A 57,671-nucleotide genomic window follows, 5' to 3' on the forward strand; every position below is an offset into this window, starting at 1 on the left:
AATTTAGACAAGGCGATCGCGGCTTACCACATTGCCCTGAAGTTCTACACACCCGACGAATTTCCTCAATACTACGCAGGAACGCAAAATAATCTGGGGACTGCCTACTCTGACCTTGCCTCAATTCGGGAGAAGGGGGAGAATTTAGAGAGGGCGATCGCCGCTTTCAACAACGCCCTGAAATTCCGCACACCGGACAAATTTCCCCAACAGTACGCCACCACGCAAAATAATCTGGGGACTGCCTACCAAGAGCTTGCCTCAATTCGGGAGAAGGGGGAGAATTTAGAGAGAGCGATCGCAGCTTACGACAACGCCCTCAAGTTCCGCACACCCGACGAATTTCCTCAATACTACGCAGGAACGCAAAATAATCTGGGGGCTGCCTACTGGGAGCTTGCCTCAATTCGGGAGAAGGGGGAGAATTTAGACAAGGCGATCGCAGCTTACGACAACGCCCTCAAGTTCCGCACACCCGACAAATATCCCCAACAGTACGCCACCACGCAAAATAATCTGGGGGCTGCCTACGGAGAGCTTGCCTCAATTCGGGAGAAGGGGGAGAATTTAGGGAAGGCGATCGCCGCTTACGACAATGCCCTGAAGTTCTACACACCGGACAAATTTCCCCAAGATTACGCCATGACGCAAAATAATCTGGGGAATGCCTACTGGGAACTTGCCTCAATTCGGGAGAAGGGGGAGAATTTAGAGAGGGCGATCCGAGTGTATCGTCAGGCGTTAATGATTCGCCGCCCTCAAAGTTTACCGTTAGATTGTCTCAACACTGCGAGAATTTTAGGCGACCTTGGCTTCAAAGAAGGCAACTGGAACCTTGCTATTGAAGCCTATGCTACCGCTATCGAAGCCGTGGAACAAAGTCGCGCTTGGATAACCACAGACGATCGCCGCCAAGAAATCATGGCAAACTCTAGGGGAGTCTACGCCAATATTATCCAAGCCCATGTCAACCTGGAGCAATACGACAAAGCCTTGGAATATGCCGATCGCAGCCGCTCCAAACATCTGGTAGACTTAATGCACAGTAACGACCTCTATCAAGGGGGCGAGATTCCCGAAGCCGTGCAAGCCTTACTCCAGCGCTACGAAGCCTTGCAAACCGCAATCAACCAAAAACGCCAACCTCCCCAAAACTCCAGCGACAACAAAACCGTTGCCACCACTCGCCAAACCTTCGAGACATTTGTCCAGGATATCGAAGCCTTAGAAGCGGAAAAACAACAGGTTTGGCAAGCACTGCGCCGTCAAGATCCCGTTTTAGCCGGTTCTAAGGAAGTCGCTCCCCTGAGCTTCACCGAGATGCAGAAGCTGCTCCCGGATGCTACCACCGCTCTGCTCAGTTTCTACACGAATGATGAGGAGACATTGATCTTTATCCTCTACAAGGATAAACCCACCCAATGCCACCGTTGCCCAGAACAAGGAATTCAGAACTTGCAAGTTTGGTTAGGCGAAAACTGGACAATTCCTTACGCCAACTATATATATAAGGACAACTCCCAATGGCGCGATAACATGGTTGAACTCCTCCATCAACTTACCAAGCGCCTCAACCTGAATCACTTAATCCAAACCCATCTCCAAGGTATCGAAGAACTGATTATCGTTCCGCACCTGGTGCTGCATCAAATTCCCTTCGCCGCGCTTCCCCTGTCTGCACCGACTCCCCACCCGCACCCGCAGGCACTCCCAGAGGAGAGCAGAAAACCGGGAGGAACGCCCAAAACCCCCAAACGCAAACAAACCGCGACACGCTACCTGGGCGATGAATTCCGCATTCGCCTGATTCCCTCTTGCCGCATTTTACAGTATTGCCAAGAGCGCCCACCCCTGAAAGAGCCAGCCCTGGGCATTGTCGCCGATGCCACCGAGGATTTACCCTTTACCCCCTTCGAGTGCCAAACCATCGCCCAAGCCCACAAAGTACCCGCCTCTCGCTACCTGCGGGGCAAACAAGCCACGGTTGACCAGTATAAAACCTTGCTGCAAACCGTGGGTCGCCTGCACAGCAGCCACCACGCCGCCTACGACTGGCAAAACCCCCTCAACTCCAAGCTCCTCCTAGCCGACGGCGATCTCACCCTGGGCTTGCTCCTGACTCCCGGCTGGCGGATGCCCGATGTAGAAGAGATTTTCACGTCCTGCTGTGAAGTTAATTTTACCGCAGCCAACCCCTCCGATGACCCCCTGACCCTAGCGGCGGGTTTCCTCTGTGCTGGAGCCAGGGCAGTCATCACGACTCAGTGGGCAGTAGCTGACCTAGGAAGCGCCCTGTTAGCGATTTTATACGACCAAAAGCGAAATTCTGGTGTAAGCCGCTCTGCTGCCCTCCAGCAAGCGCAACAGGAGTTACGCAGTTTGACGGGTCAGGCGTTGGAGGCGCGGTACAAAACACAACTATCAGACTATCTGCAAAAGCGCTACGGACAGGATCGGGAGCGGTTGGGTAAGCTCACCTATGGTTTATCCCGGTTGTATTCCTCGGATACGGATACTCCGTTTGCCGATCCCTATTATTGGGCGGGGTTTGTGGTACAGGGGATGAATTAATAATTAATATCAAATCCTTAAATGGTTGCTACTTTCTGTGTACTGTAGAGACATGGTGGGTTCGTGCGGGTTTCCGCAAGCGGACATGAATACAAAAATAGTTGTCAGTCTACAAGATTTGGGTATAACCCGCCCCTACAGAGATCTGTAGCGCAAATAAATAGATTTGATATAACTATAACTGTTACAGCAGTTTTCGCTGTTATGGTGTACAGTCTTAAAGGCTCAAAGCCATGTACCACAACCCTATTCCCTATTCCCTATTCCCTAGCGCGTTCATGTCCGCGAAGCGGAAAGCGCTATAACGCCGCTTCATATCCAATCCGGTTAATGGGAAAAGACAAGCGGGCAAGATGCCCGCACTCCTTGAATTCTTTGATAGGACTGGAGTGGGAGCATCTTGCTCCCTGAATTTTTAAGATTGTTCTACTCCTACCTGCTCCGGCAGGTCTGTCGGATTTTTTTGTGCCAATTTTTGGAGAGGGGATACAGCGCTTCGCGGACATGAAACGTAAGAATTTCCCAGAATAGCAGAAGAGGGGAAACTATAACATCCACAGGGCATAATGATCGATGATGGTTACTTGAAAGCCTAATGAGGAGAGAATGGCGTTAATTTCCGGTTCCCAGGGATTCGTAAGCGGAACAATTACGGCTTTGATGGAGAATTGCAGAATGGAATGTTGTAAAACTTGGGGAGCGTTGGGGGGACGATTTACGCCACTAATGTATTGGGAAAGAATACGGCGCTGATTGGCTTCTGCTTCGGGGAAGAAATTGGTGATTTGTAGATAGCTTTCGGTGACGACAATGGGATATAAGGGAGTTCGAGGCACGATCATCCATCGAGCTAATTCGTCTCCGGCAACTTCTTCGCCGACGGGGGAAGCGGGGGCTAAGATATAGCTTCCGGGGGGAACTTTAGCCTGGATGCGGTTAATGAGATCGAGTTTTTGTTGGGGGAGTTTGGGTTGGGGAGGAAAGCGATATTGAATGCGGTTAAAGTCGATTTGGGGAGAGTAGGGGTTGGGGGAAAGGGCGGTGGAGAGGACAATTAAGGCGGTGGCAGCGAAGGCGTAAAAGGTGAGTTTTATGGTTTTTTGATGTTTAGAAAAGGGATAGGAAAGCAGGGGGAAACTGAGTAAGATGCCGAGGAGAAGATGGCGGGGAATCACCCACCAGAGGCGGCGAAAGGTGGGGACTCCGGTGAGGTTGACTGCCCAAAATTCTTGCAGGAAGGGATTCATGAAGATGAGCATAAAGACGAGAATTATGCCGAGGAGAAATCGGCGCATATTGAGATCTCTTAAAACTGCCCAAGTTGCTAGAGTGGCAACCCAAAAGATGTATCCTCCCATGCCATGATTGAGCTGTAGCACGAAGTCGTTATTAATGATGCTTTCAAAGTTGGGATCGCTCATGTTGGGGGAGGAGGCTTTGACTTGGGTGATGAAGAGGAGGGCGATCGCCAAGGGATAAGCCGTAGTAGTCAAAACCGATACAGATTTCCAGGTGGTTTTTGCCGTGGGAGTCCAGTATCCGCAAGTCGTGAGCAATACCGTCAGAGGCGCGGCATAGAGAGCGGTGGAGCTACAGCCAACGGCGGCAATATTGGCAAAGGTGAGAATAATCCATTTCCAACCACTGGGTGCAGTTAGATACCGCAAGGTATAGACGATAATCAGGGGAACAAGGATGGCTACAAACAGGGGTTTTCCCTGTTGCAGACGAGCGAGGGAGAAGTTTCCTAACCCGGCAGCCGTGGTTAAAATTACGAGTAAGAGGGTGGTAACGGTGGTGATGCTTAACCAGTGACGGGGGGTAATTACGCGGAAGAAGAGAGCAGAGGCAAAAATGACCAAGGGAGCGATCGCCAAAGGTTGCCAGAAATTCCGCACCCAAAGATGCGAAATGCCGGTAATGTGGCTGATGACTGCCGCGAAAAGTTCCACTGAATGCACCCGATAAACGGGTAAAAGGAGGGGCACATTGGGCACACCATGCATCGTATCTTGCACCATCAGGGGGCGATCGGGATGGTCTAAAGCGGCGACCATCAGGTTGAGATAAAAGGCATCATCTCCATGGGTGCGGTGAATTATGGCAGTAGCAATAATAGCCAGAGCAACCAAGCCGATCAGCCATTCCCAAGATACAATCTTAGGTAATTTTAAGACGAACTTGTGAGCAGGTTTGCGGATGAGTTGCCAGTAGGAAACGCCTAATCCTAACGTGGCTAAACTCCAAAAGAGGACAAAATTATCCGTTATGCCATAAATGATCACTAAGATGACCGCAATACCCAAAGGAAGAGCCAAATCTTTGCCGAGCTGTGGTTTGGGGGGTTCTGAACTGTCTTTCTCTAAGGGAAAAGAGTCAGGAAGAACGGCTTGAAAACTGAGGAAAAAACCGGCAATGGCGAAAATGAGGGCGATCGCCGAAAAATGCAGTAAAGTCTCAAATGTCGCTTGACGCAACACCATCGCATTACACAACAGCGTCCACACTCCAATCAGCCAAACCCAAGATAAACAGGACACTTCAACGATTAATCCTGCCCATCCTTGGCGCTCCTTCATCCGGGTAAAAACGGTCTTCATAACTATCCTGCAACGGCCGATCTGGGCAAACTGGATGGATTATACCGCGATCGCCCGCCCCATTAACCTGAGATATGATAATCCTTAAACAGTCAGACCATACAAAACCGTTGCACATGAAAAAAAACAATCGAGCTTTTCCTTTCTTGTCTTCCATGGTGCTTGTTCCCCTCACTGCCTTGATCTTGAATGGGACAGCCACCCATTCTAGAGCGCAAACCGGGGAAACCGGGTTAATCTTTGAAGGACAATCCACCCCCAATCAAGTCCCCGTTACAGTGACTGAATATACAGGAGAATGTCCCGGAACAGAAGAGGCTGGTGATATCAAAGCCTGGTTTGTCTCCACTTTCATTTCCCCTCAACCTCGGCAACGGGTTCGCATTACGAATGTCACCACCGGTATGAATCCCAACCGTCTTCCCTATACCGATCGCGCCTATGATAAAGGAAACTCCTCAGAACCCATTCTGATGCAATTTGGCACGGAGCATGGGGATAGTCGGTTTCGGGTACAACGGGGTCTCAATGAATTCGAGTATCAGATTCGCCAAGGTCGGGAGACCGTAGAAGAAGGCCGATTTACAGCACTGTTCGATGTGCAAACGCGATCGCAAGTTCGCAACAGTCAATTAGTGACCCAAGAAGTCTGTGCCAATACTAATATTACTCTGAATCGATGTGGCGATCGGCGTACTCAAAATCAATGGAAATGTCCCGATGGCAAAGTGATTCGCCAAGAAACTTTTCCCCAGGGGCCGGTTAAAACCATGATTCGCAATGAAACCTCAGAAATGGTCAACTTTGAGATCCGAGGTCGGCAATATTCCCTCTGGCCAGGTCAGTCCATCGAACTCACTGACAGCAATCCGGGTTTTGTCCGATATTCCAATCGCAGCACCTCCTTACAACCTGGCGTTCTTTACCGCTTTCAAATATTCGGCAATACTCTCAACCTCGTCGATCGCTAATTCTTATAGCGCTTTGCGCGGTAATGGGTAATAGGTAATGGGTAATAGGAAAACCATTTTTCACGCTATAATACCCATTTTCCAGGCTTTTTATAGCAATTCTCTCTTCTATCGAGTACATCTTGAAGACCTAGACCCTAAGCAATACAAGCTATTGCCTATTGCCTATTGCCTATTGCCTAGCATGTAATACAAACCCTGAGATTAAATCCCCCTACTCATGCTCTCCCTAGACTATATCTTTATCGCTGCTGGTCTTCTCCTCCTCGCCAGCGTTATGTCCAGCAAACTCTCTCGAAAATTCGGGATTCCGGGACTGCTCATCTTCCTATTGATTGGCATGTTAGCCGGATCGGAAGGCATCGGTGGCATTGCATTTGAAAATTATGAACTCGCCAAAACCATCGGTGATATTGCCTTAATCTTTATCCTATTTTCAGGAGGATTAGACACTCAATGGAGTCATATTCGCCCGGTTCTGGGACAAGGATTAATTCTCTCGACGGTTGGGGTCGGCATAACGGTATTGAGTCTAGGAACCTTTGCCTGGTTAGTCTTGGGGTCTTTTTCTTCCTTCTCCCTCGGATTTGATGGCATTACTTGGCTAGAGGGATTATTATTGGGGGCGATTATTTCCTCAACCGATGCGGCGGCCGTTTTTTCGATTCTGAAAGCCAGCAAATTAGATCTCAAGGGAAATTTACAACCTTTATTAGAATTAGAATCGGGGAGCAACGATCCCATGGCTGTCTTACTCACCACGACTTTAGTGGGAATGCTAACTGCACAAGAGGGGTCTTTAGGAAGCTTAACTCTAGCTTTAATCACCCAGCTTTGTGTGGGGACATTAGTGGGGTATGGATCAGGACTTTTGATGAGTTGGATGACCAATCGTTTGCATTTAGACACTAAAGCGTTGTATCCAGTCGGCAGTATTGCGCGAGTTTTGCTCACTTATGGGGTGGCGACGTTATTACAAGGGAATGGTTTTCTGGCGGTTTATATCGCAGGAGTGGTTTTAGGAAATCGCGAGTTTCCCTACAAAGAAACCATTATCGATTTTCATGATGGGATTTCTTGGTTGATGCAAATTACCATGTTTTTGTTGTTGGGATTATTGGTGTTTCCCTCTCAGCTTCCGGCGATCGCCCCCATAGCCATTATCATTGCCTTATTCCTGATGTTCGTCGCTCGTCCCCTCAGTGTATTTATGGGTCTGTGTTGGACAAAGTATAACGTCCGGCAAAAGCTGTATATTTCCTGGGTTGGCTTGAGAGGATCAGTGCCGATTATTTTAGCCATTGTGCCGATTACCATGAATGTAGAAGATGCGAACACCATTTTTAATGTCGTCTTTTTTATTGTCCTGATTTCCGTCTCCATTCAGGGCTTTACCTTGGTTCCAGCCGCACGATGGCTGAAGTTATAGAGCAATGAGTAATTGAGTAATGATTAATTGTAAGGGCGAACGGCCGTTCGCCCTTACAAGGGGGTTTTCCATGGTCGATAAGGGCTGAAACTGAGTTAACCAGAGGTTGATGACCTCTAATTACCCATTACCCTTGCCCTGAGCGGAGTCGAAGGGCATTACCAGCGCACAGTGTTACAGAACCTGTTCAACTTCAGCAATTTCCGGAATAAATTCGCGCAAACGGCGCTCAATTCCCATTTTCAGGGTCATGGCAGAACTCGGACAAGAGCCACAAGCCCCTTGTAAACGCAGTTTCACAATGGGGCCATCAATTTCTTCGAGTGCCACATTGCCACCATCAGCCATCAGGTAAGGACGGAGGTCATCTAAAACGGCTTCCACATTGTCGGGGGTTAGTTCCAGGGGAGGGGTTAACGTGCTAGACATAGGCTTAATTCACCAGAATGGACTTCAAATTGCTTCAATTATCCTAACGCGATCGCTCCAATTCGGCGATCGCCCTAAACCAAACTCGGCTCTAACAGCTTAATGTTGGAGTAAGTAAACTGGGTGGTCACCTTTTCTTCTGGGCGTTCCGTATTTAGGGTTTGATGGGTGAGCATAAAATAATCCCCAATTGACTGATAGCGGTCTTCAAACTGCACATGCTGCATGACTTCACCGCTCTCTGTATTGCGGAACACGGCTTCATAGCGAGTGGGGAGATAGCCTTCTCCCGTATCCAAGGTTTCATGGGTATCGATATAAAACGTCATTTGACCAACTACCCGTTGCACAAAACAAATCACGCGATCGCGTACTTTATACTCTGAACCCATGGCTGCACCGGAAACCTTAATTTCTACAGCTCCGGTATCATCGGTTTCTCCTAAAGTAAAGCTATTTTTCCCATGGGTTTCCTCAAAGGTTCTCCGTTTACGGTGCGTCACCACATCCTTGAGTTGAGTTTCCACAGATTTTTTCACCGCCTCATTCTCAATCCCCGAAATTTCCACGGTTAGATCGCAGTTAATCTGAATGGAGCCACTGTAGATTTCATTGCCTTGTTCAATATCAATCTCAGCACTGATGCCGGGAAACTGGTCATCCCAGGTATAACGATTTTCGTAAGCGCTTTGGAAAAGGTCACGCGCGTTGGTGGTTTGAGTCATTTTCGGTAGGATGGAGTCACTATATATCAGTTTTGCACATATCCCGATCTTAATCGCTAATGGGTCAGATTCCGGTCAGGCGAATCATTGATCTTCTGAATCCATACCGTACCTTGGAGCGAAAGAAAAGAATTATACTTTTCGCTGTTGGTCAATGACGTGCCAAGCGCGTAGGGTTTCGGACACACTCCACGCTTGGGCAATGCAGCCTCTGGGGGTAAAGGGAGGATCGCCATCAAAGATTTCGCTAATACTTCCGATGCCGTGAGTCTGTAAATGGTGAGCCATGGGGGTGAGGAAGCTTAAGGCTCGATCGGGTTGGTTGTAGACTTTCAGATGAGCGATCGCAAACGGCCCCAACAGCCATCCCCATACTGTACCTTGATGATAGGCTCCGTCTCGATGGGCTAGGTTGCCTCCATAGTGGCCGATATATTGGGGATCGTCGGCACTGAGCGATCGCAACCCATAGGAAGTCAGGAGCGATCGCCCACAGGTATCAACCACCTTCTGTTGCTGTTCTGGAGTCAGGGGACTGTGGGGTAAGGAGACGGCAAAAATCTGATTGGGTCGCAGGCTCGGATCGTTTCCTTTTGGAGTATCAATTACATCATAACAGTATCCGATTTCACAATTCCAAAAGCGCTTAAATCCTTCTTTTGCCTGTTCTGCAAGCTGTTCATACTCCCGATCTTCTGTGCCTAATTTACGAGCAAACCCTATCATACTATGCAGCGCATTGTACCACAGAGCATTCACTTCCACGGGTTTCCCTTGCCGGGGAGTGACCACCCAATCCCCATATTTAGCATCCATCCAGGTCAGTTGGGTTAGGGCTTCTCCAGCATACAAGAGGCCATCTTCCGGGTCTCGGTGGATTTTATACCGAGTTCCCCGACAATGCCAGTCGATGATGTCGGCTAAAATGGGGAACAGTTCGGCTAAAAAGCGGCGATCGCGGGTTGCCTGATAATACTGGCGAATGGCTTCAAAATACCATAATGTAGCATCCACCGTATTATAAGCGGGGTCTTCTCCCCCATCGGGGAAGACATTGGGCAACATGCCCCGATCCACATATTGGGCAAAGGTGGCGAGTAACCGCTTCGCTACTTCCGTGCGTCCCGTGGAGAGGGTTAAACCGGGTAGGCTAATCATGGTATCCCGTCCCCAGTCGGTAAACCAGGGATATCCCGCAATCACGGTTTGTCCTTGGGGGTTATGGGAGAGGGGGCGACTCACTATAAACTGATCGGCAGCCAGGATTAACTGTCGAATCCAATCGGGAGCTTTTTCAGTGTGCAAATAGGGGGTGGCTTGCCAACGGTGGAGTAACTGTTTTTCGTACTGTTTTTGTTGCTGTAGGGCTTCTTTCCCGTCCAGATTCACCTGACTCTGGGTACTGGCAACTACAGTTAGGGAGTCTCCAAGATTCAGAGTTATGTTGAGGGTGCAGGCGTGAAAATGATTGTCGCGATCGCCGTCTCCCCGGTAGCGTTCTAGGGGCAGATCGTAGCCTTTTATCCAGGTCTCCTCTAAGGTGAATTCGCCCCCAGAGCTGAAAATATACCAGGGGATGGACGATCCTGGCGTTTCCAATTTTACGCCACAATCAATCCGTTGACAGTTGATGGTGAACTCTGGATCTTCTTGCAGCAAATTGTAGGGGCGGTAATTCGCGATCGCCTTAATCGCTAGATTCACCGCATTACTACTGCGTACCAGAGTGTAGCGAATGTAGGTGGTGTTTTGCCCTTGCTGCATCCAGATCCGTTTTTCTAGCAGGGCATCCCCGCAGGCAAATGTCCAGACCGGGGTTGTGCCCTCTAAACGGAAACTCTCGATTTGGCGATCGCCTTCTGGGTCGATTTTCCCCCCTACCCATCGATTGGTAAACAGGGGATAGGAGGTTTTGCCATAGGTAACGGTTTCATCCAGTTGGGCTAACAGCAGGGTACGCTGTACCGGAGGGTTGAGAGCGGCGACTAATAACCCATGATAGCGGCGACTGAGGCCAGAGGCGATCGTCCCCGATGCATAGCCCCCGATACCATTGGTGACTAACCATTCGCGGGATTGTGCTGTTGCTCGGTTTCCACAGATTTCCCGTCCTACCTCAATCACCATAAGCGCTGTTTTCTCCGCGATCGCTCTTTCCAGAAATCTAGATTACACTATTTTTCTAGCCCTCGCACTTTAGATTCTAGGGAAGTTTCTAGAGAGTGGGAGGGTCTCGCTCCCTAGAAGCCAAAAGCCCCTTCGATCCTCCCACTCCTTCCTTTGCGCTATTTTTATCTCATCCCGGCCCTAGGCATGGATTTTCCCATCCGGCATCATCGCTCCTTCTAAATTCGCCCCTTGCAAATCACATCCAACCAAAGCCGCATCCCGCAGACTTGCACCGCGCAGATCAGCCCCTCGCAAACACGCACCATCCAAATTTGCCCCCCACAGATACGATCCCCGCAAATCGGCTTCCGTCAGATCCGCTCCGCGCAGATCGGCTAAATTCAGATTCGCTTCTGTTAAATCGGCTTTACGCATATCCGCTTCACACAAATTTGTTTTCATCAAATTCGCTTGAATAAACTTACCCCCTTTGAGGATCGTCTCATGCATATCTGCTTGTTTCAAATTCGCTTGATCGAACTGGGTAAAACGCATCTGAGCTTGACTGAGATCGGCTCCGACTAAATTAGAGCCTGCCATTTTTGCCCCATTTAATTTCACCGCATCCAATTCCAATCCACTGAAATTCACACCAGGCAGTTTCAAACCATTCAGGAACGCACCGCTCAGTTTCACTCCATTTAAACCTGCTCCTTGCAGATTTGCTCCGCTTAACCGCGCTCCCGATAAATTCGTCCAATTCAGATTTGCCCCCTCCAAATTTGCTCTTCGCAAATTAATCCCATTCAGGTTTGAACCACACAGATTCACCTGTGGCATTTTCGCCCGAAACAGATTCACCCAGGTCAAAACAGCGCCACTCAATTTGGCTCCGGTTAAATCCACTTTCCCCAAATGAGCGCCCCGCAAATCTGCCTTTGTCAAGTCTGCTTCGATCAACACTGACCCTTGCAATTTCACATAGCTCAAATTTGTCCCATACAAAAATGCCCCATTCAGGTTGGCTTCTTGGAGAAAACACCGCTCTAAATAGGCTCTTGCCAGAGATGCTTCTTTTAAGTTTGCTCCTGAGAAGTTAGATTTGGCTAACTCCACACCAATCAAGTTGGCATAGGTTAAATCCGATCCACGAAAATCCCGTTCTCCATGGATATATCTTTGTAAAAGTTCATTAGCATCCATAACATTGCTCTCCTACTCGTTTACACTTTTGTCATTCAACTTATTTTTTTGATACATTCTATTCGCAAAAGGGCGATTTCTTCCCCTCCATGAAGAGATTAAAATGGTATCGAGTAAAGCCCATAGCTACTCAGGCTTACCTTTTTTGGAGTTCAGAAAGGATTAAGTCTAGGAATACAGTCGCGTTTTGACGTTTACCTTATGTTGAGGATTGGTCTATTGGCGCTCTGACCATTAGCTTTACTTTATACTTTCTTTAGTATTGCACAAATGTTCCCCTATCCAAACAACTGTAACAAACCTTTAGAAAGATCAAGAAATAGTTACAGCAATGCTGCGATCGGGGACACGCCCCCTTTGACTCCGTTCAGTTTACCCCTTCCTGATTCAGTTTACAGCTTAAGACTCCCGACCCGATGCCCAACGATCGCGCCATTTCACGGTTCCTTCACTAGCCACAACCCAACGCCGGGCAACAATATTTTCTCTTAAGGGAGATTGACCTTCACGCCACAGAGCATATTTATAGTTAATCAATTTTCCGACACTTTCATTGAAAGGGATTTCACCAAACCAAGTATTAGAATTAATGTACTCTAAGGGATAGGCTTGGGCAATATCCCAATTGCCCAATTCAGGACAATCTCCAGTGACCACAATCCGCTCACCTGGTTGAGTATCTACCCCATTCAGTTGGGCCCGAATAATGGTTTGTCCCGTTACTCTTTCGGACACATGACTGAGGACAATAACTTGATTGGTGTCCAGGGTTAAATCGGATAATGTACTCGATTCAACTGTATATTTTTCCAAGGACATAATATCTGTATGCTCGCCATCGGGTAATTCTGTATCGATGGATTCTAAGGTTACTTTCTCGCCTCGATTCATGGCCACAAACAAAATCGAATCTCGATAGCGTCGTACATAGCAATAGACATCGGGAGTAATATATTTTTCCCATTGTCCTCCCATGGAAACGGCTGGATTTAAGCGACGCACACCAGAGAGTAACCGAATTGTCCAATAGAGTTTCGTCTGGGTATCCCAGCGCGTCATCAGGGGACGGTTATAGGGGTCATTATTGCCAAAGGCATTATCGGGATCGACGTTGGTCTTATTGTAAAGATATTGTTCCGTGCCGTAATAAATACAAGGAATGCCACGGGTGGTCATGATCAGGGCGATCGCCAAATGCAAGACTTCCGGATCGTCATTCAAACTTTGGAAGCGATACATATCATGGTTATCAATAAATGTGATTAACTCTGTTGCTCCAGAATAGCGATAGTCTTGATCTAAAACATCTTTGATCCGGTAAAACCCCCCCTCTAGACCTAATGCTAAGGCTTCCCGAATTGCCATGCAAAGACCGAAGTCTAACATGGTCATACCGGAATTATTGGCAAATTCTACGGAACGGTCATCGAGGGGATGGGAATAAATCCATTCGCCAAAGACAAAAATATCGGGTTTATGGGTTTGAATTTCAGCGTTAAATTCTTGCCAAAACCAAATGGGCATATGCTTGACGGTATCGACGCGCAGGGCATCAATCCCGCGATCGATCCATTGTTTGATGGCTGATTTAATATAACTGCGGTAGGCGGTATTATTTTCGTTAAATGTGGCTAATCCGGATAACTCACAATTCTGGATTTGCCATTCATCTTCCCAATCCTGAACTTCACCATAGTGGTGATACCAATGCTCTTTATCATTGTTAAAGTCAGCAATTTTTACCCCGTCATCATAAAGAATGCCCTTCTGTCCGCTAATATCGGGATTGCTGTGGTTGCAGACAATATCTAAGATCAATTTCATGTTGCGCTTGTGTAGCTCTTCAATTAATTGATCGAAGAGGGTATTTTTCTCTTCTTGGGTTTCGTTCAAAGAGGGATTGTCTTCGGGGCGAATAAAGCGAGGATTGATGCGTTTAAAGTCTTGAATCCAATAGCCATGAATGGCGGCACTTTCAATAAAGAGTTCTTCAATTTGTTCAAACAGGGGAGTGAGCCAAATGGCGGTTACCCCTAGGTTTTTCAAATAGTCGAGTTTGTTGATTACCCCTTGTAAATCGCCCCCCCAATATTTGCCCCAATCTTCATGGGTGGGATCGTAGAGTTCGGGGTTTGGCCCTTCATTATTGCGGGGATCGCCATCACAGAAGCGATCGACGACGATAAAATAAATGGTTTCTTGGCGAAATTCAATATCGCGAGTATACAAAAATTCCAGGTCTAAATCTTCCTCAGACTCAGGAGGCTCTACAGATGGGTTTAAGGGAGTTTCTGACTGACGGGCTGAGGGGGTATACTGGCTATGGGGAAACTCGGATAAGTGGGGATCGGTCATCAGAGTAGCGGTTCCTAAGTCAACACTGGGCTACTCTAGAATAGCAGAAGGGTTGCAGGGAAGCTGAGAAGAGAGGCGATCGCTTACCTCCAGTTTAAGAAACTTAATGTCAACGTTAATCAAATCGTTCTAAGGTAGCATTATAGAGGGTAAGTTATTAAACTCTACCCCTTTGCCAACCCTTTGTGGAGACTTAACCCAAAGGATTTTTTTTAAGACCGTCTTTCATTTTCAAAATCGGGAACTGTTTAGGATGAGTACCAATTTAGCGACTAAGCTCCGCGAGGGCACGAAAAAAGCCCACACCATGGCTGAAAACATGGGTTTCATTAAGTGTTTCTTAAAAGGAACTGTTGAAAAAGGCTCTTACCGCCAATTGGCTGGTAATCTTTACTTCGTCTATTCTGCCATGGAAGAAGAGATGGAGCGTCACCAGAATCATCCCGTTTTGGGGCCTCTCTATTTTCCGGAACTAAACCGCAAACAGTCCATCGAACAGGATTTAGCGTTCTATTATGGCAGTAACTGGCGCGAGGAAGTGACCCTATCTCCAGTGGGACAAGAGTATGTTAACCGGATTAGGGAAATTTCAAATGAAGAGCCGGAATTACTGATTTCCCATCTCTACACCCGGTATATGGGAGATTTATCCGGTGGGCAAATTCTGAAGAAAATTGCCCAAACAGCGATGAATTTACCTGAAGGACAGGGAACTCAATTCTATGAGTTTGCTGATATTTCTGATGAGAAGGCCTTCAAGGCTAACTATCGGGAAACTATGGATAACTTACCCATTGATGAGGCAACAGCCGATCGCATTGTAGAAGAGGCGAATGCGGCTTTTGGCATGAACATGAAAATGTTTAATGAACTCGAAGGTAGCTTAATTAAGGCGATCGGGCAACTGTTGTTTAATACCCTCACCAGACGGCGCACCCAAGGCAGTACCGAACTGGCTACTGCTGCCGACAGCTAAACAACTCTACCCTTATGGGGGTGATAATTGCTGTCACTCCGTTACTGTTATCAGACTCTCTAGAGCGGGTTTGAACGGTAACGGGTTGGCAGCATTGTTATTGTTCTTCCCTGTCCACTTGTTTTTCCAGTGTTCCACCCCATAACCGATGAGTTTTACGTCCCTTCTGTATGGTGTCTTTTTATTCAGTGTTTGTATCCTCTATTGGTCAAGCCGATCGCGGCAAACGCGGTTTCTGTTGCTGGCGATCGCCTCATTGCTCTTTTACGCCTCTTGGCAACCCCAATATATCCCCCTGCTCCTAGCCATGACTTGGGTGAACTACAGTTTAGGTAATGTCCTAGTTCCCGACACTGTACAAGGTTCCCACGCCCAAGACTGGCAGCTCTCGAACCAAGAATGGCAGTTTGCCCAAACGGGTTGGAATCAACGGCGCTTTTTCATTTTAGTGGCTGGAATCATCTTAAACGTCTTCCTGTTATTCGGGTTTAAGTATATTCCCTTTGTCCTCAGTTCCGTCGGCCAGATCTGGCAACTCCCCACAGCGACTGCTTCTGCGGACTGGGTGAGCAATAATGTGATCGCCCCCTTGGGCCTGAGTTTCTTCTGTTTTGAGGCGATCGCTTATTTAGTCGATGTCTACCGAGGCGCACCCGCAGCCAAAAGTTTTACCAAATTTGCCGCCTATAAACTCTTTTTCCCCAAACTCATTTCCGGCCCGATCACCCTTTACCACCAACTCACCACCCAACTGAGAAACCCCCAATTTCCCACCATCGAAATGTTCACCGAAGGCTTATGGCTGATTGCATTAGGAGCCACCAAAAAAGCCCTAATTGCTGACCGGTTGGGTATGATTGTAGACCTCAGTTTCACTCATTTAGTCCGCGCCGGAAGTTGGGATTTATGGTTAGCCACCCTCGCCTATGGACTGCAACTCTATTTAGACTTTAGTGGTTATGTCGATATTGTGCGCGGCAGTGCCATTTTACTTGGCCTAAATCTACCCGAAAACTTTGAAGACCCCTACTTCACCACCAGCATTGCTGACTTCTGGCGACGCTGGCACATGACCCTGGGAAATTGGCTAAGAAATTATCTCTATTTTCCCTTGGGAGGCTCCCGTTTAGGACTCTTCAGAACCTGTTTCAATTTGCTCATGGTGATGTTCATCGCCGGAATTTGGCATGGTGCAGCTTGGGGCTTTATCGTCTGGGGGGTTTACCATGGATTAGCCTTGGTTGTCCATCGTTTGATAGATGGTTGGTCAAAACACAGTTCTGTCTTAACCGCCTTTTGGCAGAGTTTACCCGGTACGCTCTTGGGTTGGGGAACGACGCAAATGATGGTATTCACTGCCTGGATTTTTTTCCGTCTGCCCAACTTAAAAGACTCCTGGTTTACCATCTCCAACTTATTCGGTAAAGAGGCTGACCCCCAATTTACCCAGAAAATTTATCTGGATACTTTGGGCATCGATCGCCTACAGTTTACCTGGGTGTTATGTGCCCTTGTGGGTGTGATGACCCTCCTGTTTTTATTGCAGCGACGCTTAAAACTACAGCTCAATTGGCCGATTAAATTAGTGTTGATTCCCGTCAGTTTATATTTGGTTTGGTTACTCGCTCCTCAAGGGGCATTGCCCTATATTTACTTTGATTTTTAGGATAGATAGGGTCACCCGATTATCCTTCTGCCGTGCGAAGCGCTATTAGAAGCGCTATTAAGGGCGATCGCCTACAGCAGTCACTTCCTGCGCTCCAAAAATTGCCTCTGGGTGGCAATAATGCTTGAATTCTAGGTAATTCTCAAAGGGATCGGCTAAGAAAAAGGTAAAATGTTCGGTTAATTGGCCTGGAAACCGTTGTTTAGGCTGTTGAAAGAAGCGCAAACTCCGATCTTGCGATCGCTGCAACAGCTCATCCCAATCCGACTTTTGGGGAAACACCAAGCCAAAATGACGGGGATAAATCCCAGTTTGTGGGGTTAAGGGTTCATCCGTGACATGGGCCACCAACTGATGGCCATACAAGCTTAAAATAAGAGCATGGCGCGATTCTCGACCCATTTGGCAGCCCAAACCCTCCACATAAAAGGCTTTGGTCTCTTCCAGATTTTGCACCGGGAACGCCAGATGAAATAACACGCTGTCCATAATCTAAGCCTTATCCTCAATGACTGATTTAACCATCTTCACCAATCCCTGGATGATTGCCGTAATTCTGAATACGGTCTTATTAACCATTGTGGCATTAGCGCCGAAAAAATTGTTAACCCTGGCAGGAGTGATTCATGCTTGGATTTTGGGGGTACTCGTCTGGGGAACCCTGGGATGGCCCGGTTATGCGGTGGTCGGGTTTTATTTCTTGGTCGGTTCAGGAGTTACTCGCATCGGGTTAGCCGAAAAAGAAGCTGAAGGAATTGCCGAAAAACGCTCAGGTGCAAGGGGGCCGGAAAATGTTTGGGGGTCTGCTCTAGTGGGTGCAGTTTGTGCTGTGGGAGTATTGTTGATTCAGGTTCAAGGGGGCCCGGATGAACTCATTCCCTGGTTAGGTTTAGCCTATGTAGCCAGTTTTAGCACCAAATTGTCCGATACTTGCGCTTCCGAGGTCGGTAAAGCCTACGGAAAACGCACCTTTCTGATTACCACCTTGCAACCGGTAGCGCGGGGAACCGAGGGAGCGGTGAGCTTAGAGGGAACTTTAGCCGGGATGGTGGGGGCGATCGCCCTTGCCCTAGTCGGTTGGTTTGTGGGTCTGATCAGCCCCCTAGGTGTCCTTTACTGCCTAGTAGCGGCATTTTTAGCCACAAACATCGAAAGCCTGATTGGAGCCACCCTACAGAGCGAAATGAGTTGGCTAACCAACGAACGGGTGAACATCATCAACACCGCATTGGGGGCGATGTTTGCCGTTTTGTTCGCCTACGCCATTATCCTGTAGGGGCGGGTTATACTCAAATCTAGGATACCCACAAATCAATAACGTAAACCCGCCCCACCCCACCAATAACCCACCGGAAATCATGGTATCGACATCCGGTTGGACGGGTTTACGAAGGTTACCTCCCTCTTCTGTCACTTTCCGAGTTCAATGAATAGCAAATCTGCCAATTATCCGGAAGGATAAAAGGATTCAAATTGATTAACACCGTTAATCAATTTATTAAATCCTCGTAATAAATAAGAACTCGGAACCACATCTAACCACGGAACAATTGACCAGAACAGAAGGGTCGGCTGAATCAGTAAACGAAAATTATTCAAGATACTATTCAAACCAACCTAAATGCAAGTATTTAAAATATTCATAACTTCTCACATCACCAAACATCTCTTGATAAGAGTCACAATATTGATCGACAACCGAAACTGTAGTTTCTGGAGATCTGGGCAAATGTTTTAAGATCTGTAACTCTACATCCATTGCTCTATCTCGCTTTTAGCTATTGATACTCTATTTTATTCTATCTTCATTCTCGGAGAGTGACAGAAAAGGTGGAATTCAGAAATTCGACCATCTGTAAACTGACGAGTGACTCCTCCGGCTCGCTGACCAACACTTCCGACACCTGGCCAACCGGAGACAAAAACTTCTTGACCTTCTGAGGTTTCGGCTGTGCCCAGTTTGGCAACTTGATAGTCATGGATAAAGTGGGTGCAGATATTACTCCCGGTTCGCGGGAAGTTCTAGACCGGGAAACGGGAGAATTAGTCCCTTGTGATAAAGTGACTTGTCCCTATGCAATTAATGGCATTAACCATGCTCCCTATGCTGCCTTTGGCGGATGGTCAGGAGCCGTCAATGCTGCCAGTGATGAGCGCCATAAAGAAGCAGCCTATGGTTTCTTATCCTATATGAGTCAACCGGCACAAGCGAATGTGGATGTCACTATTGGGGGAACTGGATTTAATCCCTATCGCTTGTCCCAATACTCCCAGAAAGAGCTGTGGCTAGAAGCGGGAATGAGTGAAGAAACGGCTCAGAAATATTTAGGTGCTATTGGATTAAGCTTGAGTAGTGGCAATGTGGTTTTAGATTTGCGGGTTCCTTACAATAACCGCTATCAACAGGAGGTTTTAGATCGGGTGTTGGCGGCTTATCTCAGGGAGGAAATCACTACAGAACAAGCCATAGAAGAAATTGAACAAGGCTGGGAAAGGATTACTGATGAAGTGGGTAGAGATGCACAAAGGCAAGCTTATCAAGCCACGATTGGGGTTAAATAGCTGTTGGGGGGTTCCACAGAGGAGGGCAAATTGTGTCAGTTTCTATCAGTCGATGGTCTAAGGTGATTCAAAATTGGAGTTTAAGCGCCAAGTTGACAGCAGCCTATTCTCTGCTGATTACTTTAGTCGCCGGTTCGCTGACGTTCAGTTTGTATCTCCAATTTCAAAGGGCCCAACGACAAGGGATTAAGGAGCGTTTGCGGGATATTATTGCTCTCTCGGTTCCCCAGATTGATAGTGATTTTCATGCTCTGATTGTTACTCCTAGCGATCGCGTCAGCTCCTATTACCAAATTACCCAAGAGCGACTCCAGGATATTCAAGCGATGAGCGACTCCATCAAGCGGATCTATACGCTTCGGGAAACCCAGGAAGGGGAAATCACCGTGATCATGGATTACGCGCCCCCTCCCGCGTCTATCCGCACCGTAGGTACAACCCTAACCCCCATCACTCCCCTCTTAGCAAACGGGCTAGAAAATATTCAAGACCCCACAGTAGAAAGCCAGTTTTCGATCAATGCTCAAGGAGAATTGGTGGTTTATGGCTACGCCCCCATTATCAACTCTATTGGTCGCCCTGACGGGATCTTAGCCATTGAACTCGATGCCACACCGGTTAGAGAGAGCGAATATCGAGCGCGGGCGATCGCCTCCATCACCTTTTTAATCACCCTCCCCCTCGCGCTGCTGCTCGGATGGATCTTAGCTCGCCATCTTACCGCCCCCATTGCTGAATTAGTAGAAGCAGTCGAGCGCATTGCCCAAGGCGATCGGGACACCCTGGTTGAAGTCCATAGTCAAGATGAAGTCGGCATCTTAGCCCAAACCTTCAACCGTATGAGCCGCCAACTCAAAGCCTCCTTTGAAACCCTCGAAGCCAAAGTTGAGCAACGCACCGTCCAACTCGCCCAAGCCAATCAAGCCATTACCGCCCTCAATCAGCGCCTACAAGAAGAAAATTTACGGATGGGAGCCGAATTAGAAGTCACTCGCAAACTTCAACAAATGATTTTGCCTAAACCCGAAGAACTCAGTAAAGTTCTCGGTTTAGAAATTGCCGGATATATGGAACCTGCCGCCGAAGTCGGTGGCGATTATTACGATGTTCTCGAACAGGATGGACGCATCAAAATTGGGATTGGTGATGTGACGGGTCATGGTTTAGAAAGCGGCGTAGTCATGATTATGGTACAAGCCGCCGTCCGCGCCCTACTTGCAAACAACGAAACCGATCCCGTTAAATTTCTAGATGCCCTCAATCGCACCATTTATAATAATGTTGAGCGCATGAAAACAGATAAAAACTTAACGTTTATGATCCTGGATTATCATGAAGGAATCTTAAAGCTCAGTGGTCAACATGAAGAGCTGATTCTTGTGCGTGCAGGAGGCATCATTGAACGCATCGATACGATAGATCTAGGGTTCCCCATTGGTTTGGATTCTGATATTTCCTCCTTTATCTCCGAGGAAAAAATCCACCTCAATCCCGGAGATATAGTCGTTCTTTATACGGATGGCGTAACGGAAGCGGAGAATGCAGATGGAGTACACTATGGAGTACATCGTCTGTGCGAAGTTCTCAGTCAAAATTGGCAAAAGTCCGCCGAAGCCATTCGACAAGATATCATCAACGACATCTTGCGTCATATTGACCAGCAGAAAATCTATGACGATATCACCTTATTGGTGTTAAAACAACGATAACCTTCATACTGATACAATAGAGTCTATGAGTCTTGAATCCAGAAGTGTTGAATCTGCTCTGTCCTATTCTAGAACGTTTACGGCTATGGATGTTTCTTCTCAATCTCTCAGTCAATATCAACAAGAGATTGAACAGTTGCGTCAAGAAATTGCCCTTCTTAAACAAGAAAAATATGATTTAGAAATTATTCTAGAAAATACCATCGATCATTCGGATACAGTAGAAGCTTTTCTCCATGAAACGAATCGGCAACTGCGAGCAGAAATTTTAGAGCGCAAGCAAATAGAAAAAGAACTCGAACGCTCAAAAATCGAACTTCAGCGTCTTTTGGAAATGGTTTCTAGAGATAAAGAAGATTTAGAAATTATTTTAGAGACCATTACCGAACATGGAGATTTTATTGAAGAACAAAGCCATAAGGAAAGCATTCATGATAGCTTAACTCAATTATATAATCGTCACTACCTCGAAGAAGTCCTAGAACGAGAACTCGATCATGCTCGCCGGAATCACTCCTGCTTAGGGCTAGTGATGATTGACATTGACTATTTTAAGGTGTTTAATGATACTTTTGGCCATGACGCAGGGGATACCGTGCTACAAGCAGTGAGTGAATGCTTACAGGAGCAAGTGAAACAGATCGGTATTGCCTTTCGTTATGGTGGAGAAGAATTAACCCTGATCCTACCTCATCGCCATCTAGAGGAAACCGCCCAATTGGCCGAACAAGTGCGTCAAGGGGTTAAAGCTCTGGAACTTCACCATCAAGGACAACTGTTAGCTCCTGTGACTATCTCCCTAGGGGTTGCGTCCTATCCTCTTCATGGTTCAACCCCTTCAAAATTGATGAAAGCGGCTGATATGGCCTTGTACCAAGCCAAAAACCAAGGACGCGATCGCGTTATCCTCGCCCCTTAAATTACCCGATCTCAACCGAAATATCCATAGTACAATGAACAAGTGCTATCTCACATATCCTAGAGTTGAGGAAAAAAAGTTACGATCTATACATTGATATTAACCCAGTAGAGTGATAAAAATGGTCAAAGGTGAACTCCAACATGGCAGAAATTTTTGGTGACTACATCGATAACTTACCGGAAAGTCCAGAATACTTAATTATTGGATTTTCACCCAGCTCTGTTCCCTTAAAACAGCGTTGGCGCAACAATGGCTTATCAGCCGACTTTCTAGCTGACTACCTGACCACCTTTTTCCCCGCTAAAGATGATATTACAGAACAACAACAAGCGGAAGTCAAAAGTGCTGTCAGCTACATTGCCAACGAGTTACTAGAAAACGCCATGAAATTTAATGATGAAACTTCAGAATTTCCCATCAGCATTCGCCTTCAAGTCCGATCCGATGAAATCCTATTCATCACCTCCAATAGTATTCCCCCTAGCCGTGTCGATCAATTTAAAAAATTCTTGCGTAAAATAGAACAAGTTGATCCCGATACTCTGTACGTTGAACAACTGGAAAACAGTGTTAAAGAAGAGGGGAATACCAATTCAGGGTTAGGACTGTTGACCATGCTCAACGACTATTTAGCTAAACTCGGATGGAAATTTGAAACCGTTCCAGAGTATCCAGGAGTAATTAAAGTAACAACTATGGTACAACTGCCCATTTAAACAGTTTTATCATCGATCATTTTTAGTCCTGTTGAAGACCATACAGCAGCCATCATATATCGAAACATCAAGGAGAATAAATGAATGACTACTGAACCCATTGAAAGCATTAAAACGGAAGAATATACAGTAGACTATGATGAAGACACGACAACCATTAGTTTTCAAGGATCTCTGCGTTTGAGTGGTATGGAGGAATATGCCCCGATTGTTAATATATTAGAAACGATTGCGAACCAAGAACCTCCCGTGATCACGTTAAATCTCCTTGAATTGGAATTTCTGAATAGTTCAGGGATCAGTATGCTCTCTAAGTTTGTCATTAAAATACGTCAGAAAAAAGAGATCAACATGGTGGTCAAAGGATCAAAAAGTATTCCTTGGCAAGGAAAATCTCTAAAAAACTTACAACGGTTAATGCCTTCGTTAACCTTAGAAATCGAATAAAAAAATTGGACTTGAGTTATGCTGCCTCAATCTCATCGTGAATTTGTTGGGTATGGCCAAAATCCTCCCGATCCTCGATGGCCAAACCAAGCACAAATTGCAATTCAATTTGTGATTAATTACGAAGAAGGTGGAGAAAACTGTATTCTTCATGGCGATTCCCATTCTGAATCGTTTCTCTCAGAAACCATTGGAGCGACTCCACTCTACGGAGTTCGCGATATGAATATGGAATCAATTTATGAATATGGCAGCAGAGCAGGATTTTGGCGGCTCTATCGCCTGTTTACCCAACGAGGAATCCCCGTTACCGTCTATGGGGTGGCGATGGCCTTAGAGCGCAATCGGGAAGCTGTGGCTGCCATGAAACAAGCAGACTGGGAGATCGCATCCCATGGTTATCGATGGATTGACTATCAACATATCAGTGAGGAAATCGAGCGAGAACATATCCAGAAAGCCATAGATATTCATACACAAGTTACCGGATCTCGTCCCTTGGGATGGTATACGGGTCGAGTGAGTCCCCAGACTCGTAAATTGGTGGTAGAAGCGGGGGGTTTTTTGTATGATGCTGATAGTTATGCCGATGATTTACCCTACTGGATTATGGAGTATGGCGCACCCCATTTAGTGATTCCTTATACTCTAGATACCAATGATATGCGGTTTGCTACTTACCAAGGGTTTAATAGTGGGGATCAATTTTTTACTTATCTACGAGATGCCTTCGATCTGTTGTACGCAGAAGGCGAAGACAGTCCGAAAATGCTCAGTATTGGTCTCCATTGTCGATTAGCTGGAAGACCGGGACGAGCGGCGGCTTTAGGGCGTTTTTTAGATTATGTGCAACAACGAGAGCGGGTTTGGATTTGTCGTCGGGTTGATATTGCCCGTCATTGGCATAAATATCATTATCCCGAAGATCACGATCCCGATTATTAGAGCGATGAATGATGTTTCTAAGTATCAGGACTGCGCTGTTCATAGAATCTACAGCTAGAACAGGGGCCTTGTGGATAGACGGCACAACGAATTAATTCAGATAAGGCATTAAAGCGACAACGACTATCGCCAATAATCCACCGCCCATTGACTAAACTTTGTTCGCTGGGAGGGGATGAGGGTTGAACATAGAGGGCAATTTTATGTAAGCGATATTTGCCCGATTTGAGGGTATAGCGATGACGACGTTCTAGAACGGTATAGGTTTTGCCTTCAAGATGAAGATAGTTTCCCGGTTGTGGAGTCCAGTCGAGTTGAATTTTGCCCAGGGGCTGACGGGAATGGGTGAGGATGATCTCTGTGGGCAATGAATCAGGTTCCATTGATAATCATGTAATCTGCGTACAACAATCCTTTACGGTATCGCATTGAATGGGTTATGGCAGTCTAGATTTTAGATTTTTTCTCAAATCTAGACTAACTTAAGCCATAATCTGGGATATCCGGATGATGGCAACAGCCATGAGAAGGGTCTAAACATAGATTTTTAAGTCCATTATCAATAGCGATCGCAGAGGGGAATTATGGTAGCACATAAACTGGGATTAGGGTTCTGGAAAGCCGTGTTAGGCTTAGGTTTGACTTTGGGGTTGAGTGCAACGGGGTTGCCGACTCAAGGTATGGAGATCGAGCGAGGGCAGGTGATGCAATCTGTGCCTATGGCGACCATGAGCGGTTGGGATAGTGCCTGGTTTCCGGTGGAGAATTTTGTTAAGTATACGTCCCGGTTTGGCCCCCGTTCTGGAGGATATCACTATGGTTTAGATTTGGCGGCTCCCTATGGCAGTTATATTCGCAGTTGGTGGACAGGGCGAGTGGTGGAAGTGTGGGAGGATAATCGCTGTGGTACGGGTATTGTGATTGAGTCGGGATATTGGGAGCATATTTATTGCCATGTGAAGGGACGGGTGGGAACCCATCAAGGCCGTCCCTATTTAATCGATCAGGGGAGTGGTATTGTTCTTTGGGAAGGTCAGATGGTGAGTGCGGGCGATCGCATTGGTAGAGTGGGGATGACGGGACGCACGAGTGGCCCCCATTTGCATTGGGGCTTGAAATATGCTGGTCAATGGGTCGATCCCGGTATTATTTTATTGGCCATGTCTCAATCGCGAATTGCTGGACGTTAATTTTTCTATTTCCCCTAAAAAAAAGCCCCAAGGATCTTGACCCCCAGGACTCTCAAACCTTTATTCTGGGATCGATTATAACATCAAATGGTTAATCATGACTGGAGGGCGATCGCCAGTAATCCAAAACTTCAGTGGCGTTAAACCCGCGATATTGCAGATAACGATACACCTTAGCTTGGGTTTGGCGATCGAGGTCAGTCCAATCAGTGATTTTATACTTGCGTTCCACTTTGGCTTGTAAGGCTTGAGTTTCGGCTAAATTGTCTGGAGGTTCGGGTTGCTGATGCCAAACTTGTTCAAAGGTCTCCGGGGAAATCCCTTTGTTTAAACATTTACGACGAATGCCGGCTTTTCCGTATTTGCCTTTGCCGCCTTCAATCAAGTTGCTGGCTAATCGTCGATCTGATTGATAGCCTAAATCCTGTAAGTGGGCGATCGCCTCCGTAATTTCCTCAAGAGAAAAGCCCTTATCTTGGGCCTTCTTTTCCAGCTCTTTAACGCTATAGTCCCGGCGGGAGAGAAGAAGATTTAAGTAAGTCTGACAAGTCATAGTGGCACGAAAAGAGAGAAAAAAATCGGCAAAAATAGGGGGCAAATTTTTCTAGACTGTATTTTAAGCCTGCGTTCTTGACGAATCCAACCGATTATTGCTCTAATAACAAATACGACCTTCGGTAAAAGCTTATGACTTCTTTACCTTATACGCCACCTCCTCGGAAGCAGGCAACGCCTTCTGAACCGACGAAGAGCCAAACAGCAAATGAAACGGCCACTCCCTCTCAGAAGTATTCGCCTTCTGTACCGATTTCAGTGTATCGGGATTTAGCCAGTGAGGTGAAAGAAAAGCAAGTCATGCTGGAGAGTCTACGACAGCAGAATCAGCAACTGGTTCAGCAAAATCAACAGTTGCGGGGGGAAATTGAGCAGTTGGTGCGCTCAGTGGTACGCCTACAACAGATTGCCCATGCCTATGAACCCAGTATAGCGGTTGCGCCGCCTTCCCCGCCTCGCCAAGCTGGGCCAGAACCGTTAACTTCAGAACCAACGTTTACGCCAGAATCGAGGGTGGAGAACCCCCCGGCTGCTGCCCCCGAATCGGACGATAGCGATCCGCCGGTCGATTTACCCCCTTCTCCAGAGGATTTACCGTTATTTAGCGAAGAGCAACAACGCCCCTATCCCCATCCTAGCGCCCCAGAACGTTCCTCTGACCTCAATGGTATTGGTTTGGCGATCGCCATCTTTGTCATTGCGGCTATGGCAGGAACAGCCAGCTTTCTTATTGTGCGCCCCTTGATTGGAGAAGGCAATCCAAAGTAAATTTCGTAAAGCATGTAACAAAATTCTATTGCCAACGGGTGATAGTAAAATGCAGTCCTAGTCGAGTCTATTTGATTAACGAACCCTTAAGGAGTTAAAACCTTGAAGAAAATTGAAGCAATTATCCGTCCGTTCAAACTGGATGAAGTGAAGATTGCCTTAGTCAATGCCGGTATTGTGGGGATGACGGTTTCTGAAGTCCGAGGTTTCGGACGGCAGAAGGGTCAAACGGAACGATATCGGGGTTCTGAATACACGGTTGAGTTTTTGCAAAAACTCTTGCTGAAAGTAGTGGTGGATGATAATCAAGTCGATCTAGTTGTCGAGAAAATTATCGGTGCTGCTCGTACAGGCGAAATTGGAGATGGGAAAATCTTTATTTCTCCTGTGGAAAGGGTGGTTCGCATTAGAACCGGAGAGTCTGACTACGAGGCAATCTAAGAGGGTGATTGCAGTGGGTTGATGACAGCAGTGGACAGTTATCACTGATGCTGACTCTGTGAAGGCTCTTATGGGTAGCTCCCAGCCTGAGTTTCTCCTCAGCCAGATGTTCGCCGCTCGATGACTCGCAATTGCCAGCTATGGCGCTCAGGGAAATGACTCTGAGCGCTTGAGTGTTGTTTAGCTAGACGACGGGAAGCCCCGCGCTCTACCGAAGGTGAGCGTCGGGAGTTGTCACTGCCATAGCTGTTGAAATTGGGGTAAAAAGACCTTAAAGGCTTCTCCCCGATGGGAAAGATGATGTTTCATCTCTGGGGTAAATTCGGCGAAGGTACGTTGATGTTGGGGAAGATAGAAGATCGGATCATAGCCAAATCCAGCATTCCCCCTAGGAGCATGGAGAATTTCACCGGGACAAATACCTTCGCTACTGAGGGCGATGTTGCCAGAGGGATCGGCAAGGGCGATCGCACAAACGAAGTGAGCGCGGCGGTTCTCTTCATCCGCTAATTCCTTGAGAACTCGCTCAATTCGTTCGGTATCGGTATTGCCATAACGAGCGGAATAAATGCCTGGAGCGCCGTTAAGTGCATCAATGGCGAGTCCAGAGTCATCGGCGATCGCCCATTCTCCCGTGGCTTGAGCCACTTCTGAGGCTTTTAAGCCAGCATTTTCTACAAAGGTATCCCCCGTTTCTTCAACCTCTAATTCTGGGGGTTTGGGCAGAAAGTGGATATCGAACCCCACAAAATAGGCTTTGATTTCTTCTAATTTACCGGGGTTGCCCGTAGCGACGACCAGAGATTTCATGGAACAAGTTACAGATAAGGAACTAGAAACACTCACAAGTGTCGCACCTGCAAGCGTTTTTACTACATTATTTTAATTGATCTGGATTTGAGTCAGTTTCACCTGATGTTCTCTCCTTCCCCCTAGCCCACAAGCCCGATGGGACTCGGTTTTTTTTGAAAATGTCATATTAAAGTTCAATCTCAACCAAAACCTGCAAGTTACTCAAACCGGCGGCTAACTCACTTGAAGCTGAATCTAAAGCAATTTCCACTTCAACAACTCTGGCATCGACATTTTGAGTCGGGTTGATTTCTAGGGCGCTTTGTTGTTTCACTTTTAAGCCGATTTTTTCAACCCTTCCTTGTAGGGTTTCGGGCAATGCGTCGCTGGTGACGTTAACGGTTTGTCCTGGGCGAATTTTGACGACATCGCTATCATAAACTTCGGCAATTACTCTCATTTGTTGGGTTTGTCCGAGTTCGATGATGCCTTGGGGGTTAATCATTTCGCCGGGATGGGTGTGAATTTCAATCACTCGCCCTGCTTGGGGCGCTTTCACATAGGCGAGTTCTAAGTCGGCTTGGGCTTGGCGAACGGCGGCTTGGGCGCTGCTGAGTTCGGCTTGGGCGAGTTGGATGTCTACGGGACGGACTTCGGAGATGGCTTGGAGACTGGCTTGGGATTCTTCGATTTGTCGTTCGACGGTGTTGATGGTGCGGTTGAGGTTGGCTTGCGCTTCGTTGATTTGTTCGGTGCGACTGGTGACGATGCGGTTGAGGTTGGCTGTCGCTTCTTGAAGCCGTTGTTGGGTGGTGTCGGCTTGGAGACAGATACGATCGCGATCTTGGGCGGATACGGCTCCATCAGCGTGTAGGCTTTGGTAGCGCTGGCAGTTGGTTTCAGCGTCTTTGAGTTCGGCGCTGATGCGGTTAAGGGTGGCTTGTTGGGCTTGTTTTTCGCCTTGGAGTTGGGCTTCTAAGGTGGCGATCGCCGCCCGTTGGGTACTGACTTGTCCTTCAAGCTCCGCTTGAGTACGGCTAAACCGGGCGGAAGCAGCGCTAATATCGCCGGTTTTGGCTCCCGCTTGGACTTGCGCGAGTCCCGCTTCGGCGACTTGGACTTGGGCTTCAGCTCTCTCTAGGGCGGCTTGCAGGCGATCGCGGCTATCTAAAATGGCGATCGCATCCCCAAGATTTACCCAGTCTCCTTCTTCTACCAGCAGTTCGGCAACCCGGCTGCTTTGGGCGGCTTCGGATGCTGAAAGTTGGATCACTTCGCCCTTGGGTTCGAGCCAACCCACGGCGGTTACGGTTTGCAGTTCTGGAGTAGCGGCGATCGGGGTGGCAACCGGTTCAGGTTGGGATATAAACGATTTTTGCGAGACTAAGGCATACCCAGCGACGCTCCCAACGGCGAGAAGGGTAGTCGTCAAGAGAGCGAATTTCCGAGATTTTGTCCATTCTGTACCCATTTCTGCTCGTACCATGATCCGAACTCCTAGATTAAACGGTTTAGTTTAGCCTGAATTTAGTATAGACTAAACGGAGTAGTATAATCAAGTCCTAGATCCCCAATTTGGAGGAAATTCCCATCATGTCCACCGACTCCACCCCGGCCAAACCCTTATCCGACAAAGCCGAGCAGATTCTCAACGGAGCCATGCAAGAATTTTTAGTCAATGGCTATGCGGGCACGAGCATGGATCGGGTAGCAGCAACGGCAGGAGTCTCGAAAGCCACAGTATACAGTCATTTTGGCGATAAACAGGGATTATTTTCGGCCCTCGTGCAACGGTTAGCGCAACAGAAATTTGCTCGTTTATTCATCTCTCCTGAGCAGCTCCCCAGCCATAACTTACGGGAAGTGTTAGAACATATGGCCCATACGATGCTCGACAATCTAATCCACGACAGCGACTATCAAGCCTTTATCCGCCTCATGATTGCCGAATCTGGGCGCTTTCCGGAGTTAGCCCAAACCTTCGCCCTACACTTAGCCAAACCGGGAATTGAAACCCTAACGCGCCAATTATCGAGTTTTAAGGAGCTTGATTTACCCGATCCAGAAGCCACCGCCCGCATTTGGATCGGGGCATTAGTACACTATATGATTGTGCAGGAGATGCTCCAGGGTAAAGAAATTATGCCCATGGAGCGCGATCGCCTGGTGGATGCCATGTTACACCTGTTATCCATTAAAAATTAAACATTAAAAAGTAGGTAATGGCTCTACCTCATCATGCAAAGCCGCCCTTAAGCCTCTTTCAGGAAGTTTACCAACTCCTGCAATTTATCCCACGCTGCACCACTCTTGAGAATTTCCAAGGCTTTGTCAACCAATTCAGGACCACTTTCACTAGGAGATACTTCACCGACTTGCAGGGCAAAGGAGGCATTGAGGGCAACTACGTCTCGCTGTGCAGTTGTTCCCTTTCCTTGGAGAACGTTACGCAAGATTGTTGTATTTTCTTCGATGTCACCGCCTCGTAGTTCGGAGATAGGGGCAGTAGAGAGTCCTAGCTTCTGGGGTGAAGTTGTCATGTAATTGCGAAAACAACCTATGTCGTATCTGTCCCGATCAGAACTATAAACTCTACCCTCATTGACTGTCGAGAAAATTGTTTCATCTCCTAACCCCGCTTCATCCAATCCTTCCTTTCCATGTAAAACAACTGCTTGCTGCACACCTCCCAGTTGTTGAATAGCTTGGGCAACAATAGGAACTAAATTAGGATTGTAAACCCCTATCACTTGCCCGGTGGGTTTAAGCGGATTCACCAACGGCCCTAATAAATTAAACACCGTCCGGATTTTCAAGGTTTTGCGAATCGGCACAACCGCCTTCATTGCCGGATGCCAACCCGGAGCAAACAAGAATGTAATCCCCACCTCACCCAAGGCGGCAGAAATGGCATCGGGGGACGCTTTCAGGTTCACGCCCAACGCCTCCAAAACATCCGCAGAACCCACTTTACTCGACGCTGACCGATTTCCGTGTTTTGCCACTTTTACCCCGGCTGCTGCGGCAACAAACGCCACTGCCGTGGAGATATTAAAGGTGGATGCACCATCGCCCCCCGTGCCACAGGTATCAATTACCGGTTCCGTGTGTAGGAGGGCTTCCGAGGGACTTGCAGCTTGAGCTTGCAGCACTTGCGCCATCCCTGCTAATTCGGTGGGGGCGACTCCCTTAGCTTGAATGGCAGTTAAAATGGCTCCAGACAGAACAGGGGGAATCTCTTCATTGAGCCATCCCTGCATCAATTTCATCGCTTGAAAGCGAGAGAGGGACTGTCTATCCATCAGTTGTTGCAGTAAATCGGGCCAACTGAGAGAATCGGATGGGGTTGTTTGGGCAGAATCTACCATGAATCCAGGATTGTCAGGAAATAGAGGACATTCAATTATTGTGGAGTTTTAGGGGTGGGTTTACCTTGATTTTGGGACAAAATCATCAATGGAATCAACCCGCCATTTATCTGTTGTCATTTTATCACTAGAGGGAAACTTGGAATGACTATGCGCCGGTCTTTACGTCCTTTACGGCTTTGGTATGAACGAGCGATCGCCCTCATTATTTTACTCAATGTGGGCTTAATTGTGTTTGATGCCACCTATGTGCGATCGCGAAATCAGCATTTATGGATTAATTGGAAGGTTTTTCAGTGGCGAGATATACCCCAAGAAGAGTATGTTGCCTTAGTCGAGCGGTTAAATGAGGCCATTCGTAGTCAGGGTTTGGAGTCTTCAGGGGTGCAGTCCTTACTCTCCCAGGTACAAGCCCAAAGTCTAGAAATTTTAGTCGAAAATCCGCCATTTCGGTTATTGGGCAAATATAGTCATTTACATCAGATTCAACAAAGGATCGGCGAGAGTACGGGGTTAAGGGATTTAAATGCGGCGATCGCCCAATATTGGAGTCGGGATTTTATTGCCCAAAGGGGTTGGGACAGCCATTGGACAGAGTTTAATATCGAGATTCGACCCTTACTACTTCTTTATGAACCCGTTCTCGATTATGACATTATTAAAGGGATTGAACCCGATCGAGGTGGTCAAGAGTATGTACGAGAAGTTGCCAGATTAAAAAGTATTTTAGAATTTGAAGGCCCCGATTCAGCCTTAGTGGAGCCACAGTTAGAGGTCTTAAGAGATCTAACGGATCGGATGATTGATGAACAATATGCGATTAATTCGATTAACAAATCGGGAAAAGTTAATCAAATTAAATCCGTCATGAAAAATCACATCTACAGCGAAGAAACTCAAGGCAACCGTGAAACCATTCAATCTCGGCTCAATTGGTTTCGCGATCCTAGGGTTGTCCAGTTTATTGCCCCAGAGTTACTGTGGGCTGATTTATCGTCTAAGGAAGCCTTCGATCAATTTTGGTCGCTGGAGAATTTCCAGGAAGAGACTTGGCGTGAGTCCTTTGAGTTTATGAATAATCAACTGTTTTTTACAGTTGAGTCTATGTACTATCGTCACTTAGATGGAACGGGAGCCTTTGCCAATCGGTTTATTTTGCTTGATTTTCCTTTTTTATTAATTTACTGGATTGATTTTATCGTTAAAGTCTTGTGCAGATTTTATCGCGAGAAAGATATTAGTTTGGGTATAGCGATCGGCTCTCGTTCCTATGATTTACTTTTGCTGCAACCCTGGGTTCCTGGCTTGCGCGTGATTCCTTTAGTCATTCGCTTCAATGAATCTGATTTAATTGACTTGGAGCCGGTACAAAAATATTTAGGATTAAATTTTATTGCCAGCTTTGGTCAAGAATTAGCTCAGGTGGTAGTCAACCGAGGAATTGGACAACTGCAAGGTAAAATTAGTGATGGCTTAATTCAGAAAGCATTTATTAAAACTCCTCGTGATGCGAGTGTTGATGGCAATAGCGAGGATGAAGTTACCGTCGATAATGGCGCACAAAAACAGCGCAGTTTTGGCAGTATTACTGGGCGAGTTTGGGAAGTCACGGCTTGTAATGTGCTGCCGGAAGTTTCCCCAGATTTAGAAGCATTCTTACGCTATGAAGTGGATAAAACTCTGCAAAAATCAGGGTTATATAAGCGAGTTCAAAAAATTCCGGGTGTCCGCCGATTTCCCGATCAAATTGCGGAAAAATTAGTACAACAAATCATTCAGGCATTAACCCTTAATCCCCGAAAATCTTATCTGAAGGGACAAACTCAAGCACCCGATATGCTCGAACAGCAATTAAAAGAGCGTTTGGGAGAAAATTTCCGCCTGAAGTTACAAGCAGAACTCCAGAAAAACTATACATTTGAAGAAATGGATTTATTGCTGATTGAACTCTTGGAAGGAGCAAAAATTGGGGATAAGAAAAGTTCTTCTCAACCCCAGTTAAATCCTGCTGATGGTAATGGGTAATAGGAAATAGCAAATTTTTGAATGCCAAATCAGCCATGGCACGACGATCAAAATTTGATATCAAGTCCGGTTAAACACTTGTCATTGCGACCGCAGGGAAGCATTCGCGCTTCGCGTTTCGCGTTTCACGCAAGCTTCGCTTTTCATGTCCGCGAAGCCCAAACGCCAAAACTACCGAGATGGTTGAGATTGCTTCACTCCACTGCGTTCCGTTTTCTGATAATTTAATGTATTTCTTTCCCAAAAAAAACCATCTGTGTATCCTTGAATCGATGAGTCATTTTCGGCTAATTGAAGTCGCTTGAGTGCCCAACAACAATAGTTTTGATTTAATTCAATACCCGCAAAGTTGCGTTTGAGCTTTTTGGCTACAACGGCTGAAGTGCCACTGCCTAGAAAGGGATCAAACACCATATCATGGGGATGGGAACTGGCCAGAATGAGTTTAGCAATTAGTTTTTCTGGTTTCTGGGTGGGATGATCGGTATTTTCAGGCATTGACCAAAAAGGAATGCTAATATCTGTCCATAGGTTAGAAGGATGAGTTAATCTGAAGTTACCATCCTCTTCTTCACTCCAATCTTTGGGTTGACCATTTTTAGTTCTATAGGGAGCAATGACTCGTCGTTTTTGCTTCACTGAATCCAGATTAAATGTATATTCATCGCTCACGGTGCAAAACCAAATATCTTCAGTGTTGTTTTTCCAATTAGTTTTTGATCCGCGCCCTTTTTCTCGCTCCCAGGTAATACGATTGCGAAGATAAAACTCTTGCTCCAGGATGGGGGCAATTAAGATAGAAGTTTTCCAGTCAGAGCAGACATAGAGAGTTGCCGCAGGCTTAAGGAGGGGTTTGAGGATATTTAGGACAGAAGAGAACCAGTCTTGATAGTCTCCTTGTTTTTTCTCCTTAAATGAATGACCATGATAGTTTTTGGAAAGATTGTAAGGGGGGTCTAGAATTAAAAGATCGACAGAGTTTTTTGGGAGATATTCGACAGCGCTAAAGAGATCTTGATTGATGATTTTGCCTTGTATCTGATCCAGGGTGGTCTGACGATCGAGACAGAGTAAAGACTGACTGAGTAGGGATACTTCTTTCTCTGAGCAGGTTAGGGTTCGGTTGCGGGGGGCGCGTTTTTTCATGCTCAAAGTCCTAAAAACGAGTACAGGCAATAGTCTATTATATCTAGAGGTCATCAGAAACCGGGTTTTTTCCCACAGATGCCACCTGCAATGGAGAGGCAGCCAAAACCCGGTTTCTTTGTTCCTCTAAACATGCTCTAATATCATTTCCTTTTACCAAAAATGACAAGCTAACCAAGCAATGAATACGCCTAAAAGTAATCCCATAATCACTTGAAATGGGGTATGGCCGAGTAGTTCTTTGAGTCGGTCTTCATTAAATTCTGGGTTTTCCTGGAATAATTCATCAATAATTTGATTGAGGATACGGGCTTGTTTTCCGGCGGCTTGGCGAACGCCTGCGGCATCATACATGACGATGATGGCGAAGATGGTGGCGATCGCAAATTCGGGACTTGACCAGCCACTGGTGATGCCGATCCCCGTGGCTAGGGCGGAAACCAGAGCAGAATGGGAGCTTGGCATTCCTCCTGTGGTGACTAAAGCGCGAATATTGAGCTTTTGATGTTGAATCACATCCACGACTAATTTAATCACCTGGGCACTTAAACAAGCAATCAAAGCGACGATTAATATCCGGTTCCCCAGAATCTCATTCACAACCTGCATTCCTTTTCTCTAATAACTGCGGGCGGTAATAAAGTCGGCGATCGCCAATAGGGGGTTCGCCGCTTCCCCATACCCCTCTAACTGAGCTTTAGCTTGTTCAATTAAGGCCTTACTTTCTTGTTTGGATTTCTCAATTCCCCAAAGGCTGGGATAGGTGACTTTTTGGGCTTGGGCATCTTTACCACTGGTTTTGCCCAGTTCTTCAGAAGTGGCGGTAATATCCAGAATATCATCGACAATCTGAAAGGCCAGGCCAATATTTTGGGCATATTGACTCAGACGCTCTAATAATTGTGAGGATGCTCCCGCGAGGATAGCCCCAGAAACGACGCAAGCTTCGAGTAATGCACCGGTTTTGTGGGTATGGATATAGTTTAAGGTGGAGATATCCACATTGGATTTCCCTTCAGATTCAAGATCCACCACTTGTCCACCGACTAAACCGGTTGCACCGACGGCGCTGGTGATTTGGATAATAACCTGTAAAATGCGATCGCTGGGAACGCCTTGGGTTTGACGGGCAATATGTTCAAAAGCGTAGGTTAACAGGCCATCCCCAGCTAAAATGGCGATGTCATCCCCATAGACTTTATGGTTGGTGAGTTTACCCCGACGATAATCATCATTGTCCATGGCGGGTAAATCATCATGGATCAAAGACATGGTGTGCAGCATCTCTAAAGCGCAGGCAGTGGGCATCGCCATGTCTATTGTGCCCCCAGATAGCTCGCAACTGGCTAGACAGAGAATCGGACGCAGGCGCTTACCCCCGGCTAAGAGGGAGTAGCGCATGGACTCATAGAGAGTTTCTGGATAGAGGAGGGGAACGGCTTGCTCTAGGGCGGCTTCTACTTGGCGCTTGCGATCGCCTAAATAAGCGTTTAAATCAAAGGCGAGCGCTGATTGAGGGGATTCCATGTCGTTTGTTCGTACCATTCTCAATGGGGATTAAATCAGGTTAGATCTTTAAATTTACGCGATCTTTTGACGGTAACTCCATACTGTATTTTGCAATAATATGGCCACAGTCATCGGGCCAATGCCACCGGGAACCGGGGTAATGGCGCTACAGATAGGTTTGACGGCGGTCATATCCACATCTCCGACTAACTTCCCTTTGCCCTCGCTATCGGGAATCCGATTAATTCCCACATCAATGACCACTGCACCCGGTTTAACCCATTCGGAAGTAATCATTTGGGGTCGGCCCACCGCAGAAACTAGGATATCAGCAGAGCGGGTAATTTCCGAGAGATTTTGCGATCGCGAATGGGCAATGGTGACCGTGGCGTTGGCTTCGAGTAACATTAAAGCCATAGGTTTACCGACTAAAATACTGCGTCCCACCACAACAGCGTTTTTTCCAGAGATCTCAATGCCATATTCTTTAAGCAGGGTCATCACACCTTCAGGGGTGCAACTGCGAAGTCCGATTTCTGAGCGCACCAGCTTACCCAAGTTGGTGGCGTGTAGTCCATCCACATCTTTCCGGGGGTCGATGCGATGCAAGAGGGCAACTGCATCTAAATGATCGGGTAGGGGCAGTTGGACTAAAATCCCATCCACTCGCGAGTCTTCATTGAGGGCTGTAATGGTCTCTTCCAGTTCTTCTTGGGAGGTGGAAGCGGGAAAGGTGCGCCCAAAAGAACGAATCCCAATGCGATCGCACGCTTTTTGTTTATTTCTGACATAGATGGTACTCGCCGGGTCATCTCCTACCAGTAGCACCGCTAACCCTGGAGGACGACCCATTTGCGGGTGTAAGGACTCAATTTCAGCTTTTAAGCCAGCTTTGATGGTGCGAGCCGTTGCTTTACCATCGAGAATTTGCGGGGTATCGTTTGCCATGCTCAGAATCAATCGCGCTACGCGCTGGTAATCGGTAATCGGTAATGGGGAATTGATCATTAATCCCTTTCTTGACTTACCACTTCTTCCTGCTCCTGGCAACTTTCGTTAGAATCAAAGCGTAATTTTGAGTAGATTCGACCATGAGTTTATGCTCAAGCCAAGGGTTGGGAGGAGCGAGATTGATTAGCCTAGTGTTGATGGCCAGTTTGTGGGGATGCAATCTAGAGTCGCCTTCACCGTTTGAGTTTAGTTTACCCTCCAATTCGATTACACCGATTGAGAGTCTCTCCCCCACGGCTTCAGAAACCGTTTATGTTCAGGGTAGAGTGGTTAAAGTGATACCCCTCCTCAATCGCTATGCCTATCAATTAGAGGATGATACGGGAATTGTGGTCGTTCTGACGACCGGAGAAGTACAGGAACCGGCGATCGGAGATTCGGTGAAAGTACGTGGACAATTGCGCCATCAAAGTATTCCCATTCAAGGACAAGAGTTAGGGGAGGTGTATGTGCTGGAATTGGAGCGACTCTGAGTCCATTGAGGATGATTTACCCATTCGTCAGGCGTATGAAACCTGGGGGGTAGAGGCATTTTACCAACACTATGGTTCGACCTATCGTAATCCTCATGAGGCGATCGTCGGGCAAGTTTTGGCGCGGGGGTTGGTGGGTATGCCTAGGGAGGGTTTACCGGTTTTAGATTTAGCTTGTGGCAGTGGTGAAGTTACTTTGGCTCTGCGTGAGTTGGGATGGCAGGATATCCATGGAATCGATCCCTATACGCAGCAGGCTTATCTGGAGCGCACGGGACAGGTAGCGGAGGGTTACCGGTTTGAGGAGATTGAGCAGGGGGTGCTATGGGGACGGGAGTATGGGTTAATTGTGTGTAGTTTTGCCCTGCATTTGTTGGAGCGATCGCGATTACCGACTTTAGCCTATCAGCTCAGTTGCATTGGCGATCGCCTAATGGTCATCACCCCCCATAAACGCCCGGAAATCGGTTCCCAATGGGGTTGGACATTAGTAGATGAGTTCTGTTTAGAACGAGTGCGATCGCGCCTCTATTTTTCTACAAATCGGAACCTATAAACGCTTAGATTAAATTTAGGTTAAAGAAGTAAAATATGGTTTAAGTCAATGATAAAAATTGACTTAGATCAACAATTCTTATAGTCTATTATAATTGTAGTTTCCTATAATAGAAGAGGAGTTTTTTTCAGATCAAAAATATGGTGGCACAAGTGTCAGAAATAGCAACAGAGGTAGTGGCTCGATCCGGTCTAAACGCCACTGAAGTCAACATTGATTCAACTTTAGGAGATTTATCCTTATGGGAATGCTCTGTAGATGTGAGTCAACCGGGGCGTATTGTAGCGCAAATTTTCAAAGAGCATTCCCTACTACCCGGCGTTATCTTAACCGATAAGGGACAATTGGCAGGCATGATTTCCCGAAGACGGTTTTTAGAACAACTGAGTCGTCCCTATGGTTTAGAAGTTTTTATTCGCCGAGAAATTAGAGTTTTAAATCGACTCGCCAATCAAAAGGTGGGCGATCATCTTTCCCCCGGTCACCTGGTTTTACCCGGCAAAACACCCATTGTAGAAGCAGCCGTTCGATCTTTAGAGCGTCCTCCAGAAAAACTCTATGAACCTTTAGTCATCGAGTGTTCCACCCATAAGTATTGTTTGTTGGATGTGCATCAATTACTCTTAGCTCAATCAAAAATTCATGAACTCACCACCCAATTATTACGGGAAAATACTCAAGCTCATCTCATTCAAACTGAGAAATTAGCCAGCTTGGGGCAAATGGTGGCGGGATTAGCTCATGAAATTAGAAATCCAGTGAATACTCTATGGGGAAATGTGAAGTTCTTAAAAACCTATAGTCAGGATTTACTAGATTTGGTCGAGGCTTATGAGCAAGAAGCAGGTGAAGATCCCGAACCGATTGAAGACTTAAAAGAAGATATTGATTTTGAATATTTAGAGAATGATTTGCCGGAACTGATTGACAGTATGCAGGAGAGTGCCGAGCGCTTAAATCAATTAGTCGGTGGAATGCGGAACTTTTCCCATATGGGTGAAAACCACGCCCAACTTGCGAATCTTCATGAATGTTTAGATAGTACCTTGTTGATTTTACGCAATAAACTCAAATATGGGATTAACTTGGTGAAAAATTACGGAGAGTTGCCGTTGGTTGAGTGTTATTCTGGGCAACTCAGCCAAGTTTTCATGAACTTGCTCACTAATGCCATCGATGCTTTGAATGAGCGGGAAAAATCAGAGCAATGGCAACCAGAAATTATGATTACTACCCAATGGTTGACGGAACCGGATGAGTCAGAATGGGTTAAAATCCAAATTGCGGATAATGGGATCGGTATACCACTGGAGATTCAAGAGCGTATTTTTGAAACATTTTTTACCACAAAGCCCGTAGGTCAAGGGACGGGATTAGGGTTGGCGATTTCCCATCAGATTGTAACGGAAAAACACCAAGGCTATTTAAAGTTGCGATCGCAACCAGGAAGCGGTACAACCTTTGAAATTGGGTTACCAGTGAGTCGCTCGGCAGATTAATTGAGCGAGGATAGGGAAATGGAGCGCATGGAATAATCGAGTAGTTCGATGGGATGGAAAATCGAAACTGTCTTACCCTGCTGCTGTAGGTGTTTTTTGATCTGTAAACTACAGCCTGGATTCGCGGAGGCAATTATATCAGCTCCAGTATTGAGCAAATTATGCACTTTTTGATCCCCTAAACTTTCAGCTACATCTGGCTGCAACATATTATAAACGCCCGCACTACCACAACATAAGGCAGCATCAACCGGTTCTTTTAACTGCACACCAGGAATTTGTTTGAGGAGTTGGCGGGGTTGAACGCTGATTTTTTGTCCATGTAGCAGATGACAAGCATCTTGATAAACAATCTTCAACTCTTCTTCAGCTAGGGGAGAAAGTGGAGCCGTTAACCCCACCATAGCTAAAAATTCTTGAATATCTTTCACTTGACTAACAAACTGTTTCGCCTTGTCTCGATAGTTGGGATCGTCGGCTAAAATATGCCCATATTCTTTCAGGGTATGGCCACATCCTGCCGCGTTAATGATTACATAATCGAGGTCTAAATCAGCAAAAGAATCAATCATTTGCCGCGCTAAATCTTGGGCGGGTTTGGTTTGCCCCTGATGTTCGGGCAGTGCCCCACAACAGCCTTGACTTTTAGGAATAACGACTTCGCAGCCATTGCCGGTTAAAACGCGAATGGTTGCCGCATTGACGGGATTAAAAAATAGCCGTTGTACGCAGCCGATAATTACCCCCACTCGATAGCGTTTTTCCCCTTGAGCGGGGATGACATCTGCAAAGGAGTGACGCAGGGAAGCGAGGGAAATCTGGGGTAATATGGATTCCATGGCGGCCAATCTAGGGGAGATTTTTTTGAGCAGATTGGTGCGGCGAATCAGCGATTGTAAGCCTGATTTTTGATAGAGATAGAGGGGATAAAGGAGGGGAACTAAGCGATTGGGGTAGGGAAACAGATTGAAGATTAAGGAGCGAATAATCTGATCGCCAATATTGCGGTCAATATTGCGTTCGACTTGGTGGCGAGTGGCAGAAATGAGTTTATCATACTGCACGCCGGAAGGACAGGTGCTGACACAGGCTAAACAGCCTAAACAGGTGTCAAAATGTTGGGAGGTAGCGGGGGCTAAGGGGGCTTCACCTTGGTTAATGGCATCCATGAGGTAAATGCGTCCTCTGGGGGAGTCCATTTCTTGCCCTAAAACGCGATAACTGGGGCAGGTGGAGAGACAAAAACCGCAATGAACACAGGCGTTAATTAGCTCCGGTTCGGGGGGATTTTGGGGATCGAATCCAGGGGAAAGATGGGGATTTTGAGATAAGAAGTTGCTGTTTTTGGCGGGGGTCATGAAAAGAGGGAATAGGGAATAGGGAATAGGGAATAGGGAATAGGGAATAGGGAATGGGGAATGGGCCGTTCCTACCCTACCCATTGACTGGATATGGTTTTAATTATGCAAAAAAATGTTACTTTTGTGCAAGGTGAAAAACATGGGTTCTGCTAATTGATACTATAGAAATCCAGTGGATCAAATGAAGCGATCGCAACTGAGTAAGGAATCAGGATCGAATTGATGCTTGAGGGTTTGCATGATTTTTAGGGCATTTCCGGTATAGCCCCATATGTCTATGGCTTTTTTGAGGGATGGAGGCGCTTCTAAGATGGAGAGAAAGCCGCCATGGGAGGTGAGATAAGAGCGCAGTTCTAGGAGTTGGGTTGAGCGGATTTGATTGCATCGGAGTATACCTAATCCGGTTCGAGCGTGGATCGCACATTCACTTTGCACTTGAACAAGCTGTTGAATTTTGGACAACAGGTTAACGGCTTGGATGGGACGAATGCCGAGTTTGCAAACCACTTTTTGGGGGTGGGGTTCCCAGAGCTGATGTTGCCAGGTTTGCCAGTGTTGAGTTTCGTCTTGCTGCTCGTAAATTTGGGCGCTTAATTCTAAGGTTTGACCGAGTTCGAGTACCCGTTGGGTTTGTTCTTGTACGCTTAGGGGTATGCTTTGGAACCGAGCAGCAAGCAATATTTCATCGTTTTGGGGTCTGAGATCGAGGGCGGTGGGGGTTAGACTGGAACTCAGTAGGGTTTGGGTGGCTTGGGCGATCGCCTCTGGATTGCCTGAAAGTATGATGGTGGCGGAACTTTGGGGAATGGGATACAGGCGAAAGGTGGCTTGGGAGATGATGCCTAAACTGCCATAGCTGCCGGTGAAGAGTTTCATGAGGTCATAACCAGCCACATTTTTAACCACTCTGCCCCCAGCTTTGGCTATTTCGCCATCACTGCGGATAAAGGAGATCCCAATCAGGCGATCGCGCACACCGCCATACCGATGTCGCCAACTCCCAGTATCTGCCGTAGCAATGATACCGCCGATGGTGGCTTGGTTGGGGTAGGCGGGATCGAAGGCTAAAAACTGGTTATGGGTCGCTAAAAATTGATTCACCTGTGCTAAGGTGATCCCCGCTTCTACGGTAAGGGTGAGATCTCCGGCTGCATGTTCTATAACTTGGTTAATGCGTTGGGTACTGATGAGGAGATCGACGGGTTTACCGATGCCACCCCAATGAATTTTACTGCCTGCTCCCCAGGGTAAGACACGCCATTGGTTGGCTTTGGAGAGTTTCATGATTTCGCTCAGTTGCTCTTGAGTTTCAGGATACACCACGGAGGGAGGGGGCGATCCAGGTTGCCAAGCTTGTTGAAAACGCTGTTGTAGGGAGGCTTCGAGCTGCTCAAAGGGCAACAGGGGGCAGATATCGGGGAGGGAGGTAGGGGCGATCGCAGTCACAGTGAGAATGGATAAGGTTAGAGTCTATTGTCTATGATACTGTGCGATCGGCGATCGGTCGTCGATTATGGGTCTAGGCGATCGGGATCGATACCTAATTCCCTCAGTTTTTGAGCGAGTTTTTCCGCTTTCTGTTGAGCCGATAATGCCCGTTGTTCCGTCGATAATAGCTGTTGTTCCGTTGATAATAGCTGTTGTTGAGCTGAAATAATTTGCTCTTCCGGTGTTAAATAGCGCTCTCCCTGCTCATCATACCAATAGAGCCATTCTCTCTCTATTCCTTGATACGTTCCCTCCGCTCTACCGATGCCTAAATTTAACTCGGATAACCACACCGGTTCCCCGGACAATAATTCATATGCACCAGCTTTTAGTTCATAGACTTCCAGCTTCTGTTTCCTTTTCCGCAAAGGATTATAGATCGCATAATATAAAATTCCCAGTTGGGCATATTCTTCTTTTTTCTGAGTATATTCTTTCCGTCGTTTATGGGAAACCACTTCTAACACCAGGGTGGGCAATTTCTGCTCTTCCCACAGCACATAGGAGAAACGTAAATCCGAGTCAATAATTCTTGGTACACCCACACTCAAAAAGCCATCGGGGACAATAGCAGGTTGATTCGGATCGTAATAGATTCCCATGTCTACTCCAAAAAACCAATCCATCCGTTCTGCCCAAATTAAAGCCAGCATCGCCTTGAGCAAACTGGGAATTAAATCTTGTAGTTCGTTATCCACGGGAGTATCATCCGAATCGGGTAAATCTTCAGCAGAGGGTAAGCAAGCTCTGGGATTATAGTTGAGTAACATAGGCTTGTTGTGTATCTATCCATTACAGTATAGTTTAAGCAAGACCATACTTGGTATAAGGACGTTTGTATGGGGGATGTAAACCGAGAATAATATCTGAAGGGGGAACGCCTTTATCTACCAACTCTTGCACCTCTTGGACAATTTGACGATACTTTTCTAGTTTTTCCATTCGACAACCTCCTCTAAATTGGGGTCATATGCGATCGGGCTGAGACGGTTTCCTTACTCATATTAGCCTACAAATTTGAGATATTCTTGAAAAATAGGATTTAGGGTAAATGACGGTCGATCGCCCTGAACTGAATTTAATAGATAGCGCCTACTCAAAGACTGCAAACCATTCACAACTTCTAGAGAAGATAAGTTTAAAGCATTTCTTAAATCATCCCTGGAAAGAGGTGCTGTTGTCCGACTCATCTCTAAACTGATGTTTTGTTCTACTGGAGATAGCCTCATCCATAAGGTGTTCCAAAGTAATTTTATCTCTTCTGTAAATATCAAACTTTCCTCAGCAATAAACTCATTAACATGACCTGAAAAGACTTCTTTAATCAAACTAGAGATGGAGTGCAAATATAAAGGATGTCCGTGATAAAGATTACTGAGGTCTAGTAATTTTTCTTCCGGGGGTAAGCCCTGATATTGCAGAAATTCTACAGCATCAGTATTTAACCCTCCCAGTTCTAAAGATTGAATGGGGTATAACTGAGCATCCAAAGAAATCATTTCTGAAAATTTTTCTTGACTAATCAGGATTAAACAGCTTTGATGTGAAACTTCTGCCATCATTTGGAAAAATGTTCTATACTCTGTATATTCGGGCTTATACTGTCCCGCAAATTGTCCAGGAATAAATAGATTTTGTACATCATCAAGCACTAGCAAACATCGCTGATTCGATAATAGTTCAAAAACTTGGTTAATTTGTTCATCAAGCCCCAGGCTCTTTTCTATTTCTGGGTTAAAAGTTCCTAAAACATCATGTAGTAGATGATTGAGAACTTTGGAGAATTTCAAGCTTTTCCAGATTGCAGCATCCCAAGAATCTAAATGTAAGTCAATAAATTGCCTAACCAGCGTTGTTTTACCAATACCACTTAATCCCGACACTGCCATCAGACGAGTGGGTTGATTGAAAATAGACTCAGAAAGTTTTTCTAGTTCCTCGCTGCGTCCTTCAAAGTAAGTAATCTCAGGTGCGAGTGCTAAATCTATAAGAGAGTTCAGACTTGCTTGACTGTTTGTAGTAGTTGCTTGGTGTTTCTCTGATTTCTCCGGACATAAATTAAAGTGACTATGGATTCCAACACCAACTACTTGAGACGAATTAATTGGAATATTCCATCTTTCAATTGTCGCCCGAAAATTAGATTTATTCACATCTTCTTCTAACCGTTCTGACAAAATTCGCCATAGCTTATACCCCACATCTCTCACCCGACTCTCACTGCGATGGCATTCTTGAGCAATTTCTTCATAACTTTCCCCTTCCCATACCCCTTTGACTACAGCCTTTTGAATGTCATCTAAGTGTTTTCCTGTTTCAGCAAAGACGAGGCGATCGGCAAATTGTAACACTTCTGTAACAACCATAGAGTGAAGATAGAGTAAGGGTTTCCGCCATTATAACTCAGTATCATACAGGCTCTCACGATATTTCACGATTGTCATTGAAATATTTATTGATAAAACTCAGGCTTGAATAGGATATTTGAGTATTTAGTTATTTTCAAATTAAGGGGTATTATTTTTAATAATCTCTATGAAATAGGGTATGCACCATGACTGAAAACAAACAGGTCAAAATCCAGGTTAAACCTGAACAAATCAAAACGACTAAGCCTGATTCTTTATTTAAGAACCGTGCTACTTGCCAACGTCGTAGCTAGATAGCTATATTTTTTGCCTATCATGGCTTCTGGATTCAAAAAAGTTATGGTGGGCAAATATTTCTTGTTAACCTAGATTAAGGATAAATAATATGGAAACTACAGCTTACCAGCAGTCTCGCTACTTTCATGCTGTCGATGGTGGTAATGGAATTTTTTTGATTTATCATGCTCTCTTTAATCAGCCACGAGAAGTAGAAGAATCTGTTGTTGATTTTATCCATCTTTTTCAAGAACCTAAAACACTTGATGAAATTGCTGATTATTGTGAAGGTGATATAGAAGAAGTCGTTAAAACTTTAGCCGACTTGCATTTATTAGAATATGAGAGCAACGACGAGCTTGAGCTACTAGAAGCGTTGCATGAAGATTTTTTAACTGAATTAAAACAAGGAAATAAACTTCAGCGACTTGAATTAGCCATTAGTAATGCTTGCAATTTTGGTTGTAAACATTGTATGCACTTTTTGAATAATGATTTTGAAACTAGAAATTCTCCAGAATTAAACATGAGTGCTGAAACTGCGAAAGAAAGCATTGACAAATTTATTAAAAAAGTGCGATTGAGTGAAAACTCGTTGGTCAGAATTCATTTTGGCAATGGTGAACCTCTGCTCAACTGGAAAACTTTGCTGTTTGTTTTGGAATATTGTGAATCCATACCAGATATTCAATTCTTTTATGCAATTAATACTAATTTAAGCTTATTAAACTGCCAAAAAGCAGAAACACTCAAAAAATATAAAGTTAAGATCTCTACCTCTCTTGATGGACTCCGTGAAACCAACGATTTAATCAGGATTGATGCCAAGGGACAGGGGACTTTTGATAAGATTTTAAGCAAAATTCGTTTACTGGAATCCATTGAATATCCAATTGATGGGTTTTCTGTAACGGTGACAGATACAAATTTTGCCTTGATTGATGAACAGGTCATAGACTTGGGAAAATCTTTGGGTGTAAAAGATGTTTCAATGGATTTTGATCTGGTTCGTTCAACAGCAATTCCGATTGAAGATTGTGTCAACAAGATTATAGACTTACGGCGTTATGCTCATCAACAAGGATTGAATTTTTATGGCACTTGGGAAACTCCTTACAGAATCTTAATGTCCCACTCTTGGCTGTCTGAACCTCATGCATTTTGCCCATCAATGGAAGGTAAAACAATTGAATTTAATGTAGATGGAACTCTAAAAACTTGTGGGCATACCAATACAGTTGTAGGGAATTCACTAGAGTTTGAGAAATGTTTTGAACAAGGCAGTTTGTATATGCAACTTATTCAAAGTCGTTTACCCGGCAATAATCAATTCTGCAAGGGTTGTGAAATTGAAGGTTGCTGTGCGGGTCAATGTCATGTCACATTAGAATCTGCAAAAAAAGATTCTGATTTGGTTCAGCGTACTTGTGAACTAATGAAAAGGACAACTAAAAGACTTATTGTTGAGTATTTACAAGGAAGAGAATAATTTAATTATGGTTGATATTTGTTGAAATATTACTTTTTTTATTCAGTCAGAAACAATGAGTTTATGTCAGAAATATCAAAACCTAAATCTAGGTTTGTTTTGCCCCATAAAGGACAGACCCTTCAAGAGCAGATAGATAAAAATCAACCGGCTCTTGCCCTCTTAAAACAGTGGATAGAAGAAGAACCAACCCCAGAAGAAGTGCATGACCGAGAACAATATTGGCAAACGGTAAAGGAAATCATCGATCGCGAGCGTCCATCAGGCTTTAAGTTATATCATCAAGAATGATCGTCACGGGGTTACCCGATCGCCCCCCAATGCCCCCCAATCGAGTTAAGCTAGAGATCTGGTTGGGTTTAGTGGAGAATATCGATGGCAACACTCATACGTCGTCCTCTGTTAGTTGGTGGCTTAGGATTAGGGGCTATCCTGTGGTTATGGGCAAATGTCCAAAGTTCCGTGAGTGAATGGGGAGAATGGGTTACCCTGGGGGCGATCGCCTGGGGTGGGATTTGGTGGTGGCGGCAAAAGTCTGCCTCTGCTTCCGTGGAAACCCTGCCTCAACGGGTAAACCGGGAAACTTTGGAGCAGACGTTTACTCAGGTTGAAGGGGCGATCTCCGAATTAGCCACAGAAGACGTTGATGTTTCCAGTTGGCAAAACCGCTTGCATGAACTCAGAGCCGAAATTAACCGCAAAACCCTCAATATTGCCATTACTGGCGGTAGAAATGTGGGCAAAACTAGCCTGTTGAATCTCCTCTCTCAGGATTGGCAAATTGTAGAAACCCCTGCCCTGTTTACGCCGAATCCGAGCGCCGAAACTCAAAGCCAGATTGAAGCACAACAGAGCAACAGTGATGTGATTCTGTTGGTTATTTCGGGAGATTTAACCGATTCTGAATATCAAACCCTAGAACGGCTCAAAAATAATCATCACCATGTTATTTTAGTCTTCAATAAACAAGATCAATACTTACCCCAAGAACTTCCCAGCATTCTGCAACAAATTAACAGCCGCATCACCGGCACACTAGAGCAAGAGGATTTAGTCGTAACTGCCGCTATCCCTCAAGCGATCAAAGTCCGCAAACACCAACCGGATGGCACAGTAAACGAATGGATGGAACAGCCAGCGCCCCAAATTGAAGCCCTGACAACCCGTTTGGCGCAAGTGGCTACCGCTTCTAGTGCGCCCATTTTAGGGACGATCCAGCGCCAAGCAGAAGCCTTACAGGGCGAAATTCAAGCCGTCTGGAACCAGAAACGCCGCGATCGCGCTTTGCCGGCGATCGAGCAATACCAATGGATCGCCGCTACCACTGCCTTCGCTAACCCCATTCCCAGCCTCGATCTCTTGACAACGGGCGCAATTACCGGTCAACTGATTTTAGACTTAGCCAAAATCTATCAACCCAACCAATCCTTCACCCTCCAACAAGGTCAAAAAGTCGCCGGAACCCTAGGTGAACTAATCGTCAAACTCGGCTTAGTCGAACTCTCCACCCAAACCATTACTCATGTTCTTAAAACCAACGCCATCACCTATACTGCGGGTGGACTGGTACAAGGCATCAGCGCTGCCTATTTAACGCGCATTGCCGGATTAAGTTTAGTTGAATATTTCCAAACCCAAGACTTTAATCCAGAACAGGGATTAAACCTAGATAAATTGACCTCCATTATCAAACAAGTCTTTCAACAGAACCAGCGCACCGCATTTGTGCAATCTTTTGTCACGTCAGCAGTGCAGAGGTTAAAAACCGTTCAAGTTTAAGACCATCTGTAGGGGCGAACGGCCGTTCGCCCCTACATACCAAATTGTAGTTCAATGAAACCCCTACAAGACAAGATAAGGGGGAGGCTTGAGACCCATTTCTCCGGTAGTAACTCGATCTAATGATGAATAAGTTCTAGACGGTCGAGGGGCCAAAAGCGAAATGCAGCCCGACCGATAATATTGTTCTGGGGTAAGAACTTCCAAATATGGGAATCATTACTATCGTTGCGGTTATCTCCCATGACAAATAATTGTCCTTGGGGGACTTGTTCGGGCCCCCAGTGGTATTCTGGCGGTTCAGCAATATAATCTTCTTGAAGGGGTTGTTGGTTCAGATAGACTTTACCCCCAGAAACTTCCACGGTTTGACCGGGTTGACCAATGACTCGTTTAATAAAGGCTTGATCTTTGCGGTATCCTTGCGCTTGCAGTTGAGGGGGAGGTTCAAAGACAACGATATCACCGGTTTCGGGGGGATGGAAATGATAGGAGACCTTTTCAATGACAAGGCGATCGCCCACTGCTAAGGTGGGAAACATGGAATCAGACGGAATAAACCGGGGTTCAGCGATCGCCGTCCGCACTACAAGAGCAATCATTACAGCGATCGCGATAATGATTACATTTTCCCGATGTTGATGCCATAGATTTCCCCAACCCGAACGTGAGGATTTTGAAGGGTCTGTCATTTCAACTCAATAGGTCACAGACTGTTCATTGTACCCAACCGTGGGTTATTCTCGCAATTGCTTCCCTGCGATCGACAGGGCAAACCCATACTCGAAATGAAAAAATCAGCGAATGCCATATTGAACCCGGAGGAACTTTCGAGCTGCTTCGGAAACTCGGATTGAAAAATAGCCACACCGAGCAACTCTAACCTTGTTAAGGAAATCACCGGTTGCACTCGCGTATAACCTTTTTATAATCCAGCAACTTGCTGTAATAAGTTCATTAATCCTAAGTGTTTTAACTGTTCCAGTTGTTGAGCATCTCGGACTAATAAGGCTCCGGCAAACCCTAGGGAATTGACGGAAATAGAGTGATAAGCGTCCTGAGCGCGGGGAATGACCATCATCCATCGGCGGGTAATGAGTAAATTATAGGCTCCGGTTTGTTGAATGCCTGGGTCTCCTTCTCCTAAGCGTCCGACGTGCCGCAGGAGCTGGTGGTAGTGGTTCAGGGTCACCTGAGCGGCGTTTTCTGGACTGTTAACTATTTCAGGGTCAAAAAAGATAATCCCATGGGGAAAGGGCAGTTGATGGCTCTGATAGGGGCTGCTCTGGGATGATTTGGGGTCGAATACCGTCTCGATCGGGATGGCTATGCCTTGGGGAATGAGGGGGAGGGGAACGAGTTGTAAGTGTTTGTGGGGTTGACTTGCACCTGCATCGATGCCACCGTTGTAGAATCCAAGACCATCAATTTCCGCAAGGGCAAACCATAAGGCTTGAAAGTCGGCGAGGGTGAGCCAGTTTTCTTGGGATTCAAAGTCACGGGTGACGATGAGGATATGGCGCTCTACGACGTTGTATTTGTTGAGCAGACAGTGGTGAGTGGGGGAGATGTCGCTGACGAAGAGGTTGCGATCGCAGGGCAGAAATGGGTTAACCGGTTTGCTAGAGTCTTTAGTGCCCTGTTGTTTGCGTTTTTGGGCTTCTTTACGGGCGAGGTTAGAGACAATTCTCACCAAAAAGGGAATTCCGCTATCTTCGATGATCTCATAGTCGGTGAGAATGGGATGGAGGGCCCCACACTTTAAGGCATACTGGGTTTGTTGGCTAATGCGTTCAATGAGTGTGCCAGGGGGGAATAAGGTCGAGTTTGCTTGCATCCGTGGTTGGGGCCCTTAGTTTCTTCCGCTATGATACGGCTTTAGGGGTCGGATTTAAACAGAAAGGGGTTCGGGTTCGCTCATGCTGAGGCGATCGCAGACTATCTCATTAACTAACTTGACGCTTTCTGGCTCATCCTCTTGATAAATTTCTAAATGGGCTGATGGAGGGGCTTCAAATAATAGATATTCTTGGGGGAATACCACCCGTTCAAAATACCAATTGGAAATATTAGAAATTCGGGCAATTTGAATCGATTCAGTGGTATTTTTATAGCTACAGACTAAACGCTGAGAATCGGTTGTAGACAAGGAATCAAGAATTTGGCTCATGTTAAGAGGAGATTAATTGAATTTTAACTAAACAGTGGGCCTCTCTGAGAACGGATTCAGAGCAAGATGGCATTAAAAGAAATGACTAACCCTATTTTATTATAGCGAGTTTTTTGCGATCGGGTTAATCATGGAAAAAATACATAATAAACATGCAATTTCAGTCTATTTATGGACTCTTGACTAGGTTTTCCCTCTTGCCTTTTGCCTTTTGCCTTTTGCCTCCCCCTCACCTATAACCTTAACTTGTGACCAATTCCCATTACCCATTACCGCGCGAAGCGCTGTATGCTAATAAGTCTAGACCGAATCTCACACACTTGGGTCAATCGAGTTTAATCAACCATATGGGACAAAAACGTAACTTAACTGCAATCATCACAGGCGCATCCTCTGGAGTCGGCTTATATGCAACTCAAGCGATGGCCAAGCGAGAGGACTGGCATGTTATCATGGCTTGCCGCAACCTAGAGAAGGCAGAAGCGGCGGCTAGAGAGCTAGAAATTCCCAAGGATGCGTATACAGTTATGCATTTAGATTTGGCAGACTTACAGAGCGTGCGTAACTTTGTCAATGCCTTTCATGAGAGCAAACGCGCTCTAGATGTGTTGCTGTGCAATGCAGCCGTGTATCTACCGTTACTCAAGGAACCCCAGCGATCGGTAGATGGCTATGAGGTGAGTGTCGCGACGAACCACCTGGGTCATTTTCTGTTATGCAACCTGCTCTTAGACGATCTGATTCAGTCTAAATTTTCCAATCGCCGTCTGATTATCCTGGGAACAGTCACGGCAAATACGAAAGAATTGGGCGGTAAAATTCCTATTCCTGCACCTCCAGATTTAGGGGATATGAAAGGATTGGAACAAGGGTTTAAAGCGCCGATTTCCATGATTGATGGCAAGAAATTCAAGTCAGGTAAAGCGTACAAAGATAGCAAACTTTGTAATATGCTGATTACCCGTGAGCTTCATCGCCGCTATTATGAATCGACGGACATTGTATTTAATTCGCTCTATCCGGGATGTGTGGCGGATACGCCCCTATTCCGCAACCATTATCCTCTCTTCCGGACAATTTTCCCCCTCTTCCAAAAGAATATTACCGGTGGCTATGTTTCCCAAGAATTAGCGGGAGAACGGGTTGCTGACGTGATGGCAGAGCCAGAATATCAGCAATCTGGAGTCCATTGGAGTTGGGGAAACCGGCAAAAAGAAGGCCGCAAAGCGTTCGCGCAGGAACTTTCAGCCGAAGGAAGTGATGTGGAAAAGGCGAAACGTCTATGGGAGTTGAGTGAAAAGCTAGTGGGACTCTCTTAATTTAGATTGAGGGGGCGATCGCCAACTCAGAAGAGGCGATCGCTCTTTCTCAAAAGCTTGTTTAAAATAACTTACCCTCGATAGCGCACGGGAATCTTAGTCTCTTGTTCAATTTCTTCAGCAAAGGCTTGCAATACTTCTAGCTCCACACATTTTAAGCGTCTCACCTCATAAGACCGTTCATCATAATGATTTCCCCGGCCATCTAATTGCCGTTTGACGGGTTTCGGACGGGAGGGGGTATTGAGTTGAATTTCCACCGGCGATAAGGCTTTCATCATCTCGATATACTGATGGCGCGTTTGAGTATCCCATGGAGTCAAAATCATGGTTTGTACGCCAATTTCTCCAGAATACTGTTGGCGAAAATCGAGCATTCCTTGCCACATTTGCTCTAAATCCAAGCCGTCTACGGGACGATTGACGCAGTTGAGGGGTTTGGCGGTAACAGCATCTAGTTTAAGCGAAAGGCGATCGCAATATCTCAAATCCGCTTGCACCTGCGGATCATCCAACAGCGTCCCATTCGTTAGCACCAGCGTCGGTCTTTGGGTCATGTCCTTGATGCCTTGCAAAATTTCCCCTAAATTTAAGGCTAATGTCGGTTCGCCACTCCCACTGAGCGTTACCACATCCACATCCCAAGGAGCAAACCCCTGTAAATCCCCCAAAATCGTTTCTGTCGGCACATAAATCGCCCGCTTTTCGGTCACAATCTCAATCTCTCCCAACTGACAATAGACGCAATTAAATGAACAAACCGACGTTTGCCCAATCGGATCTATGCCCAGCGATCGCCCATAACGCCAAGAAACCACCGGCCCATACACACTCTTAAATTCCGTCGTTGTCGTTACCATGTCCATTCTCTCCATCTATGCTCAAAAAACGCGCTTCCCTCTCTATTGTGACCGAAACCCGAAAAAAGCATCAGGATTTAGCCCTCATCCCCCAGCCCCCTTCGGCTTCGCTCAGGGCAAGCCTTCTCCCACAGGCGCTGCCCTGAGCGAAGTCGAAGGGAGAAGGGGAGAAAGTCCCTCTCCCGTGGGAGAGGGATTTTCCGCAAGCGGACATGAAAGGGAGAGGGCAACTACCGCTCCACCGCAGGAGGAGTAAACCGAATCTCAATGCGTCTGCGACTCGGATTATCCCGACCATCCGTCGGCGCAAAATTCCCCGAAACCCCATACAATTGAGCCGCAGAATACGCCTTAAACTGTAACCCCATCGACTGCAACCGGGGATTGCTTTCTAACACCTTCACCACCGCAACCGCACGCATCAACCCCAAATCCGCATTCGATCCCGGATTCAGCCGAGAAACTGACGCACTACCAGCCACCACATCCTCTAAAACTCCATCTAAATTACTCACACTACCCGTATTTTCTTGACCATCCGTATGACCAATCACCTCCACCACATAGCCCTGATAATTTTGGGCAAAGTTTTCAATTTGCGTCACTAAATCCTCTAAAATGTACTGTTGGAAATCAGAAGAAAGTTCAGCACTCCCAGAGGGAAAGCTTCGCGCTTGAGACTCTCGTAACACAATCACCGGAGGGGATTTTAACCGTTCGATTTCCCCTTGCAGCTTTTGCACCACATTTTCCCGCCGTTGCAATTGATCTTGCAGATTCGCCACCTGACCTTCTAACCCTTGCACAGCGCTGGTTCTGCTATCTAACTCTAGTTGCAGATTGGCTAATTGGGACTCTAATTCTTGCGATCGCGTCACATTGGCATCAGAAACCGATTTCAGAAAAAATGATTTAATTAACGCTAACAGCAAAAACAACGTTAAGATCATAAACGCATTGGACATCAAATCCGTAAACGCTGTCCAAATTTTCAGATCTTCTTGAGTAGTTATATTGCGATATTTACGACGAGTCATGATATATAGAGATTCACACTGCTAATGGGTCAAACCAGATTTATCCTATTCCCTATTCCCTATTCCCTATTCCCTAATTCGATTTACTTTCTAGGGCGCGGCGCAGTCTCAGCAGCTCTGTCTGGGTTTCTTTCATTTGTTTAATATTATCTTGAATAGATTCTGAAGTCGTCACATGACTCCCTAAATTTTCCATTCCTTGCCCAATAGCGCGAGTCACCTGATTCAAAGCCGTAACCACTTGCTTCAGTTCCGTTTGCAACTCATCTAAATCTTCCGCTTTAGCAATGGTGCGCCGTTGCAATTGATCGACCGCTTTCACTGCCATTTGAAAGCCCTGAGTCCCCGCTTGCAATTGGGCAATCATATTCTCAAGAGATTGTTGACTTTGCTGTTGGGTTTCAATGACCTTTAAGGAAGTCAGATGACTTTGGCTCATCTGATCGCCAAATTTAGACAACCGCTTACTATAACTTTGTAATTCTAAGGCAGCAATCTCAATAGTTTGCACCGAAGTTGTTAAGCTATTAATCGATTGATCGAACCCGCGCTGAAGTTGCCCTAAACTATGAGTTGCTGTGGCTAAACTTTGGGGAAAGGGACTATTTTCTAACCGTTGGGCAACCGCTAAGAAATGATCGGCAGATTGCTTAAATTCGTCTGTGCTTTGGCTAATGGTTAAGATGGATTCCGTTAATCGACTATAAACTCTTTCTGCCAGTTCTGCGGCGCGATGGTTTTCAGTTGCCAACTCTTCCATTTTTTCTTTGAGGGCTAATTCTACCGAGGCGCTCACCATTTGCCCAAATCGATTAAGAAAGCCTTCAAAGGAGTGATTCATCCCTTGAATCATGCGATCAAAGCGGGTATTATGTTCTAAGGTTTGTAGATAAACATTATCTAGATAGTCTTCGAGAGCATCAACAAATTTGGTTTTGGCGATCGCGGTATTAAACAGTCCATTGACGACGGTTAAGACGGCGCTAAATAAGATGGAGACTAAGCTAGTAAAAAAGGCAATCCCCATGCCTTGTAGAGGTTGTTGCAACGCTTCTAATAAAGCGTTAATGTCTGTGGCGGTGCTATTACTGATGGTTTCACTTAAGGCAGTTAGATTTAAGGTGATGCCAATAAAGGTTCCCAGAAGTCCGACGGATAATAGCAAGTTGGGCAAAATTCGCCCTAAATACTCAATTTGATCGCAGGATAAAAACAGAACTTTCTCTTGACTATAGACTTGATCGATGAGCGCTCCAGTGTTAACTTGTTCTAAGCGAGTAATCGATTCTGCATACCGTTGTTCTACATATTCAATGATTTCGGGTTTGCGGTTGAGGGGTTGCCAGTGAATCAATCGCCTTACTTTTTGCGAAAGAACGGTAAGATGTAAATGGAGTGCCATCCTTAAGAGAATTGCCCCTAGGGAAGGGAGAATGACTAGGGCAATGGTAAAGATAATCAGGTAGGGAGGAATAAGAGCCATAGGAACAATTAACAATTATGGTTATTTCAAATAACAATAAAACATCGTGTAAGAGACAGGACAAGCGATGTACTATAATTTGATATCCTTCCAATCTCTTGCTGTAGAAAAACGACTCAAATGTTTAATATTTTTGGTTGCAATAACTACATAACGGCCGGGATACTCTTCTTGTAAGATTTGGTAGTGAGCAGAAATAATGAGATCAATATCTAGGGCTTGGCGAGGAGCTGTCGGTTGTCCTTGCAACTGAGCCTCTGACCAAATTTCTGCTGCTCTGTACAATACATTGTTAGTCACCTCAAGGAATTCTATAACATTACTTAGATCATTGAGGTTTTCTAATCCGTTTATTTGGCGATCCTGTTTCAAAGCAAGTGTTAAGGATCTTCTAATCTCATAATCACAAATATATGAAGTTACGACTCTAGACCCTCTTGCTAGTAAAGAATATAACCATTTTTGACATTTATCGTTCTCTGAAGAAATATTAGGATTACAAAGTACCCCCAAGATAGAACTATCTATAAAAACGATCATCTAATTTTCATTATTTTCAGAAAATAGCTTCTGTCCAACGGGGCGATGATTATCGATCGTTTCATAAACAAATCGCCAAAATTCTAAATCTTTTTCAGTTGTTTTCTTACGACGATTTCGATCCATCATCGCTTTAAGGATCTCCATCGCTTTTTGATTCTTGATAATTTGCTCTTCTCTATCCCATTCAGAATCTGAGCCTACATTACTGATGTGCTGTTTTTCTCGTATCATTGAGTTTAGAGCCTCCATTGTTTCTCCTTCATTCTACTTAACCAGACTAAGATTACAGCCTATTATTGTATATACTTCTGATCTATTCAGAAAATGGTGACGAAAATGGGTTTAAGGGAGTTCCGTGGTCGAGTTTAGGAGTGTTTATCGAGTTGCTGGCGTAAATAGGGGGTGTTGCTTAAGAGATCGGTTTGTTCGAGGGTTTGTTGTTCTTTGGTGGCCATCCATTTGAGTTGTACTTCTTGGTTTTCGGCTTCTCGATCGCCTAAAATCAAACAAGCGATCGCCCCACTTTTGTCCCCGCGAGCCATTTGTTTCTTCAATGCTGCACCACTCAGGTCGAGTTCTACAGAAAATCCGGCTTCGCGCAATCTCTGAGCCAGTTTCAAGGATTGGCGCTGGGGCAATTCTCCCCTAGAAATGAGATAAAAATCGAGGGTAGACTGGGGAACCTGAGCCAGTTTTTCGACTAAAATCATCAAGCGCTCTAATCCCATAGCCCAACCGACGGCCGGGGTTTCTTTGCCCCCCAATTCGGCGACTAAGCCATCATAGCGTCCGCCCCCACAAACGGTGGCTTGGGCCCCTAAATCATCGGATTGAATCTCAAAGGCGGTATGGGTATAGTAATCGAGTCCTCTAACTAGGCGAGGATTAATCTGATAGTCAATCCCCAAATCTGTCAGTAGGGTTTGCACCTGTTCAAAATGATTGCGGGAGAAGTCGCCTAAATACTGTAATAAACTGGGTGCATCTTGGACAATTTCTTGGGTGCGCTTGTCCTTGCTATCCAAAATCCGTAGGGGATTACGGGTTAAACGGTCTTGAGAGTCGGCATCTAACTCTTCTTTATAGGGAGTCAGATAGTCAACCAGGGCTTGACGATAGTTTAAGCGGTCTTCCCGGTTGCCGACTGAATTGAGGTCTAACTTCAGGGATTTGAGGCCGAGGGATTTAAGGATTTGGGTGGCAATGGCGATCGCCTCAGCATCCGCTCTCGGATCGGCAGTTCCGATCGCCTCCAACCCCAATTGATGAAACTGCCGTTGTCGTCCCGCTTGGGGCCGTTCATAGCGAAACATGGGCCCCATGTACCAGAGACGCTGAAGCCCTTTAGCGCTCAGACTATGCTCGATATAGGAGCGAACCACTCCAGCCGTATTTTCCGGTCTCAGGGTAATGGAGCGATCGCCGCGATCGGTAAAAGTGTACATCTCCTTTCCGACCACATCCGTCGCTTCCCCAATTCCCCTGGCAAACAGTTCCGTTTGCTCAAAAATCGGCGTGCGAATCTCCTGATAGCGGGCCTGAGATAGAATTTTCCGGGCGATCGCCTCCACCCACTGCCACCTAGCCACCTCATCGGGCAGAATATCGCGAGTTCCTCGTATACCTTGCAGTTGTGCCATTACTTTTCATCAATTGATTTCCAGACACCATAGCGATCGCTATAGTAAGCCAAGATTTGATCCATACGGGCCAAATCCTCAGCCCCCAGATCCTCCGGGTATTCGATCCACATGCCCCCAACCTGGCTTAAATAATAATTAAACTCCGAGTTAGAGCGCTGATACAGCCCCGTATTCACACCATCAATT

General features: G+C 46.1%; 55 protein-coding genes and 2 pseudogenes (1 of these 57 running past the window's edge). 24 read left to right on the forward strand and 33 right to left on the reverse strand.

Annotated elements, in window-relative coordinates; translation table 11 throughout:
* Positions 1-2,571 (forward strand): CHAT domain-containing protein (locus tag PMG25_RS13485; protein WP_283767421.1); only part of this gene is annotated, 2,571 nt, incomplete at its 5' end.
* Positions 2,572-3,116: 545 nt separating this feature from the next.
* On the opposite strand, the gene PMG25_RS13490 is transcribed toward PMG25_RS13485, so the two are convergent.
* Positions 3,117-5,171: a DUF6077 domain-containing protein gene (locus PMG25_RS13490; RefSeq protein WP_283767422.1), complete on the reverse strand. Its 2,055-nt coding sequence runs from the start codon at positions 5,169-5,171 to the stop codon at positions 3,117-3,119.
* A gap of 116 nt (positions 5,172-5,287) precedes the next feature.
* On the opposite strand from PMG25_RS13490, the gene PMG25_RS13495 reads away from it, so the two are divergent.
* Together PMG25_RS13495 and PMG25_RS13500 are read left to right on the forward strand one after the other, a co-directional pair.
* Entirely contained in the window at positions 5,288-6,142 is an 855-nt protein-coding gene (locus PMG25_RS13495) for a hypothetical protein (RefSeq protein WP_283767423.1), read from the forward strand.
* A 220-nt stretch (positions 6,143-6,362) separates the two neighbouring features.
* Positions 6,363-7,571 carry a potassium/proton antiporter gene (locus PMG25_RS13500; protein WP_283767424.1) on the forward strand — a complete coding sequence of 403 codons (1,209 nt, stop codon included), beginning with the start codon at positions 6,363-6,365 and terminating at the stop codon, positions 7,569-7,571.
* Between the two features lie 174 nt (positions 7,572-7,745).
* Here PMG25_RS13500 and PMG25_RS13505 read toward each other — a convergent pair whose 3' ends face one another.
* From PMG25_RS13505 to PMG25_RS13525, 5 genes are all read right to left on the reverse strand, one after another.
* Complete coding sequence (locus PMG25_RS13505) at positions 7,746-8,000, reverse strand: NifU family protein (RefSeq protein ID WP_271944454.1); 255 nt, start codon at positions 7,998-8,000, stop codon at positions 7,746-7,748.
* Between the two features lie 74 nt (positions 8,001-8,074).
* Complete coding sequence (locus PMG25_RS13510) at positions 8,075-8,725, reverse strand: DUF3386 domain-containing protein (RefSeq protein WP_283767425.1); 651 nt, start codon at positions 8,723-8,725, stop codon at positions 8,075-8,077.
* A gap of 132 nt (positions 8,726-8,857) precedes the next feature.
* Positions 8,858-10,852: an amylo-alpha-1,6-glucosidase gene (locus tag PMG25_RS13515; protein WP_283767426.1), complete on the reverse strand. Its 1,995-nt coding sequence runs from the start codon at positions 10,850-10,852 to the stop codon at positions 8,858-8,860.
* A gap of 180 nt (positions 10,853-11,032) precedes the next feature.
* Positions 11,033-12,037, reverse strand: a complete 1,005-nt coding sequence (locus tag PMG25_RS13520; RefSeq protein WP_283767427.1) for a pentapeptide repeat-containing protein — start codon at positions 12,035-12,037, stop codon at positions 11,033-11,035.
* Positions 12,038-12,436: 399 nt separating this feature from the next.
* Positions 12,437-14,392 (reverse strand): alpha-amylase family glycosyl hydrolase, encoded by a 1,956-nt coding sequence (locus PMG25_RS13525; RefSeq protein ID WP_283767428.1) that lies wholly within the window; start codon positions 14,390-14,392, stop codon positions 12,437-12,439.
* A 253-nt stretch (positions 14,393-14,645) separates the two neighbouring features.
* Between PMG25_RS13525 and PMG25_RS13530 the strand changes: the two genes are divergently transcribed.
* A complete protein-coding gene (locus PMG25_RS13530; protein ID WP_283767429.1) occupies positions 14,646-15,368 on the forward strand; it encodes a biliverdin-producing heme oxygenase in 723 nt (240 codons plus the stop codon).
* Positions 15,369-15,516: 148 nt separating this feature from the next.
* Complete coding sequence (locus PMG25_RS13535) at positions 15,517-17,034, forward strand: MBOAT family O-acyltransferase (protein ID WP_283767430.1); 1,518 nt, start codon at positions 15,517-15,519, stop codon at positions 17,032-17,034.
* Between the two features lie 57 nt (positions 17,035-17,091).
* Here the strand turns inward: PMG25_RS13535 and PMG25_RS13540 are convergent, their stop codons facing one another.
* Entirely contained in the window at positions 17,092-17,523 is a 432-nt protein-coding gene (locus PMG25_RS13540; protein WP_283767431.1) for a VOC family protein, read from the reverse strand.
* Positions 17,524-17,542: 19 nt separating this feature from the next.
* Here PMG25_RS13540 and PMG25_RS13545 point away from each other — a divergent pair, with 19 nt between their 5' ends.
* Positions 17,543-18,310, forward strand: a complete 768-nt coding sequence (locus PMG25_RS13545) for a TIGR00297 family protein (protein WP_283767432.1) — start codon at positions 17,543-17,545, stop codon at positions 18,308-18,310.
* Between the two features lie 170 nt (positions 18,311-18,480).
* Here the strand turns inward: PMG25_RS13545 and PMG25_RS13550 are convergent, their stop codons facing one another.
* Both PMG25_RS13550 and PMG25_RS13555 read right to left on the reverse strand, forming a co-directional pair.
* Positions 18,481-18,633, reverse strand: a complete 153-nt coding sequence (locus PMG25_RS13550; RefSeq protein ID WP_283767433.1) for a hypothetical protein — start codon at positions 18,631-18,633, stop codon at positions 18,481-18,483.
* A gap of 16 nt (positions 18,634-18,649) precedes the next feature.
* A pseudogene (locus PMG25_RS13555) lies at positions 18,650-18,793 on the reverse strand (IS701 family transposase); the annotation flags it as partial.
* Positions 18,794-19,011: 218 nt separating this feature from the next.
* On the opposite strand from PMG25_RS13555, the gene PMG25_RS13560 reads away from it, so the two are divergent.
* From PMG25_RS13560 to puuE, 6 genes are all read left to right on the forward strand, one after another.
* A complete protein-coding gene (locus PMG25_RS13560; RefSeq protein ID WP_283767434.1) occupies positions 19,012-19,596 on the forward strand; it encodes a type 2 periplasmic-binding domain-containing protein in 585 nt (194 codons plus the stop codon).
* 32 nt (positions 19,597-19,628) lie between these two features.
* Positions 19,629-21,305, forward strand: coding sequence for a SpoIIE family protein phosphatase (locus PMG25_RS13565; RefSeq protein WP_283767435.1), 1,677 nt, complete (start codon positions 19,629-19,631; stop codon positions 21,303-21,305).
* A 25-nt stretch (positions 21,306-21,330) separates the two neighbouring features.
* Positions 21,331-22,224 carry a GGDEF domain-containing protein gene (locus PMG25_RS13570; protein ID WP_283767436.1) on the forward strand — a complete coding sequence of 298 codons (894 nt, stop codon included), beginning with the start codon at positions 21,331-21,333 and terminating at the stop codon, positions 22,222-22,224.
* Between the two features lie 143 nt (positions 22,225-22,367).
* A complete protein-coding gene (locus tag PMG25_RS13575) occupies positions 22,368-22,943 on the forward strand; it encodes a slr1658 family protein (protein WP_283767437.1) in 576 nt (191 codons plus the stop codon).
* 84 nt (positions 22,944-23,027) lie between these two features.
* Positions 23,028-23,390 carry a slr1659 superfamily regulator gene (locus PMG25_RS13580; RefSeq protein ID WP_283767438.1) on the forward strand — a complete coding sequence of 121 codons (363 nt, stop codon included), beginning with the start codon at positions 23,028-23,030 and terminating at the stop codon, positions 23,388-23,390.
* A gap of 18 nt (positions 23,391-23,408) precedes the next feature.
* Positions 23,409-24,335 (forward strand): allantoinase PuuE, encoded by a 927-nt coding sequence (gene puuE, locus PMG25_RS13585; RefSeq protein WP_283767439.1) that lies wholly within the window; start codon positions 23,409-23,411, stop codon positions 24,333-24,335.
* Between the two features lie 17 nt (positions 24,336-24,352).
* Here puuE and PMG25_RS13590 read toward each other — a convergent pair whose 3' ends face one another.
* Positions 24,353-24,718: a DUF6464 family protein gene (locus PMG25_RS13590; RefSeq protein WP_283767440.1), complete on the reverse strand. Its 366-nt coding sequence runs from the start codon at positions 24,716-24,718 to the stop codon at positions 24,353-24,355.
* 201 nt (positions 24,719-24,919) lie between these two features.
* On the opposite strand from PMG25_RS13590, the gene PMG25_RS13595 reads away from it, so the two are divergent.
* A complete protein-coding gene (locus PMG25_RS13595) occupies positions 24,920-25,525 on the forward strand; it encodes a M23 family metallopeptidase (RefSeq protein WP_283767441.1) in 606 nt (201 codons plus the stop codon).
* Positions 25,526-25,616: 91 nt separating this feature from the next.
* On the opposite strand, the gene PMG25_RS13600 is transcribed toward PMG25_RS13595, so the two are convergent.
* Positions 25,617-26,078: a regulatory protein RecX gene (locus PMG25_RS13600; RefSeq protein WP_283767442.1), complete on the reverse strand. Its 462-nt coding sequence runs from the start codon at positions 26,076-26,078 to the stop codon at positions 25,617-25,619.
* 134 nt (positions 26,079-26,212) lie between these two features.
* Between PMG25_RS13600 and PMG25_RS13605 the strand changes: the two genes are divergently transcribed.
* Together PMG25_RS13605 and PMG25_RS13610 are read left to right on the forward strand one after the other, a co-directional pair.
* Positions 26,213-26,848: a hypothetical protein gene (locus PMG25_RS13605; protein ID WP_283767443.1), complete on the forward strand. Its 636-nt coding sequence runs from the start codon at positions 26,213-26,215 to the stop codon at positions 26,846-26,848.
* Positions 26,849-26,950: 102 nt separating this feature from the next.
* A complete protein-coding gene (locus PMG25_RS13610; protein WP_283767444.1) occupies positions 26,951-27,289 on the forward strand; it encodes a P-II family nitrogen regulator in 339 nt (112 codons plus the stop codon).
* A gap of 234 nt (positions 27,290-27,523) precedes the next feature.
* Here PMG25_RS13610 and rdgB read toward each other — a convergent pair whose 3' ends face one another.
* Together rdgB and PMG25_RS13620 are read right to left on the reverse strand one after the other, a co-directional pair.
* Complete coding sequence (rdgB, locus tag PMG25_RS13615; protein ID WP_283767445.1) at positions 27,524-28,099, reverse strand: RdgB/HAM1 family non-canonical purine NTP pyrophosphatase; 576 nt, start codon at positions 28,097-28,099, stop codon at positions 27,524-27,526.
* 169 nt (positions 28,100-28,268) lie between these two features.
* Positions 28,269-29,567 (reverse strand): HlyD family efflux transporter periplasmic adaptor subunit, encoded by a 1,299-nt coding sequence (locus PMG25_RS13620; RefSeq protein ID WP_283767446.1) that lies wholly within the window; start codon positions 29,565-29,567, stop codon positions 28,269-28,271.
* 107 nt (positions 29,568-29,674) lie between these two features.
* Between PMG25_RS13620 and PMG25_RS13625 the strand changes: the two genes are divergently transcribed.
* Complete coding sequence (locus PMG25_RS13625; protein WP_283767447.1) at positions 29,675-30,286, forward strand: TetR/AcrR family transcriptional regulator; 612 nt, start codon at positions 29,675-29,677, stop codon at positions 30,284-30,286.
* A gap of 47 nt (positions 30,287-30,333) precedes the next feature.
* On the opposite strand, the gene trpD is transcribed toward PMG25_RS13625, so the two are convergent.
* Complete coding sequence (trpD, locus tag PMG25_RS13630; protein WP_283767448.1) at positions 30,334-31,449, reverse strand: anthranilate phosphoribosyltransferase; 1,116 nt, start codon at positions 31,447-31,449, stop codon at positions 30,334-30,336.
* Between the two features lie 144 nt (positions 31,450-31,593).
* Here trpD and PMG25_RS13635 point away from each other — a divergent pair, with 144 nt between their 5' ends.
* Positions 31,594-33,474, forward strand: coding sequence for a hypothetical protein (locus tag PMG25_RS13635; RefSeq protein ID WP_283767449.1), 1,881 nt, complete (start codon positions 31,594-31,596; stop codon positions 33,472-33,474).
* Positions 33,475-33,645: 171 nt separating this feature from the next.
* Here the strand turns inward: PMG25_RS13635 and PMG25_RS13640 are convergent, their stop codons facing one another.
* The 4 genes from PMG25_RS13640 to folD all read right to left on the reverse strand — a co-directional run bounded on the left by PMG25_RS13640 (position 33,646) and on the right by folD (position 37,077).
* Positions 33,646-34,620, reverse strand: coding sequence for a DNA-methyltransferase (locus PMG25_RS13640; protein ID WP_283767450.1), 975 nt, complete (start codon positions 34,618-34,620; stop codon positions 33,646-33,648).
* Positions 34,621-34,773: 153 nt separating this feature from the next.
* Entirely contained in the window at positions 34,774-35,229 is a 456-nt protein-coding gene (locus PMG25_RS13645; RefSeq protein ID WP_283767451.1) for a divergent PAP2 family protein, read from the reverse strand.
* A 9-nt stretch (positions 35,230-35,238) separates the two neighbouring features.
* Positions 35,239-36,165, reverse strand: a complete 927-nt coding sequence (gene crtE / locus PMG25_RS13650) for a geranylgeranyl diphosphate synthase CrtE (RefSeq protein WP_283767452.1) — start codon at positions 36,163-36,165, stop codon at positions 35,239-35,241.
* 36 nt (positions 36,166-36,201) lie between these two features.
* Entirely contained in the window at positions 36,202-37,077 is an 876-nt protein-coding gene (gene folD / locus PMG25_RS13655; protein WP_347178834.1) for a bifunctional methylenetetrahydrofolate dehydrogenase/methenyltetrahydrofolate cyclohydrolase FolD, read from the reverse strand.
* Positions 37,078-37,220: 143 nt separating this feature from the next.
* Between folD and PMG25_RS13660 the strand changes: the two genes are divergently transcribed.
* The 3 genes from PMG25_RS13660 (at position 37,221) to PMG25_RS13670 (ending at position 39,668) form a co-directional block, all read left to right on the forward strand.
* Positions 37,221-37,613: a hypothetical protein gene (locus PMG25_RS13660; RefSeq protein ID WP_283767454.1), complete on the forward strand. Its 393-nt coding sequence runs from the start codon at positions 37,221-37,223 to the stop codon at positions 37,611-37,613.
* The gene (locus tag PMG25_RS13665) at positions 37,588-38,169 is read left to right on the forward strand and encodes a class I SAM-dependent methyltransferase (protein WP_283767455.1); all 582 of its coding nucleotides are present in this window, start codon (positions 37,588-37,590) and stop codon (positions 38,167-38,169) included. The genes PMG25_RS13660 and PMG25_RS13665 overlap by 26 nt, the downstream gene beginning before the upstream one ends.
* A gap of 140 nt (positions 38,170-38,309) precedes the next feature.
* Entirely contained in the window at positions 38,310-39,668 is a 1,359-nt protein-coding gene (locus PMG25_RS13670; protein ID WP_283767456.1) for a sensor histidine kinase, read from the forward strand.
* On the opposite strand, the gene PMG25_RS13675 is transcribed toward PMG25_RS13670, so the two are convergent.
* The 5 genes and pseudogenes from PMG25_RS13675 to PMG25_RS13695 form a co-directional block, all read right to left on the reverse strand.
* On the reverse strand, positions 39,665-41,026 hold the full coding sequence (locus PMG25_RS13675) for a (Fe-S)-binding protein (RefSeq protein WP_347178835.1): 1,362 nt from the start codon (positions 41,024-41,026) through the stop codon (positions 39,665-39,667). The genes PMG25_RS13670 and PMG25_RS13675 overlap by 4 nt on opposite strands.
* 180 nt (positions 41,027-41,206) lie before the next feature.
* On the reverse strand, positions 41,207-42,475 hold the full coding sequence (locus tag PMG25_RS13680; RefSeq protein WP_283767458.1) for an FAD-binding oxidoreductase: 1,269 nt from the start codon (positions 42,473-42,475) through the stop codon (positions 41,207-41,209).
* A gap of 65 nt (positions 42,476-42,540) precedes the next feature.
* Entirely contained in the window at positions 42,541-43,287 is a 747-nt protein-coding gene (locus tag PMG25_RS13685) for a Uma2 family endonuclease (protein WP_283767459.1), read from the reverse strand.
* Between the two features lie 34 nt (positions 43,288-43,321).
* Positions 43,322-43,417 (reverse strand): annotated as a pseudogene (locus tag PMG25_RS13690) (element excision factor XisI family protein); the annotation flags it as partial.
* Between the two features lie 104 nt (positions 43,418-43,521).
* On the reverse strand, positions 43,522-44,883 hold the full coding sequence (locus PMG25_RS13695) for a helix-turn-helix domain-containing protein (RefSeq protein WP_283767461.1): 1,362 nt from the start codon (positions 44,881-44,883) through the stop codon (positions 43,522-43,524).
* A gap of 388 nt (positions 44,884-45,271) precedes the next feature.
* Here PMG25_RS13695 and PMG25_RS13700 point away from each other — a divergent pair, with 388 nt between their 5' ends.
* The 3 genes from PMG25_RS13700 to PMG25_RS13710 all read left to right on the forward strand — a co-directional run bounded on the left by PMG25_RS13700 (position 45,272) and on the right by PMG25_RS13710 (position 48,430).
* Entirely contained in the window at positions 45,272-46,651 is a 1,380-nt protein-coding gene (locus PMG25_RS13700) for a radical SAM protein (RefSeq protein WP_283767462.1), read from the forward strand.
* A 63-nt stretch (positions 46,652-46,714) separates the two neighbouring features.
* On the forward strand, positions 46,715-46,942 hold the full coding sequence (locus tag PMG25_RS13705) for a hypothetical protein (RefSeq protein WP_283767463.1): 228 nt from the start codon (positions 46,715-46,717) through the stop codon (positions 46,940-46,942).
* Between the two features lie 84 nt (positions 46,943-47,026).
* Positions 47,027-48,430 (forward strand): slr1306 family protein, encoded by a 1,404-nt coding sequence (locus PMG25_RS13710; protein ID WP_283767464.1) that lies wholly within the window; start codon positions 47,027-47,029, stop codon positions 48,428-48,430.
* A 119-nt stretch (positions 48,431-48,549) separates the two neighbouring features.
* On the opposite strand, the gene lepB is transcribed toward PMG25_RS13710, so the two are convergent.
* From lepB to PMG25_RS13725, 3 genes are all read right to left on the reverse strand, one after another.
* A complete protein-coding gene (gene lepB / locus PMG25_RS13715) occupies positions 48,550-49,122 on the reverse strand; it encodes a signal peptidase I (protein ID WP_283767465.1) in 573 nt (190 codons plus the stop codon).
* A gap of 233 nt (positions 49,123-49,355) precedes the next feature.
* Positions 49,356-50,267 carry an ATP adenylyltransferase family protein gene (locus tag PMG25_RS13720; RefSeq protein ID WP_283767466.1) on the reverse strand — a complete coding sequence of 304 codons (912 nt, stop codon included), beginning with the start codon at positions 50,265-50,267 and terminating at the stop codon, positions 49,356-49,358.
* Positions 50,268-50,321: 54 nt separating this feature from the next.
* A complete protein-coding gene (locus PMG25_RS13725; RefSeq protein ID WP_283767467.1) occupies positions 50,322-50,600 on the reverse strand; it encodes a DUF1830 domain-containing protein in 279 nt (92 codons plus the stop codon).
* A 347-nt stretch (positions 50,601-50,947) separates the two neighbouring features.
* Between PMG25_RS13725 and PMG25_RS13730 the strand changes: the two genes are divergently transcribed.
* Positions 50,948-51,919: a protochlorophyllide reductase gene (locus tag PMG25_RS13730; RefSeq protein ID WP_283767468.1), complete on the forward strand. Its 972-nt coding sequence runs from the start codon at positions 50,948-50,950 to the stop codon at positions 51,917-51,919.
* 71 nt (positions 51,920-51,990) lie between these two features.
* On the opposite strand, the gene PMG25_RS13735 is transcribed toward PMG25_RS13730, so the two are convergent.
* The 7 genes from PMG25_RS13735 to PMG25_RS13765 form a co-directional block, all read right to left on the reverse strand.
* Positions 51,991-52,779, reverse strand: coding sequence for a radical SAM protein (locus PMG25_RS13735; RefSeq protein ID WP_283767469.1), 789 nt, complete (start codon positions 52,777-52,779; stop codon positions 51,991-51,993).
* Between the two features lie 230 nt (positions 52,780-53,009).
* On the reverse strand, positions 53,010-53,816 hold the full coding sequence (locus tag PMG25_RS13740) for a hypothetical protein (protein ID WP_283767470.1): 807 nt from the start codon (positions 53,814-53,816) through the stop codon (positions 53,010-53,012).
* Between the two features lie 73 nt (positions 53,817-53,889).
* A complete protein-coding gene (locus PMG25_RS13745) occupies positions 53,890-55,299 on the reverse strand; it encodes a hypothetical protein (RefSeq protein ID WP_283767471.1) in 1,410 nt (469 codons plus the stop codon).
* A gap of 72 nt (positions 55,300-55,371) precedes the next feature.
* On the reverse strand, positions 55,372-55,839 hold the full coding sequence (locus PMG25_RS13750) for a PIN domain-containing protein (RefSeq protein ID WP_283767472.1): 468 nt from the start codon (positions 55,837-55,839) through the stop codon (positions 55,372-55,374).
* Positions 55,840-56,073 carry a hypothetical protein gene (locus PMG25_RS13755; RefSeq protein ID WP_283767473.1) on the reverse strand — a complete coding sequence of 78 codons (234 nt, stop codon included), beginning with the start codon at positions 56,071-56,073 and terminating at the stop codon, positions 55,840-55,842.
* Between the two features lie 134 nt (positions 56,074-56,207).
* The gene (gene hisS / locus PMG25_RS13760; protein ID WP_283767474.1) at positions 56,208-57,482 is read right to left on the reverse strand and encodes a histidine--tRNA ligase; all 1,275 of its coding nucleotides are present in this window, start codon (positions 57,480-57,482) and stop codon (positions 56,208-56,210) included.
* Positions 57,482-57,671: the 3' portion of a hypothetical protein gene (locus PMG25_RS13765; protein ID WP_283767475.1), read on the reverse strand. Its footprint extends 131 nt past the window's final position; only the last 190 of its 321 coding nucleotides appear in the window; its start codon lies beyond the right edge, outside the window — the gene reads right to left on this strand; it ends in the stop codon at positions 57,482-57,484. The genes hisS and PMG25_RS13765 overlap by 1 nt, the downstream gene beginning before the upstream one ends.

Origin of the sequence: Roseofilum capinflatum BLCC-M114 (assembly GCF_030068505.1) — a bacterium.
In the GTDB taxonomy this organism is placed as follows: domain Bacteria; phylum Cyanobacteriota; class Cyanobacteriia; order Cyanobacteriales; family Desertifilaceae; genus Roseofilum; species Roseofilum capinflatum.

Coding starts and splice junctions, on each gene's coding strand:
- PMG25_RS13490 (WP_283767422.1), bottom strand. CDS start 5,171: ATGAAGACCGTTTTTACCCGGATGAAGGAGCGCCAAGGATGGGCAGGA.
- PMG25_RS13495 (WP_283767423.1), top strand. CDS start 5,288: ATGAAAAAAAACAATCGAGCTTTTCCTTTCTTGTCTTCCATGGTGCTT.
- PMG25_RS13500 (WP_283767424.1), top strand. CDS start 6,363: ATGCTCTCCCTAGACTATATCTTTATCGCTGCTGGTCTTCTCCTCCTC.
- PMG25_RS13505 (WP_271944454.1), bottom strand. CDS start 8,000: ATGTCTAGCACGTTAACCCCTCCCCTGGAACTAACCCCCGACAATGTG.
- PMG25_RS13510 (WP_283767425.1), bottom strand. CDS start 8,725: ATGACTCAAACCACCAACGCGCGTGACCTTTTCCAAAGCGCTTACGAA.
- PMG25_RS13515 (WP_283767426.1), bottom strand. CDS start 10,852: ATGGTGATTGAGGTAGGACGGGAAATCTGTGGAAACCGAGCAACAGCA.
- PMG25_RS13520 (WP_283767427.1), bottom strand. CDS start 12,037: ATGGATGCTAATGAACTTTTACAAAGATATATCCATGGAGAACGGGAT.
- PMG25_RS13525 (WP_283767428.1), bottom strand. CDS start 14,392: ATGACCGATCCCCACTTATCCGAGTTTCCCCATAGCCAGTATACCCCC.
- PMG25_RS13530 (WP_283767429.1), top strand. CDS start 14,646: ATGAGTACCAATTTAGCGACTAAGCTCCGCGAGGGCACGAAAAAAGCC.
- PMG25_RS13535 (WP_283767430.1), top strand. CDS start 15,517: ATGAGTTTTACGTCCCTTCTGTATGGTGTCTTTTTATTCAGTGTTTGT.
- PMG25_RS13540 (WP_283767431.1), bottom strand. CDS start 17,523: ATGGACAGCGTGTTATTTCATCTGGCGTTCCCGGTGCAAAATCTGGAA.
- PMG25_RS13545 (WP_283767432.1), top strand. CDS start 17,543: ATGACTGATTTAACCATCTTCACCAATCCCTGGATGATTGCCGTAATT.
- PMG25_RS13560 (WP_283767434.1), top strand. CDS start 19,012: ATGGATAAAGTGGGTGCAGATATTACTCCCGGTTCGCGGGAAGTTCTA.
- PMG25_RS13570 (WP_283767436.1), top strand. CDS start 21,331: ATGAGTCTTGAATCCAGAAGTGTTGAATCTGCTCTGTCCTATTCTAGA.
- PMG25_RS13575 (WP_283767437.1), top strand. CDS start 22,368: ATGGCAGAAATTTTTGGTGACTACATCGATAACTTACCGGAAAGTCCA.
- PMG25_RS13580 (WP_283767438.1), top strand. CDS start 23,028: ATGACTACTGAACCCATTGAAAGCATTAAAACGGAAGAATATACAGTA.
- puuE (WP_283767439.1), top strand. CDS start 23,409: ATGCTGCCTCAATCTCATCGTGAATTTGTTGGGTATGGCCAAAATCCT.
- PMG25_RS13590 (WP_283767440.1), bottom strand. CDS start 24,718: ATGGAACCTGATTCATTGCCCACAGAGATCATCCTCACCCATTCCCGT.
- PMG25_RS13595 (WP_283767441.1), top strand. CDS start 24,920: ATGGTAGCACATAAACTGGGATTAGGGTTCTGGAAAGCCGTGTTAGGC.
- PMG25_RS13600 (WP_283767442.1), bottom strand. CDS start 26,078: ATGACTTGTCAGACTTACTTAAATCTTCTTCTCTCCCGCCGGGACTAT.
- PMG25_RS13605 (WP_283767443.1), top strand. CDS start 26,213: ATGACTTCTTTACCTTATACGCCACCTCCTCGGAAGCAGGCAACGCCT.
- rdgB (WP_283767445.1), bottom strand. CDS start 28,099: ATGAAATCTCTGGTCGTCGCTACGGGCAACCCCGGTAAATTAGAAGAA.
- PMG25_RS13620 (WP_283767446.1), bottom strand. CDS start 29,567: ATGGTACGAGCAGAAATGGGTACAGAATGGACAAAATCTCGGAAATTC.
- PMG25_RS13625 (WP_283767447.1), top strand. CDS start 29,675: ATGTCCACCGACTCCACCCCGGCCAAACCCTTATCCGACAAAGCCGAG.
- trpD (WP_283767448.1), bottom strand. CDS start 31,449: ATGGTAGATTCTGCCCAAACAACCCCATCCGATTCTCTCAGTTGGCCC.
- PMG25_RS13635 (WP_283767449.1), top strand. CDS start 31,594: ATGACTATGCGCCGGTCTTTACGTCCTTTACGGCTTTGGTATGAACGA.
- PMG25_RS13640 (WP_283767450.1), bottom strand. CDS start 34,620: ATGAAAAAACGCGCCCCCCGCAACCGAACCCTAACCTGCTCAGAGAAA.
- PMG25_RS13645 (WP_283767451.1), bottom strand. CDS start 35,229: ATGCAGGTTGTGAATGAGATTCTGGGGAACCGGATATTAATCGTCGCT.
- crtE (WP_283767452.1), bottom strand. CDS start 36,165: ATGGTACGAACAAACGACATGGAATCCCCTCAATCAGCGCTCGCCTTT.
- folD (WP_347178834.1), bottom strand. CDS start 37,077: ATGGCAAACGATACCCCGCAAATTCTCGATGGTAAAGCAACGGCTCGC.
- PMG25_RS13660 (WP_283767454.1), top strand. CDS start 37,221: ATGAGTTTATGCTCAAGCCAAGGGTTGGGAGGAGCGAGATTGATTAGC.
- PMG25_RS13665 (WP_283767455.1), top strand. CDS start 37,588: ATGTGCTGGAATTGGAGCGACTCTGAGTCCATTGAGGATGATTTACCC.
- PMG25_RS13670 (WP_283767456.1), top strand. CDS start 38,310: ATGGTGGCACAAGTGTCAGAAATAGCAACAGAGGTAGTGGCTCGATCC.
- PMG25_RS13675 (WP_347178835.1), bottom strand. CDS start 41,026: ATGACCCCCGCCAAAAACAGCAACTTCTTATCTCAAAATCCCCATCTT.
- PMG25_RS13685 (WP_283767459.1), bottom strand. CDS start 43,287: ATGTTACTCAACTATAATCCCAGAGCTTGCTTACCCTCTGCTGAAGAT.
- PMG25_RS13695 (WP_283767461.1), bottom strand. CDS start 44,883: ATGGTTGTTACAGAAGTGTTACAATTTGCCGATCGCCTCGTCTTTGCT.
- PMG25_RS13700 (WP_283767462.1), top strand. CDS start 45,272: ATGGAAACTACAGCTTACCAGCAGTCTCGCTACTTTCATGCTGTCGAT.
- PMG25_RS13705 (WP_283767463.1), top strand. CDS start 46,715: ATGTCAGAAATATCAAAACCTAAATCTAGGTTTGTTTTGCCCCATAAA.
- PMG25_RS13710 (WP_283767464.1), top strand. CDS start 47,027: ATGGCAACACTCATACGTCGTCCTCTGTTAGTTGGTGGCTTAGGATTA.
- lepB (WP_283767465.1), bottom strand. CDS start 49,122: ATGACAGACCCTTCAAAATCCTCACGTTCGGGTTGGGGAAATCTATGG.
- PMG25_RS13720 (WP_283767466.1), bottom strand. CDS start 50,267: ATGCAAGCAAACTCGACCTTATTCCCCCCTGGCACACTCATTGAACGC.
- PMG25_RS13725 (WP_283767467.1), bottom strand. CDS start 50,600: ATGAGCCAAATTCTTGATTCCTTGTCTACAACCGATTCTCAGCGTTTA.
- PMG25_RS13730 (WP_283767468.1), top strand. CDS start 50,948: ATGGGACAAAAACGTAACTTAACTGCAATCATCACAGGCGCATCCTCT.
- PMG25_RS13735 (WP_283767469.1), bottom strand. CDS start 52,779: ATGGTAACGACAACGACGGAATTTAAGAGTGTGTATGGGCCGGTGGTT.
- PMG25_RS13740 (WP_283767470.1), bottom strand. CDS start 53,816: ATGACTCGTCGTAAATATCGCAATATAACTACTCAAGAAGATCTGAAA.
- PMG25_RS13745 (WP_283767471.1), bottom strand. CDS start 55,299: ATGGCTCTTATTCCTCCCTACCTGATTATCTTTACCATTGCCCTAGTC.
- PMG25_RS13750 (WP_283767472.1), bottom strand. CDS start 55,839: ATGATCGTTTTTATAGATAGTTCTATCTTGGGGGTACTTTGTAATCCT.
- PMG25_RS13755 (WP_283767473.1), bottom strand. CDS start 56,073: ATGATACGAGAAAAACAGCACATCAGTAATGTAGGCTCAGATTCTGAA.
- hisS (WP_283767474.1), bottom strand. CDS start 57,482: ATGGCACAACTGCAAGGTATACGAGGAACTCGCGATATTCTGCCCGAT.